This is a genomic window from Streptomyces sp. NPDC041129, from assembly GCF_055592265.1.
The window spans coordinates 111,319-167,682 of sequence record NZ_JBVIYV010000011.1; the positions used below are offsets into that span (position 1 = coordinate 111,319).

At 73.4% G+C, this 56,364-nt stretch carries 45 protein-coding genes and 2 pseudogenes (2 of these 47 cut by a window edge); 28 read left to right on the forward strand and 19 right to left on the reverse strand.

Going from position 1 to position 56,364, the window contains the following annotated elements; all coding sequences use genetic code 11:
- Together ACZ6B1_RS29385 and ACZ6B1_RS29390 are read left to right on the forward strand one after the other, a co-directional pair.
- Nucleotides 1-275: the 3' end of a DUF4232 domain-containing protein gene (locus ACZ6B1_RS29385; RefSeq protein ID WP_468783238.1), read on the forward strand. 442 nt of this gene lie to the left of the window's left edge; 275 of the gene's 717 nt are visible here — the last part of the coding sequence; its start codon lies beyond the left edge, outside the window; it ends in the stop codon at nucleotides 273-275.
- A gap of 82 nt (nucleotides 276-357) precedes the next feature.
- Nucleotides 358-1,269 carry an NAD-dependent protein deacetylase gene (locus tag ACZ6B1_RS29390; protein WP_468783240.1) on the forward strand — a complete coding sequence of 304 codons (912 nt, stop codon included), beginning with the start codon at nucleotides 358-360 and terminating at the stop codon, nucleotides 1,267-1,269.
- A 42-nt stretch (nucleotides 1,270-1,311) separates the two neighbouring features.
- On the opposite strand, the gene ACZ6B1_RS29395 is transcribed toward ACZ6B1_RS29390, so the two are convergent.
- On the reverse strand, nucleotides 1,312-2,184 hold the full coding sequence (locus ACZ6B1_RS29395; RefSeq protein WP_468783242.1) for a serine hydrolase: 873 nt from the start codon (nucleotides 2,182-2,184) through the stop codon (nucleotides 1,312-1,314).
- Nucleotides 2,185-2,365: 181 nt separating this feature from the next.
- Here ACZ6B1_RS29395 and ACZ6B1_RS29400 point away from each other — a divergent pair, with 181 nt between their 5' ends.
- Together ACZ6B1_RS29400 and ACZ6B1_RS29405 are read left to right on the forward strand one after the other, a co-directional pair.
- Nucleotides 2,366-3,817 (forward strand): purine-cytosine permease family protein, encoded by a 1,452-nt coding sequence (locus tag ACZ6B1_RS29400; protein WP_468783244.1) that lies wholly within the window; start codon nucleotides 2,366-2,368, stop codon nucleotides 3,815-3,817.
- Nucleotides 3,818-3,989: 172 nt separating this feature from the next.
- On the forward strand, nucleotides 3,990-4,871 hold the full coding sequence (locus ACZ6B1_RS29405; protein ID WP_468783246.1) for an NmrA/HSCARG family protein: 882 nt from the start codon (nucleotides 3,990-3,992) through the stop codon (nucleotides 4,869-4,871).
- Nucleotides 4,872-4,880: 9 nt separating this feature from the next.
- Here ACZ6B1_RS29405 and ACZ6B1_RS29410 read toward each other — a convergent pair whose 3' ends face one another.
- From ACZ6B1_RS29410 to ACZ6B1_RS29425, 4 genes and pseudogenes are all read right to left on the reverse strand, one after another.
- Nucleotides 4,881-5,672, reverse strand: a complete 792-nt coding sequence (locus ACZ6B1_RS29410; protein WP_468783248.1) for a ribonuclease BN — start codon at nucleotides 5,670-5,672, stop codon at nucleotides 4,881-4,883.
- Between the two features lie 238 nt (nucleotides 5,673-5,910).
- The gene (locus ACZ6B1_RS29415; RefSeq protein WP_468783250.1) at nucleotides 5,911-6,558 is read right to left on the reverse strand and encodes a hypothetical protein; all 648 of its coding nucleotides are present in this window, start codon (nucleotides 6,556-6,558) and stop codon (nucleotides 5,911-5,913) included.
- A gap of 50 nt (nucleotides 6,559-6,608) precedes the next feature.
- A complete protein-coding gene (locus tag ACZ6B1_RS29420) occupies nucleotides 6,609-7,100 on the reverse strand; it encodes a peptidylprolyl isomerase (RefSeq protein ID WP_453007857.1) in 492 nt (163 codons plus the stop codon).
- Nucleotides 7,101-7,272: 172 nt separating this feature from the next.
- Nucleotides 7,273-7,464 (reverse strand): annotated as a pseudogene (locus ACZ6B1_RS29425) (amidinotransferase); the annotation flags it as partial.
- Between the two features lie 84 nt (nucleotides 7,465-7,548).
- Here ACZ6B1_RS29425 and ACZ6B1_RS29430 point away from each other — a divergent pair.
- The 3 genes and pseudogenes from ACZ6B1_RS29430 to tpg form a co-directional block, all read left to right on the forward strand.
- Nucleotides 7,549-8,033: pseudogene (locus ACZ6B1_RS29430) on the forward strand (SAM-dependent methyltransferase); the annotation flags it as partial.
- A 69-nt stretch (nucleotides 8,034-8,102) separates the two neighbouring features.
- A complete protein-coding gene (gene tap / locus ACZ6B1_RS29435) occupies nucleotides 8,103-10,517 on the forward strand; it encodes a telomere-associated protein Tap (RefSeq protein ID WP_468783252.1) in 2,415 nt (804 codons plus the stop codon).
- A 13-nt stretch (nucleotides 10,518-10,530) separates the two neighbouring features.
- A complete protein-coding gene (gene tpg, locus ACZ6B1_RS29440) occupies nucleotides 10,531-11,088 on the forward strand; it encodes a telomere-protecting terminal protein Tpg (protein ID WP_468783254.1) in 558 nt (185 codons plus the stop codon).
- 28 nt (nucleotides 11,089-11,116) lie between these two features.
- On the opposite strand, the gene ACZ6B1_RS29445 is transcribed toward tpg, so the two are convergent.
- Nucleotides 11,117-12,910, reverse strand: a complete 1,794-nt coding sequence (locus ACZ6B1_RS29445) for a coagulation factor 5/8 type domain-containing protein (RefSeq protein WP_468783256.1) — start codon at nucleotides 12,908-12,910, stop codon at nucleotides 11,117-11,119.
- A 296-nt stretch (nucleotides 12,911-13,206) separates the two neighbouring features.
- Between ACZ6B1_RS29445 and ACZ6B1_RS29450 the strand changes: the two genes are divergently transcribed.
- From ACZ6B1_RS29450 to ACZ6B1_RS29475, 6 genes are all read left to right on the forward strand, one after another.
- Entirely contained in the window at nucleotides 13,207-14,274 is a 1,068-nt protein-coding gene (locus ACZ6B1_RS29450) for a DUF1996 domain-containing protein (RefSeq protein ID WP_468783258.1), read from the forward strand.
- A 36-nt stretch (nucleotides 14,275-14,310) separates the two neighbouring features.
- Nucleotides 14,311-16,071, forward strand: coding sequence for a discoidin domain-containing protein (locus tag ACZ6B1_RS29455; protein ID WP_468783260.1), 1,761 nt, complete (start codon nucleotides 14,311-14,313; stop codon nucleotides 16,069-16,071).
- Nucleotides 16,072-16,102: 31 nt separating this feature from the next.
- The gene (locus tag ACZ6B1_RS29460) at nucleotides 16,103-18,544 is read left to right on the forward strand and encodes a glycoside hydrolase family 3 C-terminal domain-containing protein (RefSeq protein ID WP_468783262.1); all 2,442 of its coding nucleotides are present in this window, start codon (nucleotides 16,103-16,105) and stop codon (nucleotides 18,542-18,544) included.
- Between the two features lie 66 nt (nucleotides 18,545-18,610).
- On the forward strand, nucleotides 18,611-19,651 hold the full coding sequence (locus ACZ6B1_RS29465) for a LacI family DNA-binding transcriptional regulator (RefSeq protein WP_468783264.1): 1,041 nt from the start codon (nucleotides 18,611-18,613) through the stop codon (nucleotides 19,649-19,651).
- Between the two features lie 202 nt (nucleotides 19,652-19,853).
- Nucleotides 19,854-20,984 carry an MFS transporter gene (locus ACZ6B1_RS29470; RefSeq protein ID WP_468783498.1) on the forward strand — a complete coding sequence of 377 codons (1,131 nt, stop codon included), beginning with the start codon at nucleotides 19,854-19,856 and terminating at the stop codon, nucleotides 20,982-20,984.
- 86 nt (nucleotides 20,985-21,070) lie between these two features.
- Nucleotides 21,071-21,556 (forward strand): DUF6174 domain-containing protein, encoded by a 486-nt coding sequence (locus ACZ6B1_RS29475; RefSeq protein WP_468783266.1) that lies wholly within the window; start codon nucleotides 21,071-21,073, stop codon nucleotides 21,554-21,556.
- Between the two features lie 41 nt (nucleotides 21,557-21,597).
- Here the strand turns inward: ACZ6B1_RS29475 and ACZ6B1_RS29480 are convergent, their stop codons facing one another.
- Nucleotides 21,598-22,152, reverse strand: a complete 555-nt coding sequence (locus tag ACZ6B1_RS29480; RefSeq protein ID WP_468783268.1) for a TetR/AcrR family transcriptional regulator — start codon at nucleotides 22,150-22,152, stop codon at nucleotides 21,598-21,600.
- 377 nt (nucleotides 22,153-22,529) lie between these two features.
- Here ACZ6B1_RS29480 and ACZ6B1_RS29485 point away from each other — a divergent pair, with 377 nt between their 5' ends.
- Together ACZ6B1_RS29485 and ACZ6B1_RS29490 are read left to right on the forward strand one after the other, a co-directional pair.
- The gene (locus ACZ6B1_RS29485; protein ID WP_468783270.1) at nucleotides 22,530-23,372 is read left to right on the forward strand and encodes an SGNH/GDSL hydrolase family protein; all 843 of its coding nucleotides are present in this window, start codon (nucleotides 22,530-22,532) and stop codon (nucleotides 23,370-23,372) included.
- A gap of 98 nt (nucleotides 23,373-23,470) precedes the next feature.
- Nucleotides 23,471-24,274: a maleylpyruvate isomerase family mycothiol-dependent enzyme gene (locus ACZ6B1_RS29490; protein WP_468783272.1), complete on the forward strand. Its 804-nt coding sequence runs from the start codon at nucleotides 23,471-23,473 to the stop codon at nucleotides 24,272-24,274.
- A gap of 15 nt (nucleotides 24,275-24,289) precedes the next feature.
- Here ACZ6B1_RS29490 and ACZ6B1_RS29495 read toward each other — a convergent pair whose 3' ends face one another.
- Nucleotides 24,290-25,378, reverse strand: a complete 1,089-nt coding sequence (locus ACZ6B1_RS29495; RefSeq protein ID WP_468783274.1) for a PP2C family protein-serine/threonine phosphatase — start codon at nucleotides 25,376-25,378, stop codon at nucleotides 24,290-24,292.
- Nucleotides 25,379-25,650: 272 nt separating this feature from the next.
- Here ACZ6B1_RS29495 and ACZ6B1_RS29500 point away from each other — a divergent pair, with 272 nt between their 5' ends.
- The 4 genes from ACZ6B1_RS29500 (at nucleotide 25,651) to ACZ6B1_RS29515 (ending at nucleotide 29,954) form a co-directional block, all read left to right on the forward strand.
- Nucleotides 25,651-26,916, forward strand: coding sequence for a glycosyltransferase family 4 protein (locus ACZ6B1_RS29500; protein WP_468783276.1), 1,266 nt, complete (start codon nucleotides 25,651-25,653; stop codon nucleotides 26,914-26,916).
- A complete protein-coding gene (locus ACZ6B1_RS29505) occupies nucleotides 26,913-27,734 on the forward strand; it encodes a transferase (protein WP_468783278.1) in 822 nt (273 codons plus the stop codon). Before ACZ6B1_RS29500 ends, ACZ6B1_RS29505 begins: the two co-directional genes overlap by 4 nt.
- Nucleotides 27,735-27,829: 95 nt before the next feature.
- Nucleotides 27,830-28,588 (forward strand): IclR family transcriptional regulator, encoded by a 759-nt coding sequence (locus ACZ6B1_RS29510; protein ID WP_468783280.1) that lies wholly within the window; start codon nucleotides 27,830-27,832, stop codon nucleotides 28,586-28,588.
- Nucleotides 28,589-28,820: 232 nt separating this feature from the next.
- Nucleotides 28,821-29,954 carry a PP2C family protein-serine/threonine phosphatase gene (locus ACZ6B1_RS29515; protein WP_468783500.1) on the forward strand — a complete coding sequence of 378 codons (1,134 nt, stop codon included), beginning with the start codon at nucleotides 28,821-28,823 and terminating at the stop codon, nucleotides 29,952-29,954.
- A gap of 9 nt (nucleotides 29,955-29,963) precedes the next feature.
- Here ACZ6B1_RS29515 and ACZ6B1_RS29520 read toward each other — a convergent pair whose 3' ends face one another.
- Entirely contained in the window at nucleotides 29,964-30,389 is a 426-nt protein-coding gene (locus tag ACZ6B1_RS29520; RefSeq protein ID WP_468783282.1) for an ATP-binding protein, read from the reverse strand.
- 201 nt (nucleotides 30,390-30,590) lie between these two features.
- Between ACZ6B1_RS29520 and ACZ6B1_RS29525 the strand changes: the two genes are divergently transcribed.
- A complete protein-coding gene (locus ACZ6B1_RS29525) occupies nucleotides 30,591-31,358 on the forward strand; it encodes an IclR family transcriptional regulator (protein ID WP_468783284.1) in 768 nt (255 codons plus the stop codon).
- Between the two features lie 45 nt (nucleotides 31,359-31,403).
- Nucleotides 31,404-32,918, forward strand: a complete 1,515-nt coding sequence (gene glpK / locus ACZ6B1_RS29530; RefSeq protein WP_468783286.1) for a glycerol kinase GlpK — start codon at nucleotides 31,404-31,406, stop codon at nucleotides 32,916-32,918.
- 48 nt (nucleotides 32,919-32,966) lie between these two features.
- On the opposite strand, the gene ACZ6B1_RS29535 is transcribed toward glpK, so the two are convergent.
- On the reverse strand, nucleotides 32,967-33,758 hold the full coding sequence (locus tag ACZ6B1_RS29535; RefSeq protein ID WP_468783288.1) for an SDR family NAD(P)-dependent oxidoreductase: 792 nt from the start codon (nucleotides 33,756-33,758) through the stop codon (nucleotides 32,967-32,969).
- An 82-nt stretch (nucleotides 33,759-33,840) separates the two neighbouring features.
- On the opposite strand from ACZ6B1_RS29535, the gene ACZ6B1_RS29540 reads away from it, so the two are divergent.
- The 5 genes from ACZ6B1_RS29540 to ACZ6B1_RS29560 all read left to right on the forward strand — a co-directional run bounded on the left by ACZ6B1_RS29540 (nucleotide 33,841) and on the right by ACZ6B1_RS29560 (nucleotide 39,139).
- Nucleotides 33,841-34,437, forward strand: a complete 597-nt coding sequence (locus tag ACZ6B1_RS29540; RefSeq protein ID WP_468783290.1) for a TetR/AcrR family transcriptional regulator — start codon at nucleotides 33,841-33,843, stop codon at nucleotides 34,435-34,437.
- A gap of 137 nt (nucleotides 34,438-34,574) precedes the next feature.
- On the forward strand, nucleotides 34,575-35,261 hold the full coding sequence (locus tag ACZ6B1_RS29545; protein ID WP_468783292.1) for a FadR/GntR family transcriptional regulator: 687 nt from the start codon (nucleotides 34,575-34,577) through the stop codon (nucleotides 35,259-35,261).
- Nucleotides 35,258-36,685 carry a hypothetical protein gene (locus ACZ6B1_RS29550; protein ID WP_468783294.1) on the forward strand — a complete coding sequence of 476 codons (1,428 nt, stop codon included), beginning with the start codon at nucleotides 35,258-35,260 and terminating at the stop codon, nucleotides 36,683-36,685. The genes ACZ6B1_RS29545 and ACZ6B1_RS29550 overlap by 4 nt, the downstream gene beginning before the upstream one ends.
- Nucleotides 36,682-38,514 carry a GMC family oxidoreductase gene (locus ACZ6B1_RS29555; protein ID WP_468783296.1) on the forward strand — a complete coding sequence of 611 codons (1,833 nt, stop codon included), beginning with the start codon at nucleotides 36,682-36,684 and terminating at the stop codon, nucleotides 38,512-38,514. The genes ACZ6B1_RS29550 and ACZ6B1_RS29555 overlap by 4 nt, the downstream gene beginning before the upstream one ends.
- A 58-nt stretch (nucleotides 38,515-38,572) precedes the next feature.
- Entirely contained in the window at nucleotides 38,573-39,139 is a 567-nt protein-coding gene (locus tag ACZ6B1_RS29560) for a hypothetical protein (protein WP_468783298.1), read from the forward strand.
- Between the two features lie 33 nt (nucleotides 39,140-39,172).
- Here the strand turns inward: ACZ6B1_RS29560 and ACZ6B1_RS29565 are convergent, their stop codons facing one another.
- Entirely contained in the window at nucleotides 39,173-40,585 is a 1,413-nt protein-coding gene (locus tag ACZ6B1_RS29565) for an FAD-binding oxidoreductase (protein WP_468783300.1), read from the reverse strand.
- A gap of 69 nt (nucleotides 40,586-40,654) precedes the next feature.
- Nucleotides 40,655-43,876 carry a tetratricopeptide repeat protein gene (locus ACZ6B1_RS29570; protein ID WP_468783302.1) on the reverse strand — a complete coding sequence of 1,074 codons (3,222 nt, stop codon included), beginning with the start codon at nucleotides 43,874-43,876 and terminating at the stop codon, nucleotides 40,655-40,657.
- Between the two features lie 104 nt (nucleotides 43,877-43,980).
- Here ACZ6B1_RS29570 and ACZ6B1_RS29575 point away from each other — a divergent pair, with 104 nt between their 5' ends.
- The gene (locus ACZ6B1_RS29575; RefSeq protein WP_468783304.1) at nucleotides 43,981-44,412 is read left to right on the forward strand and encodes a hypothetical protein; all 432 of its coding nucleotides are present in this window, start codon (nucleotides 43,981-43,983) and stop codon (nucleotides 44,410-44,412) included.
- Between the two features lie 44 nt (nucleotides 44,413-44,456).
- On the opposite strand, the gene ACZ6B1_RS29580 is transcribed toward ACZ6B1_RS29575, so the two are convergent.
- From ACZ6B1_RS29580 to ACZ6B1_RS29605, 6 genes are all read right to left on the reverse strand, one after another.
- A complete protein-coding gene (locus tag ACZ6B1_RS29580; protein ID WP_468783306.1) occupies nucleotides 44,457-45,686 on the reverse strand; it encodes an FAD-dependent oxidoreductase in 1,230 nt (409 codons plus the stop codon).
- A 79-nt stretch (nucleotides 45,687-45,765) separates the two neighbouring features.
- Entirely contained in the window at nucleotides 45,766-46,803 is a 1,038-nt protein-coding gene (gene sbnA / locus ACZ6B1_RS29585) for a 2,3-diaminopropionate biosynthesis protein SbnA (protein ID WP_468783308.1), read from the reverse strand.
- Between the two features lie 32 nt (nucleotides 46,804-46,835).
- Nucleotides 46,836-47,906: a 2,3-diaminopropionate biosynthesis protein SbnB gene (gene sbnB / locus ACZ6B1_RS29590; RefSeq protein WP_468783310.1), complete on the reverse strand. Its 1,071-nt coding sequence runs from the start codon at nucleotides 47,904-47,906 to the stop codon at nucleotides 46,836-46,838.
- On the reverse strand, nucleotides 47,903-48,907 hold the full coding sequence (locus ACZ6B1_RS29595; protein ID WP_468783312.1) for a TauD/TfdA family dioxygenase: 1,005 nt from the start codon (nucleotides 48,905-48,907) through the stop codon (nucleotides 47,903-47,905). Before ACZ6B1_RS29595 ends, sbnB begins: the two co-directional genes overlap by 4 nt.
- A gap of 41 nt (nucleotides 48,908-48,948) precedes the next feature.
- On the reverse strand, nucleotides 48,949-52,212 hold the full coding sequence (locus ACZ6B1_RS29600; protein ID WP_468783314.1) for a non-ribosomal peptide synthetase: 3,264 nt from the start codon (nucleotides 52,210-52,212) through the stop codon (nucleotides 48,949-48,951).
- The gene (locus tag ACZ6B1_RS29605) at nucleotides 52,209-54,824 is read right to left on the reverse strand and encodes a Pls/PosA family non-ribosomal peptide synthetase (protein ID WP_468783316.1); all 2,616 of its coding nucleotides are present in this window, start codon (nucleotides 54,822-54,824) and stop codon (nucleotides 52,209-52,211) included. Before ACZ6B1_RS29605 ends, ACZ6B1_RS29600 begins: the two co-directional genes overlap by 4 nt.
- Before the next feature lie 441 nt (nucleotides 54,825-55,265).
- Here ACZ6B1_RS29605 and ACZ6B1_RS29610 point away from each other — a divergent pair, with 441 nt between their 5' ends.
- Nucleotides 55,266-55,985: an FAD binding domain-containing protein gene (locus ACZ6B1_RS29610; protein ID WP_468783318.1), complete on the forward strand. Its 720-nt coding sequence runs from the start codon at nucleotides 55,266-55,268 to the stop codon at nucleotides 55,983-55,985.
- Between the two features lie 15 nt (nucleotides 55,986-56,000).
- Here the strand turns inward: ACZ6B1_RS29610 and ACZ6B1_RS29615 are convergent, their stop codons facing one another.
- Nucleotides 56,001-56,364: the 3' portion of a cysteine hydrolase family protein gene (locus tag ACZ6B1_RS29615; RefSeq protein WP_468783320.1), read on the reverse strand. The gene runs 173 nt beyond the window's last position; only the last 364 of its 537 coding nucleotides appear in the window; its start codon lies off the right edge, out of view — the gene reads right to left on this strand; its stop codon occupies nucleotides 56,001-56,003.

A 56,364-nucleotide genomic window follows, 5' to 3' on the forward strand; every position in this document is an offset into this window, starting at 1 on the left:
AGCACAACACCCCGCTGTCGGTCACCCCGCAGGGCACCGCGTCGAGCGTGCGGCTCGCGCCGGGGGGCAAGGCGTGGGTGAAGCTGACCTTCGTACAGGTGCAGGGCGAGGGCGACGGCTACTGCGCGTCCGGTGCGAAGCCCGCCGCCTACCCGACGCTGGTGGTCGGCCTGCCCGGCGCGGGAGCGCACCAGGTGGCCCTGGACGACGGGGTGTTCGCCGAGTGCGACAACACGGTCACGGCGACCGCGGTGGTGTCCGTCAAGCCGGTCTGACCCGGACCCCCGCGGTACGGCCGAGGACAGGGGCGACCGAGGTGGAGGCAGGTCGCGGCGGCCGGTTCCGTACCCTGGCGGCATGCGCATGCGTCCCACCCTGAGCTGGACCCCCGCGGAGGACCTGCCGCCGGGCACCACGGACCTGGAGCCGGTCGCCGACGCGCTGAGCACCGGCGGTGTGCTGGTGCTCAGCGGGGCCGGCATCTCCACGGAATCGGGCATCCCCGACTACCGGGGCGAGGGCGGCAGCCTGACCCGCCACACGCCGATGACCTACCAGGAGTTCACCGCCGAGGCCCGGGCCAGGCGACGGTACTGGGCGCGCAGCCACCTCGGCTGGCGCACCTTCGGCCGTGCGCGGCCCAACGCCGGGCACCGGGCCGTGGCCGCCTTCGAACGGAGCGGCCTGCTCTCGGGCGTGATCACCCAGAACGTCGACCGCTTGCACCAGGCCGCCGGCACCGCGAACGTCGTGGAACTCCACGGCAGCCTGGACCGCGTCGTCTGCCTCTCCTGCGGCACCTTCAGCCCGCGCCGCGAACTCGCCCGGCGCCTGGAGGAGGCCAACCCGGGCTTCGACCCGGTGGCCGCGGGCATCAACCCGGACGGAGACGCCGACCTGACCGACGAGCAGGTCGGCGACTTCCGCGTCCTGCCCTGCACGGTCTGCGGCGGCATCCTGAAGCCCGACGTCGTGTTCTTCGGCGAAGCCGTTCCGCCGGAGAGGGTCGAGCACTGCCGCACCCTGGTCCGCGAGGCCTCCTCGCTGCTGGTCCTCGGCTCCTCCCTGACGGTGATGTCCGGCCTCCGGTTCGTCCGCCTGGCGGCCCAGTCCGGGAGGCCGGTGCTGGTCATCAACCAGGACCCCACCCGAGGCGACCGCCACGCCCGCACCCGGGTCGCGCTGCCCCTGGGAGCAGCCCTGACCGCCGTGGCGGGGCGGCTGGGCATCCCCGTCGACCGGCCGGCCGAGGACCTGGCGAAGCCCTGATCCGGCGGAGCAGCGGTCAGGAGGCCCGGTCAGGAGCAGCGGTCAGGAGGCGCGGGCCGCCGTGGTGGAGACGGCGGTCCGGGCCGCCCGTTCCACCAGCGAGACGCCGTCCTTCATCGTCTTGCTGCCGTCCGACAGGACCGCGACGAGGTAGTGGTGTCCGCCCGCCGTGATCCGGCCGACGCTGTTGACGTCCCACAGGTCGGTCGTGTCGCGCTGAAGCCAGCCGTTCTTCAGGGCCACTGGGGAGCGGCCGGCCGCCGAGACGCCCCAGGACTGGTCGTCGGCGACATGGCTCATCAGGGTGCGGACGTAGGCGCGGGACGCGGTGCTCAGCGCCGGCCGGGAGCCCGTCGTCTTCGTGGCCTGCCCGGCGTCGAACACCGCGCGCAGCAGCCGTATCTGGTCGGCGGACGTGGTCCTGGTCAGGCCCCACTTGCCGCCGGGGCCGCCCTTGGTCTGGGTCAGCCCAAGCCGCTTGTTCGCCGCCTTGAGGCCCGGGGCGAGACCGATGCGCCGCCACAGGGTGTTCGCCGCCGCGTTGTCGCTGTGCTCGATCATCTTCTTGGTCTGCGCGCGCTCCTGGGCGGTCAGGGCGCGCCCCGAGTCCTGTGCCTGGAGCAGCAGCGCGGCGAGGATGTCGACCTTGATGATGCTGGCCGTGTCGTAGGGGGTGTCCTCACCGAACACGGTGGGCGCGTGGCCCGGGCGGTCCAGGTCGAGGACCGCGGCGGTCACCCGTGCCTTGCCGTGCGCCCCCACCGACGCGGGGAAGTCCGCCGGGCCGGCGACGGGAGCGGCGGTGGGGGCCGCCCAGGCCGCGGACGTCAGCAGCGTCGCCGCGGCGGCCGCGAGCGCGCCGCAGACGGCCGCGCGCTTGCCCGGGCGCGGGACGGGAGAGGTTCGGAACGGCATGGTGGCAGGCCTCGGCGGTGCGGGGGAAAGGGACATGGACTTGCGAACGTAGCCAGAACCCCCGCCCAGTGAAGTGACCGCTGCCACGAAAACGCCCCTTCAGGGCGATATGTGAGCAGAGCAACAGATCCCGGCGGGCGCAGAATGAGACCACGGAGGCGTGACAGGTCAGGGAGGCGTCATGAGCACATCAGGCGAGTCCAGGGTGACCGGGCTGGAGGTCCGGTCCATCGACTACGTGCCCCTGAACGAGCGGCACGGCAGGCTCTGGCATCTGGGCCCGCTGTGGTTCATGTCCAACGCGCAGATCGCCACCCTGGCGGTGGGGCTGATCAGCATCACCGAGGGCGGCAACCTGATCTGGTCGCTGCTGGCCATCGTCGCAGGCACCGTCATCGGCACCTTCTTCATGGCCTTCCACTCGGCCCAGGGCCCCCAGCTCGGCCTGCCGCAGATGATCCAGTCGCGGCCCCAGTTCGGCTACGTCGGCGCCCTGCTGGTGTGGCTCTTCGCCTATGTGCAGTACGCGGGATTCAACGTCTTCAACAGCATCCTCGCCGCCGACGCCCTGCACACCACGCTGCACGGGAGCGTCAGGCTGTGGGTGGTCGTGGTCACCGCGGTCGCGCTCGTCATCGCGCTGGTGGGGTACGACATCATCCACAAGGCCGAACGCTTCCTGACCTACGCCTTCCTCGTCGTCTTCGGCGTCTTCACCGTCGGCGTCCTGGTCACCCTGCACTACCCGGCGGGCTCCTTCGACCTCGGCGGCTTCCGGTGGACCCCGTTCCTCGCCCAGTTCGGCGTGGTCGCCGGCTACCAGATCAGCTGGGCCATCTACGTCTCGGACTACTCGCGCTACCTGCCGCCGGACGTGACGGTCCGCAAGACCTTCTACTGGACCTACTTCGGCTCCGCGCTCGGCGGCATCTGGCTGATGGTGCTCGGCACGCTGCTGGCCGCCTGGGCCGGCAAGGACTTCGAGACGATCCGGTCCATCAACGCCGCCGGCGACAAGGTGTTCAACGGGTTCGGCGCGATCGTGCTGCTCTTCGCCTCCCTGGGCCTGATCTCCGTCACCGCGCTGAACATGTACGGCGGGTCACTGACCCTCATCAGCGGCATGGACTCCTTCCGCCGGGTGCGGCCCACCCTGGGCGTACGGCTGCTGACCATCGGGCTGACCGCGGCGCTCTCGCTGGTCGGCGCGCTCGCCGCCACCGCCCACTTCCTCGAGAACTTCAACGACTTCCTGCTGCTGGTGCTCTACCTGTTCATCCCGTGGACCGCGGTGAACCTCATGGACTACTACGTCGTGCGCCGCGGCCACTACGCCATCGCCGAGATCTTCAACCCGCGCGGCATCTACGGCCGTTGGGGGTGGCACGGCATCATCGCCTATCTGGTCGGCTTCGCCGTCATGGTCCCGTTCTTCTCCGTCGGGAAGCTGTTCGTCGGCCCCGCCGCCGAGGCGCTCGGCGGAGCCGACATCTCGCTGTTCATCGGGCTGCCGGTCTCCGCGCTCCTGTACTGGTGGCTGACGCGGTCCGTCGACGTGGAGGCCGAGACCCGCCTCGCCGAGGCCGAGGCGGAGGCCCTGGAGCAGGCGGCACAGGAGCACCGCGAGCCCTGACCGTCCGCACCCCGGGGCGGAGGAAGCCGGTCGCGGTGGGTTATTACCTGCGCGACGCAGGAGAATCAGGGTATGTTGCTGCATGGCGCAACCAATGCGCCGCGCAGTATTCACGGCGCGCCGTCCAGCGCCCACCCCTGAAACCCGACTCCCTTTCCCGAGGAGCCCCGCCATGCTCACCATCGCTGTCACCGGCGCCACCGGCGCCCAGGGCGGTGCCACCGCCCGCGCGCTGCTCGCGGCCGGACACCGCGTCCGCGCCCTCACCCGTGACCCGGCCGCACCGGCGGCCGAGGCCCTGCGCCGGCTCGGCGCCGACGTCCGCCGTGCCGACTTCGACGACCGGCCCTCCCTGGACGCGGCCCTCGCGGGCGCCGACTCCCTCTTCGCGGTGACGACCCCGTTCGGCACGGACACCGCGACGGAGGTGCGCCAGGGCAGGACCCTGCTGGACGCGGCGGCGGACACCCGTCTCGGGCACATCGTGTTCACCTCGGCGGCGCACGCCGACCGCCGTACGGGCATACCGCACTACGACAGCAAGGCCGAGATCGAGCGCCACCTGACGGCGACGGGCGTTCCCTGGACGGTCGTCGCCCCGGCGGCCTTCATGGACAACTTCACCTCCGGCTGGACGCTGGAGGGCCTGCGCGAGAACACCTTCGCCTGGCCCATGCCGGCCGACCGCCCCCTGACGCTCATCCCCGCCGAGGACATAGGCGCCTTCGCGGCCCTGGCCCTGGTGCGCCGCGCCGAGTTCACCGGCCGCCGGATCGACATCGCCTCCGACGAACTCACCGCCACCGAGATCGCCGCGGTCCTGACCACGGTCTCGGGTCTCCCGGTCAAGCACCACGAGGTGCCCCTGACCCAGGTCCGCACCCATTCGCACGACCTCGCGGCGATGTTCGGTTACTTCAGCACCACCGGCCTCGACGTCGACGTCACCGCCCTGCGCCGCGCCCACCCCGAGACCGGCTGGCACACCTTCGCCGAGTGGGCCGCCGCCCAGGACTGGCCGGCCCTGCTCGCCGCGCCCGCCCACGCCTCCTGAGCGCGAGCCTCACTCCCTGTGGGAAGGCATCCAGTGGTGCTCGCAGAACCAGCGGCCGAACAGCGCGCCCCCGTACACGACGAAGCCCACCCCGATCAGCCAGGACTCGACCACCAGCACCGTCCCCACCGCCCCGTAGCTCAGCGCGTTGGTGACGATGAGCGGGGTGAAGACGAGGTACGAGAAGACGCGCAGCCCGGCCAGACCGGCGACGGTGGCGATCGCGCCCGGCAGCAGGCGGCGCCAGTTGACCTGGCCGCCCAGCAGGAAGCGCTGGCCCCACCAGAAGAACAGCACCCCGCTCACCACGGACACCACGATCCGTGCCGTCCCGTGCAGCGCCGGGCGGGTCTGCACCTCCTGGTAGAGGTAGCCGGTCAGCACCACGAGCCAGGTCGTCTGCCGCCAGATCCGGTGCCATGGGCCGGCCGCGAGACCCCAGACGCGCTCGTAGCCGTTCTGCACACTGCCGGCGAACGACACCCCGAACACCGCCAGCAGCACCAGGCTCAGCGCGCTGGTGGTGCCGATGACCTTGCGCGGCGGACTGATGATGCCGGTGAGCGCGTCGGCCGACTGGCCGGACAGGCCCATGCCGTCGGTGAGCCAGGACGCGAAGCCTCCCCGGACCAGCGGATCGCCGGCGGCGACCACGATCAGCAGCGGGGCGAGCGTCACCAGGGCCAGCGTGGCGAATCCCATCGCCCGGTGCATCAGTTCCAGATCCCGCCCGCGCCGGAACAGCACGCGCACACCGAGCCACTCCCACGCGCGGTGGAGGCCGCGCCGCCACTGCCTCACGGGTCCCTCCCGTGCTCGCCGCACCCGGGCTCGAAGCCGACGGCCGTACGCCGCCCCGTGGAGCGGGCGGCGCCGGTCGAGCCCCTGGTGCCATGATCCGACGAACGGAGCCGGTCCGCTCGGTCCCCGTCCGGTGGGCAGCGCGCTCGGCTCCGGCCGCCGGGTCCCCGTCGACGAGGGGTGCACACCCGGGCGGACGGGGCCGGGAGCCCTGGCCCCGGTCGGTCCGCGGACCTCGTCACCCGAGGGTCTTGAGTGTCTCCCGCACCGTGGTGGTCACGCGTACGAGGGAAGGCCGGCGGGGTGTGGAGCCGAAACCGAAGCGCACGGGTGGTGCGACCGGCGCGAGCGCGCCCAGCTCCCGGCCCTCGAACGTGGCCGTCGCCGTGGTCAGGGCGCGCAGATCACGCGCCCCGTACCACTCGCGTCTGCCCCCGCCGGCGCTCCCGCGCGTGCGTACGCCCATCAGCAGGCGGGCGAGCGGATCCGTCACGGCGGTCCAGGCCGGCGACGCGGCCAGCGCACCCGGAACGGCCCTCAGCAGCAGCCCCGTCGCGCCGCGCCGCCCGACGGTGAAACGCAGCCGGAGCAGCGGCTCGGCCTCGACGGTCCAGCAGCGGTCGTCGTCACGCACCCGTACGGGCACGACCCGTACCTCGTCGAAGGTGTAGGTACTGCCGATGAACCGCGCCGTCCGCGAGGTGGGGGCCAGCAGCAGCCGGTGGCCGTCGGCCCGTTCGAGCATCACGTCGCTGAACGGGCCGAACGGTGAGCGGACCCAGTGCCCCACCACCAGACGGGTGCCGGACGACGTCCCGACCCCCGCGATCCAGCCGTCGAAGCGCAGCGGAGCGGGCCGGGCCGGGTTCAGTGCGCGGCGGCTCACCGGCGCGGGCCGGGCGGGGGCGGCGTCATGGGGCGGTCCGCCCTGGCGTGCTAGACCGTCCCGCTCTCGGCGATCGTGACCTTCGCGCTCGGCGTGCCGCTGCGGCTGCCGAGCGACTCGATGCGCTTCACCAGGTCCTGGCCCTCGACGACCTCACCGAAGACGACGTGCTTGCCGTCGAGCCAGTCGGTGACGATCGTGGTGACGAAGAACTGCGAGCCGTTGGTGTTCCGGCCGGCGTTCGCCATGCTCAGCAGGTACGGACGGTCGTGCTTGAGGTCGAAGTTCTCGTCCTCGAACTTCTCGCCGTAGATGCTCTTGCCGCCGGTGCCGTTGCCCCGCGTGAAGTCGCCGCCCTGCAGCATGAACTGCGGGATGATGCGGTGGAACGAGGAACCGGCGTAGCCGAAGCCGTTCTGGCCGGTGGCCAGCTCGCGGAAGTTCCTGGTGGTCTTGGGGACCACGTCGTCGAACAGCTTGAAGACGATCCGGCCGGCCGGCTCGTCGTTGATCGTGATGTCGAAGTACACGTTGTCACTCATGGCGATCAACCTACCGTCGAGCGGCGTCCCGGCGCGCGACAGGGTCCGCCCGGACGCCCGGTGTCGTAGCCGGCGGCCGAGGCGACTCGGACTGCCGGCGCCACAAGGAACCCTACCGGAACGCGCGCCGTGACATGATCGCCCCGGACGGAGCCGGCGGGGGAGAGGAGTCCGGATCGACCGTGTCCACGGTGTGGCCGTGGCCGCGGTAGGCGCCGATCAGGGCCTGCCACTGCTCCCGGGCCAGGTCCACGTCGACCGGCTTGTCGGGATGCATCCACGGATTGATCGCGTACTGCACGGCGAAGTGTCTGGGTTCGCAGACGAGGAAGCGCCGATGGCCCGGCACACGGCTGTCGGGCACAGAGGGTCGTGGCCGAGGGCTGGACCTGGGACGAGACCCTGTTCGCCGGCGCGGCGGTCCACTACGAGCGGGGCCGGCCGCCCTGACCTGGTGGCGGCCACCGTGCACCGAATGCTCGTGCCCGGCGGGGCCCTGCTGCACGTGTCGGACCTGAAGGGCGAACGGCGTGGCGTGGAGGGCCTGCCGCATCCGGCGGTGCCTCACCCGGCCATCGTCGAGCTGATCAAGGAGTACCTGGGCCCGGTCCGCCGTGCCGGGCTCGGGGTGCTGCCGCACGGGATGCCCGACGGCGAGGCGGCGGTGCTGGCCAGAGCCGGATTCCTCGGGCCGGAACGGCATGTGGTGCCCGGCGGGCAGGCGCTGGAACGCGAGGTGGACGACGTCGTCGCATGGGTCTTCTCCATGTCGTCCTCGGCTCCCGGGCTCTTCGGTGAGCGCCTCGGAGCCTTCGAGGCCGACCTGCAGGGCTGCTGTGGTCCCGGTCTCCCAACGGCCGCTTCTCCGGTCGCGTACCCGGTGACGAGGTCTTCGTCTGGCGCACGGCAGGACCGGCCGCGCCCTCCCGATGAACGCGCCATGCACGCGGTTCGTACGCGAAACGTGCGCTTGACGCTAGGGTTCGGGGCAGGAGGTGCCGCATGTCCGAGCTGTTCGACGCCGTCGACGCGCTGGTCGCGTCCCGGGCCACGCTGCCACCGCCGGCCGAACGCAGGAGACTCCGCCAGGCCCACGGCCTCACGCTGGACGAGGTGGCCACCGCGCTGCGGGTACGGCGCGCGACCGTCAGCGGCTGGGAAGCGGGCCGGACCGAACCCCGCCCCCCGGAACGCGACGCCTACGCCCGCCTGCTGAAGCAGCTCGCCGAGCTGTACCCCGCCGGCACGGCGGACGCCGACGGGCTCGCGCGTGCTGCCGGGCCCGCGGACGCCGGGGGCCCGGAGGGTGCCGCCGAGCGCGGGGCCGCCGCTGGGCCGGAGGCCGGTCCGCGAGCCGCCTCCGCGGTCGGCGCCGGACCGGGGACTGCCGTCGGGGCCGCGGCGCTCGCCCCCGAGCCCACGCGGGCCCCCGAGCCCACGCGGCCCTCCGGGCCCGGCGCCCCCTCCGGGCCCGAGACCGCCGCCAGTCCTGCGTCCCCCGCCGAGCCCGCCCCCATCCCCACGCCGACGGCCGATGCCGCCACGCCTCCTCGGCCCGGCGACCCGGCCCCCGACGTGCCCAGGCCCGCCGGGGCCACCCGGTCCCCGGTGCCGGCACCGGCACCGGCGTCAGGGGCGGTGACACGGCCCGGGGTGAAGAAGCAGGTACGGCCCGCGTCCGGTGCCGATCCCTACGCACACGGACCGCTGCTCGTGGTCGATGCCGGTGAGGACCGGCAGGTGACCGGATACGGCGTCGGGGGCCTCGTCGTCGACGTGCCCGCCAAGTCGCTGCCCGCGCTGGTCGAATGGACGCTGGCGGAGGCCCGTCTCGGGGCCGCACGGCTGCACGGCTCGGGCAAGGACGCCGACCCGCTGCTGGTGCTCACCGGGGCCGCGTGCCGGCGCTACGGCCTGCCCGTGACGCTGTCCCAGGAGGAGCGGCTCGCCGGGCGCCTCCCGAACGGACACAAGGTGCTCGGGCAGCTCGACCGCGCCGACTGGCGGCTCACCAGACGGGGTTTCGGCCCCTGGGCGCGCATTTACCGCCCGGTCCAGGGCGGCCGCCGGCAGTGCGTTCAGCTCTGCCTGCCCTCCTGGGGCGCGCTCGACCCCCGCTCCTGGCGCCACGCCGCCGAGCTCGAGCCGGCGGAACTCGCCCGCGTCCTCGGTACCTACGCCCGGCGGGTGATGACACCGCGCGGCTCCACCGCCGTGACCGGCCTGGAGCTGATGACCGCCCTCAACCCGCCCACCCGGGCGAGTGAACCCGACGCGGACGGCAGACGCCACAAGGAGCACCGGCCGGGCTCGCTGGGCGAGGACCCCGTCGACTGCGCGCCGTGCGAGGCACCCGACGGGCATCCGCTGCTCGCCGGCCTGCCCCGCTTCCACCAGCGCGGCCCCGACGAGATGCTGTTCGAGGAGGCGTACGACTGGGCCCGTGAGCTGACCGACGACGAGTGCATGCGGCGCCACCTGGTCGGCATCGACGTCAACCTCGCCTTCGGCGCCGCCGCCAACGGCGCGGTCGTCGGACTCGCGACGCCCCCCGTGCACGTCACCAGCCCCGAATTCGACCCGGCGCTGCCCGGCTCCTGGCTGGTCGACCTCTCGCACGTCGACCTCTCCCACGTCCTGGTGGCCAGGCAATGGCGGCGCCTGGAGGGCGAGTTGCTGCCCAGCCCCTTCACCCCGTCCGGTGAACGCCCGGCCGGCCCGGCCTGGTACGCCACGCCGACCGTGGCGTACGCGGTGGAACTGGGCTACGAAGTCGCTCCGCTCGAGGCCTGGGTGCGCAGGGACAAGGGCAGGTTCCTGGACGCCTGGTACAAGCGGCTCCGCGACGCCTACGTCGGCACCATGGCGGACCTCGGCGTGGGCGAGAAGCTGCCCCCGGAGCGGTTCCTGTCCGCGATGGAGGGCTGCAAGGAACGCGACCCGGAGCTGGCCGTCGTCCTGGACGCGGTCAAGTCCACCGTGAAGGGCGGCATCGGCAAGCTGCGCGAGCGGGCGCGCGGCGGCGGCTGGAAACCGGGACAGGCGTGGCCCGCCCTCGCACGGCCCACCTGGCGACCGGACATCCGCGCCGCCGTCATCTCGCGCGCCCGTGTCAACATGCACCGCAAGATGCTCGCCCTGGCCGCGGCCACCGGACGCTACCCGGTGGCGGTCCTGTCCGACTGCGCCGTGTACGCGGCCGACGGCCCGTCACCGCTGGACGTCCTGCCCTACGACGCCGAAGGGAAGACGGTGCCCGGCGGCTTCCGGCTCGGGGTGTCCCCGGGCATGGTCAAGCACGAGGGCACCCGGACCACCCTGTGGGCGGAGGAAGTACGCGAGAAGTACGGCGCGAACCTCAACCTCGCCCGCTACATCAAGACGGGCGAGGTCACCGCCCACGACGACGGAGAGTAGGGGAGGGGAACCGATGGACACGGTCGGCGACGGGCTCGACAAGGCGGTGCGCGCCGCGTTCACCCGCCCCCTCCCCAGGTCCGCGGGGGCGCGGATGCGGTACCTGGTCCGACAGCACCGGGGCAGCACCAGAAGGGTCGCCGAGCTGCTCGGCGTCACCCAGCGCACCGTCGAACGATATGTGAAGGACCAGATCAGGCACCCGAGGCCGGACCTCGCGCGGCGCATGGAGCGCGAGGTCGCCAGGCGCTGGCAGCCGCGGATCCGCGCTCGGGCCAGGCGGACCGCGGCCACCAGCACCGGCATCGTCATCGACACCCGCGCGCGGTTCGGGTACACGGCGGCCCCCGGCTCGACGGACGACGCCCGGCTGCGCCACCTCACCCTCGCCCTGCCCCCGCGGCACGCGGCCCGCCTGTTCGAGGCGCAGGAGGCGGGGGCCACCGAGGACCGGCTGCGGGAGATCGCCGCGGAGGCCCTGGGCGAGGTCTACTTCCGCGACAGCGGCCGCCGCGCCCACGGCCTCGAGGTGGAGTTCACCGACCTCGAGCACGTGGAGTTCGACCTGTAGCCCCGCCCGCCGTCCCCGCGCCGGGGTCTCAGGGGTACGACACCACCGTGGACGGCGTCGTCGACGTGCCCGAGGTCGGGGCCCCCGTCTCGTTGATCACGTGCTCGTACTGCCCGTTGCCGCCGAGTGAGACCACCAGCAGGTCGTGGAACCTCACGCCCGGACGGTTCGGCGCGGAGAAGCCGTGGTGCTGCACGATGCCCGGGTCGACGTTGTAGTAGCAGTAGCTGCCCAGGCCCCAGCCCTCGTGCGCGGTGACGTTGTCGCCGACCTTGTAGGCCGCGTAGCCCTTGACGCTGCCGTTCTGCACGGCGGCCTGGTTCGGGGCGTCGTACGCCTTCTCGTTCTGGAAGAAGATCGTGCGGCCCCGCTGGCCGTTCCACTGCACGTCGTACTTGTTGAAGTGCTCGACGAACAGCCCGGTGCAGAGCACGTCGTCGCCGTTGACGACCACTCCGTAGTCGGCGCGGTTGGTCTCCCAGCCGACGCCGGTGCCGTGGTCGGCACGCCACACCCAGGTGTGGTCGACGATGGTGTGCCGGTTGTTGATCACCATGCTGGTGGTGGCCCTGCCGGCGCCCGCGCCTCCGATGCGCACGAAGACGTCCTGCACCGTGGTCGGGTTGGCCGAGTGGTCCTTGGCGGCGCCCGCGGGCCCGACCTCCAGCAGGGTCGGGGAGTTGACCGGTCCGGCGTCGACGAGGAACCCGGCCAGCCGCACGCCGTCGACGTCGGCGACCTTCAGTGCGGTGGTTCCGTTGCCGGGTACGAGGGTGGCGTAACCCAGGCCGAGGACGACGGTGTTGGCGCGGTCGACCTGTATGGGCCGGTCCAGGTGGTAGACACCGGGCGTGAGCAGCAGGTGCAGGCCCTGCGCGAGCGCCTGGTTGAGGGTGGCCGCGCTGACGCCCGGCTTGGCGACGTAGAACCGCGACAGCGGCAGGGACGTGCCCCTCGGCGTGCCGTTGCCCCAGGTCACCCCGCGGGCGTTCGTCCGCTTCTCCGGCAGGAAGACCCGGAACTCGCTGCCGCTGACGTACAGGAACGGCTTCTCGCGGGAGACCGGGGTGGTGTCCAGCGTGGTGTACACCGGGTTCGGGAAGCCCTGCGCCGGGGCGCCCTGGACGCCGGAGAAGACCATGTTCCACACGCCGTTGAGCCAGCTGCCGATGACGCTGTCGCGGGTGTACCACTGCTGCTGCGAGTAGGGCCCGACCTGGCCGTCGATCCGGCTGTCGGCGATGTAGCCGCCGCTCGCCCAACCGTAACCGGACGGCGCGAGGTTGAGCCCGCCCCGTACGTGCATCCGGCGGAACGGTGCCGCCTGGGCGACCGCCCACCGGTTGGTGCCGTTCACAGGGACCAGGGCCAGGTTCTCCGCCGAACGCCAGAAGTTCTGCGTGGCGTTGCCATTGAACCAGCCCGCGTCGACCGTCACGTCACCGTTGATGGTCGTGTCGTCGGGGGACAGACCGAGGCCCGCGATGGAGGTGTAGAAGCCGATCTGGGCGTTCAGGCCGTTGTACGTGCCGGGCTTGAACAGCAGCGCGTAGCGGCCGGTGCCGAACTGGGCCGACTCCTGCTTCGCGAAGACCTCGTCCAGTGTGGCCTGGATGCCGGGCGTCGCCGGGTCGAACACGAGCACGTTCGGACCGAGGTCGCCGCCTCCGGGGAGCGCGCGCGGGGACCTGCGGCGCCCGGTCGCGGCGCCGGCCGGCGCGGCCGCACCGGCCAGCACCGGCACGGCCGCGGCGGCGGCGCCCAGAACGGTCCGGCGGCCGACGGACGGCGAGGAAGGGGAGGTGGGGGAGGTGGGGGGCATGCGCGGCTCTCCTGGTTCAGGAAATGAACGATGCGGGGCATGGGAGCGCTCTCTCGACGTTGGATGCTTCATTGGCGTGAACGATGCGTCAAGAGTTACGACGGGATTTCCCCGCAGGGCCCCTGAGTGAACGTCACGTTCCCACCCATGCCTTCGAGAAGTGAGCGAAAGGCCATCGCTGATCCTTTGGCCGGATCCCTTGACACCTCTCGTCACCGCCCCAACACTCCAGCGGTGGGAGAGCGCTCTCCCGTTCCGCACGACCTCCATCCCCCACCTCCCTCCGAGGAGTCCGCATGTCACGGAGATCGAAGATCCTCTCGGGCGCGCTCATCACCTCCGCCCTGCTGCTGACCCCACTCGGCCTCGGCTCGGTCGCCGCGTCCTCCACGCCGTCCGCGGCCGTCGTGCACACCGGCCACACCATGGCGCTGTCCACCGCCTCCTCGCCCGAGGACCCCGACGGCGACGGCTACATCCCCGCGAACCCCCCGGTCACCGGCGTCACCCCGTCGACGCAGAACCCTCCGCACCGCTACTTCCACGAGTTCCAGGCCAACTGCTCGGTCAGCCACACCAGGCCGGACGACCCGATCGTCTACCCGCAGCAGCCCGGCAGGTCCCACGACCACACGTTCATGGGCAATACCACCACGAACGCGGCCAGCACGACCGCGACCCTGAGCGCGGGCGGCACCACCTGCAGGGCCCCCGGAGACCTCTCCGGCTACTGGATGCCCACCCTCTACAACGGAGACAAGCCGGTCCTGCCGGTCGGCCCGCAGGTCATCTACTACAAGGCCGGCGTCACCGACTACACCAGCGTCCGGCCCTTCCCCAAGGGGCTGAGGTTCGTGGTCGGCAGCCCCATGCAGAGCGCGGACGAGTTCCGCCACCACCCCGGCTTCGTCGAGGGCTGGGAGTGCGGCGACAGCTTCTTCAACACCGAGTTCCCGGCGAGCTGCCCCTCCCGGCCGGACGTCCAGCTCAACATCCGTTTCCAGGCGCCCAGTTGCTGGGACGGCAGGTACCTGGACACCCCCGACCACAAGAGCCACATGGCCTACCCGGTGGTGAAGCCCGGCACGAACGACAACGTCTGCCCCGCCGACCACCCGGTGGCGCTGCCGATGATCGAGTTCAAGATGGCGTTCCCGGTCAACGGCGACATGTCGAAGGTGCGGCTGGCCAGCGGACCCGGCCACAGCTTCCACTACGACTTCTTCAACGCCTGGGACGACCGCACGCTCAAGGCGCTGGCCGACCACTGCGTCGTCGGCGGACTCCAGTGCGACGCCCGCGGCTACGACGAGACGCACCCGGAAGCGGGCGCGGCCCTCGGTGCCGACTACCGCCTCCCCTAGCCCTCCCCCCACACCCACACCGGAAGACCCCACACCATGACCCCACCACCCCGCACCCGCACCCGCGCGCGCCGCCTCGCCGCGCCCCTCGCCGCCGGCGTGCTGACCGCCGGCGCCCTCGCCGCCCTGCCGGCCGCGCAGGCCCAGGCGGCCGGCAGCGTCGTCAAGGTGACCGGCAGCCAGGGCGACTGGCAGCTGACCGTCGACGGAAAGCCGTACCAGATCAAGGGCCTGACCTGGGGCCCGTCCATGGCGGACGCCGACCGGTACCTGCCCGACCTGAAGTCCATGGGCGTCAACACGATCCGTACCTGGGGGACCGACGCCTCCAGCAAGCCGCTGTTCGACTCGGCCGCCGCGCACGGTGTCAAGGTCATCGCCGGGTTCTGGCTGCAGCCCGGCGGCGGACCGGGCAGCGGCGGCTGCGTGAACTACGTGACCGACACCGCCTACAGGAACCAGATGCTGGACGAGTTCCCCAAGTGGGTCCAGACGTACAAGGACAACCCCGGTGTCCTCATGTGGGACGTCGGCAACGAGTCGGTGCTCGGCCTGCAGAACTGTTACAGCGGAACTGAGCTGGAACGGCAGCGCGACGCCTACACCTCCTTCGTGAACGACGTGGCGAAGCGGATCCACGCCGTCGACCCCAGCCACCCGGTGACCTCCACCGACGCCTGGGTCGGCGCCTGGCCGTACTTCAAGAAGAACGCCCCCGACCTCGATCTGTACGCCGTCAATTCCTACAACGCGGTCTGCGACGTGAAGTCCGCCTGGGAGCAGGGCGGTTACACCAAGCCGTACATCATCACCGAGACCGGTCCGGCCGGTGAGTGGGAGGTGCCCGACGACGCCAACGGGGTGCCGCTGGAGCCGGGCGACCGCGCCAAGGCCGACGGATACACCCGGGCCTGGGGCTGTGTCACCGGGCACCGGGGAGTCGCCCTCGGCGCCACGATGTTCCACTACGGCACCGAGTACGACTTCGGCGGCATCTGGTTCAACCTGCTGCCCGCCGGCCAGCGACGGCTGTCGTACTACGCGGTCAAGAGGGCCTACGGCGGCGACACCTCCCACGACAACACCCCGCCGGTCGTCTCCGACCTGGCCGTCGAGGGAGACGCGGGCCGGGTGCAGGCGGGCCGGGACCTGACCCTCGCCGTCCGGGCCACCGACCCGGACGGGGACGCGCTCTCCTACGAGGTGCTCGACAACAGCATGTACATCGACAAGAGCAAGGACCTCACCCCGCTGCCCCTCACCGACCTCGGCGGCGGCCGCCTCAGGGTCACCGCGCCCGACCGGCCCGGCGTCTGGAAGGTGTACGTCAAGGTGACCGACGGCCACGGCAACGTCGGCGTCGAGACCCGGTCCGTCAGGGTCGTCCCGCCCGCCCCGGGCGGCACGAACCTCGCCCTCGGCAAGCCCGCCACCGCCTCCTCGTACCAGCCGAGTTACGGCGACTGCCCGTGCACCGCCGCCAACGCGGTCGACGGGAACCAGAACACCCGCTGGGCAAGCGACTGGAGCGATCCGCAATGGGTCCAGGTCGACCTCGGCACCCGCACCGCGTTCCGGCACGTCCAGCTGTTCTGGGAGGCCTCGTACGCGAAGGCGTACACCGTGCAGACCTCGGACGACGGGCAGAACTGGCGCACCGTGCGCACCGTGACGGACGGCAACGGCGGCGTGGACGACTTCGACGTCACCGGAACCGGCCGCTACGTGCGCGTCAACGGTACCGCGCGCGGTACCGGCTACGGCTACTCGCTGTACGAGTTCGGCGTCTACAGCTGACCCGGGCGGTCGGCTACGCGAAGGGGTGAGGATGGCCGACGAGGACGAACTCGACCGGCTGCTCGACAAGCTGACCCTGCGGACCGCGGTCCGCCTGCTGACCGGCGCCACCACTTGGCGCACGGTGGCCGAACCCTCGGTGGGACTGGGCCAGTTGGTGCTGTCGGACGGCCCGGCCGGGGTGCGCGGGGAGGGCTGGGACGAACGCGACACCTCCGTCCTGCTGCCCTCGGCCACCGCGCTCGCCGCCACCTGGGACGAACCGCTGGTCGAGGAACTCGGCGGCCTCCTCGCCTCCGAGGCCCGGCGCAAGGGCGTGCACGTCGTCCTCGCGCCGAACCTCAATCTGCACCGCAGCCCCCTGGCCGGGCGGCACTTCGAGTGCTTCTCGGAGGACCCGCTGCTGACCGCCCGGACGGGGGCCGCCCTGATCCGCGGCATCCAGGCGCACGCGGTCGCCGCCACGGCCAAGCACTTCGTGGCGAACGACGCCGAGACGGACCGGCTGACCGCCGACGCGTCGATCGACGAGCGGACGCTGCGCGAGGTCCACCTCGCGCCGTTCGAGGCGGCGGTGGCGGCGGGCGTCCGGCTGGTGATGGCCGGGTACAACCGCGTGAACGGCACCACCATGACCGCACACGAACTCCTGACCAGGCCACTGAAGGACGAGTGGGGGTTCGACGGCGTCGTCGTCTCCGACTGGGGCGCGGTACGCGGCACCCTGGACACCGCCCGTGCCGGTCTCGACCTTGAGATGCCCGGCCCGGCGGGGGAGTGGGGCGAGTCGCTGGCGCGGGCCGTGGAGGCGGGCGAGGTCGAGGAGCGGGCCGTGACCGGCAAGGTGCGCCGGCTGCTGCGGCTGGCCGCCTGGTGTGGCGTCCTCGGCGGCCCGGACCGCCCGGCCCGGCCGCTGCTGCGGTCCCGGCAGGCGCGGGTGCTGGCCCGGCGGGCGGTCGCGGCCGGAGCCGTGCTGCTGACCAACCGGGGCGTACTGCCCCTGGACCCCGGACGCCTCGGCACGGTCGCCGTCATCGGCGATCCCGCGGCCCGCACCCGCACCCAGGGCGGCGGCAGCGCCGGCGTCTTCCCCCAGGACCAGGTCCCGCTGCTGGACGGTATCCGGGCCGGTCTGCGCGGCCGGGCCCGGGTCGTCCACGTCCCCGGCCCGGCCCCGGACGGCCCGCCCCCGCCGCTGGACATGACCCTCGCCGGCGACCCGCGCACCGCCACCTCCGGCGTGCTGCTCCGTGTCCTGGACTCCGCCGGTGCCGAGCTGTACGCCGGACACCGGCGCGGCGGGCGGCAGTTGGAGCCGCCGCTGCCACCCGGCGCGCACACCGTGGAGATCAGCGCGCGACTGCACCCCCGCACCTCCGGCGCCTGGCGGATCGGCGTCGCCGGCTTCGGCCGACTCAGCCTGCGCCTCGACGGACTCCCCCTACTGGACGGAGAGTTCACCGCCACGACCGGCGACCCGGCCGTGATCCACGTGACCCCACCCACCCAGGTCGTCACGGCGCAACTGACCGCCGGCACGGCTCCGTTGCTGGTCGCGCGCCGGGAACTCGCCCCCGGCACCGGCCGGGCCACCGTCGTCGGCGCCGAACCACCCGCACCGGGCGCCGCCGAGGCCCTGGCGGCCGCGTCCCGGGCGGCGCGTGAGGCGGACGCGGCGGTGGTGGTGGTCGGCACCGGCGAGCAGCACGAGTCCGAGGGGCGCGACCGCACGCACCTCGGGCTCGGCCCGGAACAGGACGCCCTGGTCCGCGCGGTAGCCCGGGCCAACCCGCGCACGGTGGCCGTCGTCAACAGCGGCGGCCCGGTGGAACTGCCCTGGCGGGACGAGGTCGGCGCCCTGCTCCTGGCCTGGTTCCCCGGCCAGGAGGCCGGAGGCGGCCTGGCCGACGTGCTGCTCGGCCGGACCGAGCCCGGCGGGCGGCTGCCCACCACCTGGCCCGCGACGCTCACCGACGCCCCCGTCACCCGCACCCGGCCGGACGCCGGCCGGTTCTCCTACGACGAGGGCGTCCACGTCGGCCACCGCGGCTGGCTCCGCGCACGGCGTACCCCCGCGTACTGGTTCGGGCACGGACTCGGCTACACCACCTGGGAGTACGAGGAACTGTCGGGCCCCGGGCGGACACGGGCCGGGGAGGACCTGGCCGTGCGGGTGCGGCTGCGCAACACCGGCCCGCGCGCCGGACGGGAGGTCGTGCAGATCTACCTCGCCCGCCCCGGCCCGACCGCCGTCGACCATCCGGAACGATGGCTCGCCGGCTGGGCGGCGGTACGGGCCCGGCCCGGGGAGAGCGCCGTCGCGCAGGTGGGGATCCCGGCGCGCGCCCTCTGCCACTGGGACGTCCGCGCGGGTGCCTGGCGGACGGAACCCGGACCCTGCCGGGTACTCGCTGGACGCTCTGCGGGAGACCTGCCCCTGAGCATGGAGGTGGACGTGCTCGACCGGCGCTGACCATCTGGAGCGGCCGTGTGGAGAGCGCTCTATCCGCGCCGGCCGCCGGGCCGTTAGGGTGCGGGCATGAGCAGACAGGCCCCGACGCTCGAGGACGTCGCCCGGGAGGCCGGTGTCTCCCGGGCGACCGTCTCCCGGGTCGTCAACGGCGTGCGCAACGTGGACCCGGCGATCCAGGAGGTGGTCCGTCGTGCCATCGAGCGGACCGGGTACGCGCCCAACCGGGCCGCCCGCTCCCTCGTCACCCGGCGGGCCGAGACCGTCGCCCTGGTCGTGTCGGGCGCCGGGGAGACTTCCGACGACGCCCAGGCGGCCTTCGCCGCCCGGGTGTTCGCCGACCCCTTCTTCGGGCGGGTGGTCGCCGGGATCGTGGGCCGTCTGCGGCCCCGCTCGGTGCACCCGGTGCTGATGTTCGCCGAGTCCGCCGGGGCCCGCCAGGAGGTGCTGACCTATCTGCGGCAGGGCCGGGCCGACGGCGCACTGGTCGTCTCCAGCCATGCCGACGACCCGCTGCCCGCCCTGCTGGCCGAGGCCCGGCTGCCCGCGGTGCTCTTCGCCCGCCCCTCCCGCCCGGTCCCGCTCAGCTATGTCGACCTGGCCCACCGGGACGGCGGCCGGCTCGCCGCGGAACACCTGCTCGCCCGCGGCCGGCGCAGACTGGCCACGATCTGCGGCCCGTTGGCGGTCGCCGCGAGCCAGGAGCGGCTGGCCGGCTTCCGCGACACCCTCGCCCGCCGCGGCCACCCGTTCGTGCCCGTCGCCGAGGGCGGCTTCACCCTGGACAGCGGCATCGCCGCCATGACCGACCTGCTGACCCAACACCCCGATCTGGACGGGGTGTTCGCGGCCAACGACCTTATGGCCCAGGGTGCCTGCCAGGTGCTGAGGGAGCACGGCCGCCGGGTGCCCGAGGACATCGCGGTGGTCGGCTTCGACGACTCCACCGTCGCCGCCACCTGCCGGCCCCCGCTCACCACCGTCCGCCAGCCCGTGGAGGAGATGGCGGCCGACATGGCCCGGCTGCTCGACGAGCACATCCACGGCATCCGTACCGCCCCCACTTCGGTCGTGTTCGACCCGGAGCTGGTGGTCCGGGACTCGGCCTAGGGAACCCGCCCGGAGCGGAGCCCGGCGCGGTTCCGGCCGCGCCCGGGCCCCCGAACGGGCGATCCCCGCTACGCGGCGGCCGGGCGACCGGTGCCTAAGGTGGAGTGTGATCAGTAGCGCCACAGAGGACCGCGGGCAGGACCGGCGGGCGGACCGGCGGCGGCCGGGTTACCTGGCCGCGGCGGCCGTCTTCGCCGTCGGCATGCTCGGCACCACCCTGCCCACTCCGCTGTACGGGCTGTACCGGCAACAGCTCGGCTTCTCCGAACTCATCGTGACAGTGGTGTTCGCCGCCTACGCGGTCGGCGTCATCACCGCCCTGCTGATCGCCGGCGGGTTCTCCGACGTGCTGGGGCGGCGGCCGGTGCTGCTGGCGGCGCTGGGTCTCGCGGCGCTCAGCGCGGTGTGCTTCCTGACCGAGGGCGGACTGCCACTGCTGTACACGGGCCGGGTCCTGTCGGGCTTCTCCGCCGGGCTGCTGAGCGGCACGGGCACGGCGGCCGTCCTCGAACTGGCCCCGCCCGGCAGGCACGCCAGGGCCGGGTTCGCGGCCACCGCGGCCAACATGGGCGGGCTGGGGCTAGGCCCCCTGTTGTCCGGCATCCTCGCCGAGTACGCGCCGCAGCCGCTGAAGCTGCCGTTCGCCGTCCATCTCGTGCTGCTCGCGGTGGCGGCCTTCGTCGTCTGCCTGCTTCCCGAGACCGTCCACCGCTCGCATCCCAGGGGGTCGCTGCGGCCCCAGGGGATGACGGTGCCGCCGGAGGTGCGCGGGGTGTTCGCGCCCTGTGCCCTCGCCGCCTTCGCCGGCTTCTCCATGCTCGGGCTGTTCACGGCGGTGGCCCCGGCCTTCCTCGACCAGACCCTGGGGGAGCGCAACCTGGCGGTCGCCGGCGCCGTCGTGTTCTGCGTGTTCTGCGCCTCCACCTGCGGACAGCTCCTCATGGGCCGGATCGGCGCGCGCCGGGCCCTGCCCTGGGGCTGCGCGGTGCTCGTCGCCGGACTCCTCCTCATCGCGTTGTCGCTGCTGCTGACGTCCTTCCCGGTGCTGATCGCGGGCGCGCTGACCGGCGGCGCCGGCCAGGGCATGGCGTTCCGCGCCGGCCTGAGCGAGGTCAGCTCGGCGGCACCGGAGGCTCATCAGGGCGCCACCATCTCGGCGTTCTTCGTCGTCGCGTACGTGGGGATCTCGTTGCCGGTCGTCGGCGTGGGCGCCCTGTCGTCGGCGCTGGGACTGCGCGGCGCCGGGCTGGTGTTCGCGGCGTGTGCGGTCCTGCTCGTCGCGGCCGTGGGCGTACGGGTGAGCCGCACCCTGTCCCGGGCCTCCGGCCGGTGACGCAGGCGCCGCGCGTCCGGAGGCGAACGTCCGGCCGTCCACCGGCGTCGAAGGAGGGACTGCCGGCGAAGCTGAGAGGCGCCCCCATGACCCGCGTACGCTCCACATCCCGCTCCCCGCTGCCCCGCCTCGCGATGATCGCGGGTCTGGTCTGCGCGGCCGCCGCCTGCCAGGGACCGACCGTGTCCACCCGTCCGGCGCAGACCGCCGGCACCGCCTGGCGGGAGCCGTCCGCCTACACGTACACCCTGCGCTCGACCGGCGGGGAGCGGGCGCTGATCGGCTCGTTCCGGGTGAGTGTGCGGGCTGGGAAGGTGGTGCGCGCGGCCGGTCTGGACGCGGAGAGCCGGGCCGTGGTCCGGCGCTCGCCCACGATCGTGCCCACCATCGGCACCCTGATGCGGGAGCTCGGGCAGGCGCGCCGCGAGGGCGCGGAGCGGGCCGACGCGGAGTACGCGTCCGCCGGGTACCCCCGTCGTATCACCGTGGACTGGTCGGCCACCGCCGTCGACGACGAAGTCCGTTACGAGATAAGCGACTACACGTCCGGTGGCGGACTCGGCGTCGACTGAGCACCGCCGGCGGAGAACGCGCGTGCCGGGGAGGGAGTCCGTCACGCGCGCGGGGTCAGGACCTCCTGGAGGAGCGCGCCGTAGCGGGTGACGAGTTCCTCGCGGTCGGTGCGGAGCAGGCCCTCGTCCCGGGCCACCCACAGGCCGTAGAGCAGGCCGCCGGACATCGACGCGGCGAGCCGTGCGCGCAGGTCGGCGTCGGGTCCGCGCAGCCGGTCGCGCAGGGGTGCGATGAGCACCTTCTCGTGGGTCTCGCGCAGCCGGTCGAGGATCTGCGGTTCGCCGCTGCCGTGCACCAGGGCCAGGAAGATTCCCCGGGCGGTGCCGTCGAGGTCGAGGAGGAGCTCGGCCAGCCGCTCGCCGAGACGCTCCAGCGGTACGTCGAACAGGGGCTCGTTGTCGATCGCCAGGTGCATCGTCTCCAGGAACAGCAGTTCCTTGCTCTTGAAGTGACGGATCACCAGCGCGGGGTCGGTCCCGGCGGCCGCGGCGATCCGGCGGACCGTGGTCCTGGCGAACCCCTGGTCCCGGAACAGACGGGCGGCGGCCTCGTGGATGGCGTCACGGGTGGTGGAACCGGAACCGGTCTGCAGCATGCGGCACAGCCTATGCGGCTCCCCGCCCGGCTTCGCGAGCTCTCCTGGACCGCTCCGCGAACAGGGCGTGAACCCGCCCCTGACCGGCTGGAAGATCGAGATACGTGAGCGTTTCAAGAAGTTCGGTCAACATAGTTGACTCGCCGCTGCGGCGCCCGCACATTACCTATCAGTAGAACCGTCCGGTAATCCCGTGCGGTCCTTCACGGCCGTCGGCGTGCGCCTTCCCGCCCACGCTCCGCCGGCCGGCACTTCCCCCTGCTCGAGCCGCCCCGTTCTCGCGAAACAGGTCCGCGGGCACCGCTGTGCCCGCGCGCTCCCCACGCGCCCCCACCGAGAAGAGAGAGCAGACTCCCATGCCCGCTTTGCGTCGTGTCATGACCGCGACAGCCATCGCCGGTGCACTGGCACTCGGCCTCACCGGTACCACCGCCCAGGCCGCGACGCCGCTGAACTACGCGGCCCTCGGCGACAGTTACAGCGCCGCCTCGGGCGTCCTCCCCGTCGACCTCTCCAGCCCGCTCTGTCTGCGCTCCACCGCCAACTACCCGCACGTCCTCGCGTCCCGCACCGGCGCCCGCCTGAGAGACGTCACCTGCGGCGCGGCCCAGACCAAGGACTTCACCGCGTCCCAGTACCTCGGCGTCGCGCCGCAGGTCAACGCGGTCACCGCGGACACCGACCTGGTGACCCTGACGATCGGCGGCAACGACAACGGCACCTTCATCAACGCCATCCTGTCCTGCGGCACCGCCGGCGTCCTCAGCGGCGGCCAGGGCAGCCCCTGCAAGGACAAGTACGGGACCTCCTTCGACGACGCCATCGACGCGAACACCTACCCCGCCCTGAAGAAGGCCCTCGGCAGCGTCCGGGCCAAGGCGCCGGGGGCCCGCGTGGCGGTGCTCGGCTACCCGTGGATCACGCCCGCCACCGCCGACCCGTCCTGCTTCGCCAGACTGCCGATCGCCTCCGGCGACGTCCCCTACCTGCACGCCATGCAGGCCCATCTCAACGCCGTCGTCCGGCGAGCCGCCGAGGAGAGCGGGGCCACGTACGTGGACTTCGCGCAGGCGTCCGCGGGCCACGACGCCTGCCAGGCCGCCGGCACCCGCTGGATCGAACCGCTGCTGTTCGGGCAGAACATCGTCCCCGTGCACCCCAACGCCCTGGGAGAACAGCGCATGGCCGAGCGCACCATGACCGTCCTCGGACTCAGCTGACCCACCGCCGGGCGGCCCGGCTTGCCTTCGAGCGGACTCCAGCGTCCACACTGAGCGCGACGGAAATCCGCAACCAGGGACGAGGACGGGCGCAACCGATGGACACGACGAGCAGGACAGGGCACCCGCTGCCGTACGACACCTACCGTGAGGCGATCGCACGCGAGACGCTCCGCTTCACCGAGGCGGTCGACGGTGCCGACCCCACGAGCGCGGTGCCCTCGTGCCCCGACTGGACCCTGGCCGATCTCACCCGGCACGTCGGTGCGCTGCAGCGCTGGTTCTGCACGCTGCTGACCCGGCTGGTGCAGGAGCCGCCCCGCTCCCGCGACGTGGAGCTGGGGCTGCCGGACAGCGCGGCCGCGTACCCCGGCTGGGTGGCGGCCGGGGTGCCCGAGGTGGCGGCCGTGCTGCGGGACACCGACCCCGGGACGCCGATGTGGGCCTGGGGCGAGGACCAGCACGCGCGGTTCTGGGTCCGCCGCATGCTCTTCGAGACCCTCGTGCACCGGGTGGACGCGGAGCGCGCCGTCGGCCTGGAGCCGGACATCGACAGCGCACTGGCGGCGGACGGGGTGGACGAGTTCCTCGTCAACCTGCCCCAGGCGGGCCTCTTCGCCCCCGGCGTGCGGGAGCTGCGGGGCAACGGCGAGACCGTCGCCTTCCGGTGCGCGGACACCGGCGAGGAATGGCGGGTCCGGCTGGACCCGGACGGCTTCCACGTCCTGCCGCCCGCGGCGGACGGTGCCGCCCGGCCCGAGAAGTGCACCGCGGCGGTACGCGGTCCTGCGGCGGACCTGCTGCTCCTGCTCTACGGCCGCAGGTCACACCAGGAGCCCGTCTTCGACGTGTCGGGTGAGGCCGCGACCCTCGACAACTGGTTCGCCCACACCGCCTTCTGACCCGGACGCCGGTTCCTACGGCTCGCGGGATCCCGGCTCGCCGGTGACCAGACACACGGCCAGCGCCGCGGTGTCGTCCTGCAGCCGGTCGTCGCTGTGATCCAGTAGGTCGTGGTGGAGCCGGTCCAGCAGTTCCCGGGGCGGCAGCGGACCCCACTGGCGCAGGCGCTCGGTCAGCGGGTAGAAGGAGCCGTCCGCGTCCCGTGTCTCGGTGACCCCGTCCGTGTACAGCAGGAGCTGGTCACCGGGCCGGAACGGATAGGCGTCCACGTGGTACGCGTCCCCGACCAGCACGCCGAGGTTCAGCGGCGGCGCCGACCGCCCCCGGTCCAGCTCGCGCACCTCGCCGGGAAGGATGAGGAGCGGCGGCGGATGGCCGCAGTTGACGACGCGGACGACCCGGCCCTCGCCGGGGATCTCGGCGAACACGGCCGTGACGAACCGCTCGCCCGCCTCGTCGCCGCCGAGCTGCGCCGCCCTGCGGCTCATGCTCGTCTCCACCCGGCCGGCCAGGGCGGCCAGATCGGGCTCGTCGTGCGCCGCCTCGCGGAACGCGCCGAGCAGGGCGGCCGCGGTCTCCACCGCGAGCAGCCCCTTGCCGCGGACGTCGCCGATGAGCAGCCGGACACCGAACCGGGTCGGCACGGCCTCGTACAGGTCGCCGCCGATGCGGGCCTCCGCCGCCGCCGAGAGGTACAGGCTCTCCAGTCGGAGGCCGCCGATCCGGTGCGGCACCGGCCGGAGCAGGACCCGCTGCGCGATGTCGGCCACGAAGCGCACGTCCGCCAGGGTGCGCTCGCGGTGGATGCGGTGCGTGGCCAGGATCGTGCCGAGGGCGCCGACCAGGGCGGTGCACACGTACGCGGCCACGTAATGGCGCTCCCACAGGTAGCCCACCTGCCGGCCCGCGCAGCACGGGGTGCCGGCCAGCACCCCTTCGAGGAGCACGGCGAACGCGGCGGCGGCGACCACCACGACGGGCCGGTGGGCGAACGCGGTCACCAGCGGCAGCGCGATCAGCACGAAACTCACCGGCCACTGCACGGGGGTGACGGGTTCGAGCAGCAGTACGGCCGCGACGAACATGACCGGCAGCCAGCGCATCCATGCCGGGGCCGCCGGTAACCCGATCCGCGAGACCGTGCCGTTCGCCGGCCCGTGACCGGTACGTCCGTGCTGCACCCCTCGCACTCGCCACTCCCGTCACACGATCCCGACCAGGACCCACCCTGGTGCGCCCGGCCCCGGCGCACCGGTGATTGCTCCACCCAGCGGCATGTTCCACCGGCCGCCGTCGGCCGTACCGGCCCGGCGTCCGGAGACACGAACTGGTAACGGCGCACAACTGGACCGGAGTCGACGAGGTCTGCACCGGCATGAAGATCTCTTTCCTGCTCCACAACGCCTACGGCATCGGGGGGACGATCACCACGACGTTCAACCTGGCCCAGGCACTGGCCGAGCGGCACGACGTGGAGATCGTCTCCGTGTTACGGCACCGCAAGCGCCCCCAGATCACCCCCGACCCACGGGTGAGCCTGCGGCCGCTGGTCGACCTGCGGCAGGAGAAGGACCACGCGTCGCACCGGACACCGGCGAAGGTGTTCCCCTCTGCCGAGTACCGCTACCGCCAGTACAGCAGGCTGACGGACGAGCGGATCGCCGAGTGCCTGGCGGCCACCGACGCCGACGTGGTCATCGGCACCAGGCCGGGACTCAACGTGCACCTCGCGCTCCAGGCCCCCGACCGGGTGCTGCGCGTCGGCCAGGAGCACCTCACGCTGGACAACCACCCCGCACCGCTGCGCACCGCGCTGCGCCGGGCCTACCGGCGCCTCGACGTCCTCACCACGGTCACGGAGGCGGACGCCCGCGACTACCGGCGCCGGATGCACCTGCCCGGCGTCCGTGTGGAGGCCCTGCCGAACAGCGTGCCCGATCCCGTGCTGCCGCCCGCCGACGGCAACGCCAAGATCATCGTGGCGGCCGGCCGGCTCGTCCCGGTGAAACGCTACGACCTGCTCATCCAGGCGTTCGCCCGGGTCGCCAGCGAGTACCCCGACTGGCACCTGCGCATCTACGGAGCGGGCGAGCAGCGGGACGCGCTGCGGGCCCGCATCGAGCGGCTCGGGCTGAGCAACAACGTTTTCCTGATGGGCCCGGCCGCGCCCATGGAGGCGGAGTGGGTGAAGGCGTCGATCGGCGTGTCCACCTCCTCCTTCGAACCGTTCGGCATGACCATCGTCGAGGCCATGCGCTGCGGCCTGCCGGTCGTGAGCACCGACTGCCCCTACGGCCCCGCCGAGATCATCGAGGACGGGGTGGACGGCCGGCTGGTGCCGGTCGGGGACCGGGACCGGCTGGGCTCGGCGCTGCTGGATCTGGTCCGCGACGACGAGCGCCGCCGGGCCATGGGGCGGGCGGCCGCCGAGAACGCCCGCCGCTTCGCTCCCCGCAGCGTCGTGGCGCACGCGGAGCGCCTGCTGGAGGCGGCCGTCGCGGCCCGGTCCGCGGGGCGAAGGGCCACGGGGGCCCCGCGCGACGTGCGGCAGAACCTGGTGAGCCACGGGTTCGCGGCCCGCGACATCGCGCACACCGCCACCGGGCGGGTGCTGAGGACTCTGCGCAGGGGGCAGCGGTGACCACGGAAAGCGGCGCCGGAGCGCGCGTGAACTGCGTCGTGGACGCCGAGGGCCGCATCGCTCTCGAAGTGCCGACGCCGGTGGCGGCCGCGCGGCCGCACCTGCTGCTGCGGCTGCGGCCCAAGAAGGGCGAACCCGTCACCGTCCGGCGGACCGTCCCCCTCGAAGCGGTGGGCGACGGCCCGCAGCGTGCCGTCCTCGAACCGCTGCCCGCCCTGGAGGAGGGCCGCTGGGACGCGTTCCTGCTGAACGGACCCGACGACACCGCACCCGTGCGGCTCCGGCCCGGCCTGCGTGATCTGCGGGCCCTCGTCGACGGACATCTCAGGGACCGGCCGTCCCCCGTGGCGGTGCGGATCCCGTACGCGACCAAGGAGGGCTATCTCGCCGTACGGGCCTGGCTGCGCACGGTCCACGCGGAGGCCGGCCGGATCGACGTCGGCGACCGGTCGACCACGGTCACCGCCCGGCTGCACGGCGCCACGTTCGAGGACGGTGCCGTCGTCCGCCTGCGGATGCGGGGGAGCGATGCTCCCGGGCGTGACCTGCGGCCGGTGACCGACGGCGACCGACGGGGTTTCCGCTTCACCGTGGACCACGAGGAGCTGGCCGCCGGCACCGCCGCCGAGGGCGGCATCTGGGACGTCTTCGTCCACCCCGCCGCGCAGGCGCCCCCGGTCCGGGTCGCCCGGCTGCTCGACGACGTGGCGGACCGGAAGGCGTCGTTCGTCCACCCGGCTGCGCACGCGGCCGGTGCCGTCCTGCGGCCCTACTACACGCTCGACAACGACCTCTCCATCCGGGTGGCCACGGGCTGACCGACCGGCGTCCGCCGGGGACACGGGCCGGGGGCCGCACCGCGGCGCCCGGCCCGTGTCTTGCCCCCGCCGGGCGCGCGGCGCACGCTGTTGCTATGCGCGCGCACGACAGCCCCACGCTGATCACGTCCGTACAGCGCGCCTTCCGCCTGATGGAGGCGGTCAGCGCACACGAGAACGGCGCGCCCGCCAAGCAGCTTGCCCGGGAGACCGGGCTGCCGCTCGCCACCGCCTACCACCTGCTGCGGACGCTGGTGCACGACGGATACCTGCACAAGCTCGACGACGGCGGCTTCGTCCTCGGCGACAGGCTCCGGACGCTGCACACCACCAGCCGCGCGCAAGCCCTGCTCAGCCGGGTCCGGCCGACCCTCGCCGCGCTGCGCGACGAGCTCGCCGGCGCCGCCTACCTCACCTTCTACGAGGACGGCGAGATCAGAGTCGCCGAGATCGTCGACGGACCCCGCGCGCCCCGGGCCGATCTGTGGGTGGGCTTCGAGGACGCGGGACACGCCACCGCCCTGGGCAAGTCCGTGCTGCGCGAACTGGACGACGAATCCCGCCGCGACTACCTCTCCCGGCACCAGCTCGCCGACCTCACCCCCCGGACCGTGACGAGCCTGACCGAACTGCTCAGACGGCTCGACTCCGCCCCGCTGGCCCCGGCCGTCACGGACCTCGAGGAGTACTCGCTCGGCACCGTGTGCGTCGCCGTTCCCGTGTACAGCGGGGACACCCTGGGGTCGCTCGGCGTGTCCCTGCCGGTGGAGCGGCTCTCCCGGCTGCCGGAGATCGGTGCCCGGCTGATGCCGGCCGCGAGCCGCGTGACCAGAGGTCTCTCGCTCACTATCTGAAAATCCGCTCCTTGAAGCGGCCCCCGCCGAGCCCTTTTCCTTGAATACGAGAACAAGGCCAGGGACAGGGCAGGGAGCATCCCCGTAGAGGTGAGGGACAGCGCGACAGGTGAGCGACTCCGGACAGAACTCGAGCCGGCGCCGGGAGCACGGCGGCGACCACTGGGCGACACGGCTGCTCGGGGCGGCCGGCCCCGGCGCCCCGACGCGCCGGCGCGCCGCCTCACAGGCGGTGGCCGCGCTTCCGGTGGCGCTCGTCGTGATCATCGTGCTCGTCGACCTAGTGACCGGGGCGGGCCTGCCCTGGCTGCCCATGCTGGCGGCGGGACCCGCGCTGGCCGCCACCACCAACGGGCCGCGTGGCGTCCTGTGCGTCGGTCTCCTCGCCGCGGCGCTGTGCGCGGCCCTCAGCGCGGTCTTCACCGTGCCGGGCCGTGAGCCGGCGGCCGTGCTCTGCTCCGTGCTCGCGGTCACCGCGGCGAGCGGCCTGGCCAGCGATCTGCGCGGCCGGCGGGAGCGGGTGCTCGCGGCGGTCCGCTCGGTCGCGGAGGCCGCCCAGCACGCCCTGCTCAAGCCGGTCCCGGAGACCGTCGGCCCGTTCCAGGTGGCGGTGCGCTACAGCGCCGCCGCCGCGGAGGCCCGTATCGGCGGGGATCTCTACGCGCTGGTGCCCACCCCGCACGGGGTCCGGCTGATCGTCGGCGACGTGCGCGGCAAGGGGCTGCCGGCGGTGAGCACCGCCGCGCTGGTCCTCGGCGTCTTCCGCGAGGCCGCCTACGACGAGCCCGACCTCCTGGCCGTCGTCGGCAGGATCGAGCGGAGCCTGGCCCGCAACCTCGGGCCGGACGACTTCGTCACCGCCGTGGTCGTGGGCTGCCCGCGGCCCGGTGAACTGGAAGTGGTCAACTGCGGGCACGCGCCTCCGCTGCTGATATCCGCGGCCGGGGAAGTGGAGCCGGTGGACCCCGTCCGTCCCGCCCCGCCCCTCGGGCTGCGCGCGCTGTCCGGCGAACACCCGGAGCTGCACCTGCTGCCCTTCGCGGACGGCGACCAGCTCCTGCTGTACACCGACGGGGTCACCGAGGCCCGCGACCACGCGCGCGAGTTCTACCCGCTTGCCGAAGGCGTGGCGCGGCACGTGTCCGAAGACCCGGCCCGCACCCTCTGCGCGGTCCACGCCGATCTCCTGGACCACGTGGGCGGCCGGCTGCACGACGACGCGGCCCTCCTTCTGCTCCGGAGGTCCGCCGAGGAGACGCCCGGGGGCGAGTCCGAAGAGGCGGGCCGTGCGCCGGACGCGGGGCGCGAGGCCGCGCCGGTGCGGTCCGAATCCCGGCCGGTGGCCGTCACCTGCCGCGGCCGCTGAGAGCGGTGATCAGGCCGCCACGAGGTCGGCCCAGCGTGTGCACCCGCCGGGATGGACATGGATGCCGTGCCGGTCGGCCAGAGCGTGCACGATGTCCTCGCCCCGCCCGTGTTCGTCCGGGTCGGCCCACGCGGGTGACTGCCCCACCGGCCGGGCCGGCCCCGCGTCGGTGACCTCCACCCGCAGCACCCCGGGCCCGTCGCCGCGCACCCAGGAGAGCCGCAGCGCCGCCGGTGGCAGGGCGTGCACGATCGCGTTGGTCAACAGCTCCGACACCACCAGCAGCGCGTCCTCGACGACCGCCGGGGACACCTTCCAGCCTGCGAGGATCGCGGCCACCCGCCGGCGTACGACCGAGACGGCCCCGGCGAAGGGCGGCAGCACGAAGACCTGTTCGCGCGACTCCCGTGCCAGCGTGTTGAGCTGTACCGCCATGTTGGTCTCCTGGGGGTGAAGCAGTGCGGGCCAGGCGCCCGGTCCCGGCATGTGCCGGGCCTTGTAGGCACGCTAGGGAGGTCGGGCGGGCCGGTCAATGAACAGGGGTCGGCATTGCCGAACGACCCGGTCCGAGCGGGGTTACCGTACGGTCCCCACGTACGCGAAGCGAATCTCCCGCAACGGTAATAGGCTCGCTTCATGGCCGGTCCGGTCCAGTCGATCGAACGGGCGGCGGCGATTCTGCGCCTGCTCGCCGGTGGGCCCCGACGGCTCGGGCTCGGCGAGGTGGCCGCCTCGCTCGGGCTGGCCAAGGGAACCGCCCACGGCATCCTGCGCACCCTGCAGCACGTGGACTTCGTCGAACAGGACGCGGCGACCGGCAAGTACCAGCTCGGGGCCGCCCTGCTGCACCTCGGCACCAGCTATCTCGACGTCAACGAACTGCGGTCGCGCTCCATCAACTGGGCCGACGCCCTGGCCGCCCGCAGCGGGGAGGCGGTGCGCCTGGGCACCCCGCTGGAGGGCAAGGTCCTCGTCGTCCACCACGTGTTCCGGCCCGACGACTCCCTCCAGACCCTGGACGTCGGCTCGCTGCTGCCGCTGCACGCCTCCTCACTGGGCAAGGTCCTGCTGGCCTTCGGCACCGCGCCCTTCGAGCAGGCCCTGGAGTCCGGTCTGGAGACGTACACCCGGCACACCCTGGTCAGCACCGACCGGCTCAACCGCGCGCTGGCCGAGGTGCGCGACCACGGATGGGCCGCCGAGATCCAGGAGATGAGCATGGGCGAGGCCGGCATCTCCGTGCCGATCCGGGGACACGGCGGTCTCGTGGTCGGCGCCATCGGGCTGTCCGGGCCGGTCGAGAGGATCTGTGACAACGCCGGCCAACCCCGTCCGAACCTGATCACCCTGATCCGGGAGGCAGCACGGGCCATCTCCAGAGACCTGGGCGCGGCCCGCTGGTAGGCCCCTCCCGCCCCCGACGCGACGCATCGGAAGGTGAACCCGATCATGGTTGACCGGTATGTGATGTCCATCGATCAGGGCACCAATTCCACCCGCTGCATCCTGTTCGACCACGGGGGACGCCTCGTTTCCGTGGCGCAGCGGGAGCACGAGCAGCACTTCCCGAAACCCGGCTGGGTGGAGCACGACGCCGTCGAGATATGGCAGAACCTGCGGCGTGTCGTGCCCGAGGCGCTGTCCGGCGCCGGAGTCGAGCCGGACCGCATCGCCGCCGTCGGACTGGCCAACCAGCGGGAGACGACCGTGCTCTGGGACCGGCGCACCGGTACCCCGCTGGACCGGGCGATCGTCTGGCAGGACACCCGCACCGAGCCGCTCGTCGAGGCCCTGGGACGCGATCCCGGCAGGGAGTTCTTCCTCGACCGGTGCGGCCTGCCACCCTCCACCTACTTCTCGGCGCTGCGCCTGCGCTGGCTCTTCGACCACGTCAAGGGCCTGGAGCAGCGCGCAAGGGACGGCGAGGTGCTGTTCGGCACGATGGAGAGCTGGCTGATCTGGAACCTCACCGGGGGCACCGACGGCGGACTGCACATCACCGACGCCACCAACGCCAGCCGCACCATGCTGATGAACATCCGCACCCTCACCTGGGACGACGAACTCCTGGCGTTCTTCGGCGTGCCCCGTGCGATGCTGCCGGAGATCAGGTCCTCCGCCGCGCCCTACGCCGAGTCCCGCGCGCTGCTGCCCGGGGTGTGGATCACGGCCGCCCTCGGTGACCAGCAGGCCGCTCTGTTCGGCCAGACCTGCTTCTCCCCGGGCGAGGCCAAGTGCACCTACGGAACGGGCAGCTTCCTGCTGCTCAACACCGGCACCGAGGTCGTACGGTCCCGGCACGGGCTGCTCACCACCGTCGCCTACCAGATCGGCGACCGGCCGCCGGTCTACGCCCTGGAGGGTTCGATCGCCGTCACCGGCTCACTGGTCCAGTGGTTCCGCGACCGGCTGCGGCTGATCAACAGCGCGCCGGAGATCGAGACCCTGGCGCGGACGGTGGAGGACAACGGCGGCTGCTACATCGTTCCCGCTTTCTCCGGCCTCTTCGCGCCCCGCTGGCGCAGCGACGCGCGCGGCGTCATCGTCGGCCTCACCTCGTACATCACCAGCGGCCACCTGGCCCGGGCCGTCCTGGAGGCCACCGGCTGGCAGACCCGGGAGGTCGTCGACGCCATGAACGCCGACTCCTCGGTGCCGCTGCGGGAACTGAAGGTGGACGGCGGCATGACCGCCAACAACCTGCTGATGCAGTTCGTCGCCGACGTGCTCGACGTCCCGGTGGTGCGGCCCATGGTCGCCGAGACCGTCTCCCTCGGCGCCGCCTACGCCGCCGGACTCGCCGCCGGCTACTGGCCGGACCTGGAAGTCCTGCGCCGCAACTGGCACCGGGCCGCCCAGTGGCTGCCCGACATGGACGCCGCGCTGCGCGACGCGGAGTACGAGGACTGGCAGCGAGCCGTCGAACGCTCCCTGGGCTGGGTCAAACCACCCCGCCCCTCCTGAGACCCGGGCCGCGGCGGACGCCCCGGCGCCCGCCGCCACCGGCCCCGCTCAGCGGCTCGCGCGCTGCGCCGTCACGATCGTGTCCAGTGTCCGCTCCGCCCCCGCCAGCCGCTGCACCCGCTCCGCGAACCCCGGGAACTGCGACGCGACCCTCGTCAGGAGGCGCAGTTCGAGCGGTGCCACGTTGATCTCCGCGACATCGCGCTCGATCGCCCGGACCACGCCCCTGACGACCTTCCCCGGCGCCACCGTGCGGACACCGCCAGGCGTGGGCGAGCCCGTGTTGGCGAACATCCCCAGCTCACGTACGAAACCGGGCTGCACGACCGAGACGCCTACACCCGTGCCGTGCAGGTCCTGGCGCAGGGCGAGGGAGAAGCCGCGCAGCCCGAACTTCGTGGCGTTGTACAGCGACGACGACCGGGTCGCCGCCACCCCCGACAGCGAGCCGACGAAGCAGATGTGGCCGCGTCGGCCGGTCACCATGGCGGGGGCGAGTAGCCGGGCGAGCATCGCGGGCGCACGCAGGTTCACCGCGAGCGCCCGGTCGATCTGCTCCGGCGTGTAGTCGAGCAGGTCGCCGCTGGAGGGAAGTGCCGCGTTGGCGAGCAGGATGTCCGTACCGGCGGCCTCCTCGGCGAGGCGCGCCACGTCGTCGGCGTCGCCGAGGTCGGCCAGGATCATGCGCGCGCCGTACCGCTCAGCCAGGGGCTCCAGCGCCTCGCGCCGCCGGCCGGTGAGGACGAGCCGCGCGCCGCGCGCGGACAGCTCCGCGGCGAGCGAGCCGCCGATCCCGCCGGTGACCCCGGTCAGCAGAACAGTTGCCCCAGCAATGCGCACGGCCATCCTCCAAGGTCTTGTTCGTTCGAACGAACAATAGGCAGGAGGGGAGGTCCTGTCCACTGGTGGAACAATGCGGGGCATGCCGAACGACGCCCCCTCCGGCCCGACGCGCCAGCGCATCATCACCGCCGTCCTGCGGATCATCGGCGAGGACGGGGTCGCGGCCGTGACCAACCGGCGGATCGCCAGGGAGGCGGGAGTCTCGCTCGGCTCGGTCACGTACCACTTCGAGACCCAGCACGATCTGCTGCGGGAGAGCCTGCTGCACTTCGTCCGCGAGGAGGCGCGGCACTTCACCGAGCTGGCCGACCAGTGCCAGACGGACGGCCTCGACATCGCGGACGCGGCCTCCCTCGCCGGCCAGGTCGCCTGCGGCGCGGCGCTCGACAGCGCCCATCTCGCCCCGTTCGAGCTGTACCTGCACGCCGGGCGCGACGAACGGCTCAGGGAGTCGGCGGCGGAGGCGTTCCGGGCCTACGACCGGCTCGCCACCCAGATCCTCACCGCGCTGGGCGTCCCGGAGGCCGAACGCCTGGCGGCCACCACCGTCGCCCTGGTGATGGGCCTGCAACTGCGCCGACTGGCCACCGGCAGCCCCGCGGACGACCTCGCCGACGCCCTGCTCCTCCTCGTGCGCGGGGCCGTCGGCCCGTCGGCGGGGCGCGCGACCCCGTGACCTGACCGAACGCCACGCCCGCTTTCCGAGAGGTGAGTTGAGGGGCGGCCGGAACTCCAGCCCGTCGTGCCGCAGCCATTGACGCCGCGCGCTCGCGTTGGTTGAGTGGCTCATCCACTGAGCCACTGGGAGGACGCGTGGAGGCACTGCCCCGGGAGACCATCGTCGACGTGCTGGAGGGCCGGCTGCGGGAGGACATCCTCACCGGGCGCCGTCCGGCGGGCAGTTACCTGCCGCCCGAACGCACCCTCGCCGACGGCTACGGCGTCACGCGCACCACCCTCAAGCACGCCTTCGGACGCCTGACCCAGGCCGGCCTGCTGGAGACCCGGCACGGCGTGGGCACCCGGGTGCGGGACTACCTGCGCCTCGGCGGCGCCGACCTGCTGCCGATGCTCGTCCGGCACAGCCCCGACTGGATCCGCGAGGTCTTCGAAGTACGGCGCGGCGTCGGGGCGTTGATCGCCGAGCGGGCCGCCGCCCGGGCCGGCGGCCGGGAGCGGGCCGAACTGCGCGACCTGCTCGCGGCGGTGGCGGAGGCGGCGGACACCGACGCCGTACAGCTCGCGGACATCGAGGTCCACCGGGCTCTCGCCCGGGCCACCGGCAACCGCGTCTACGTCCTGCTGACCAACACCCTCTTCAACGCCTACCTGCCGGTCCGCGCCGCGCTCAGCGGCCCGTTCACCGACGCCCGAGTGGCCCGCGAACGCCTGGCGCCGGTGGTCGAGGCCGTCGTGGCCGGTGACCGGGCCGGTGCCCGGAGCGCGGCCGAGCGGTATCTGACGGCGACCGAACGGATCATGCTGGAGGGCCTCGCATGAGCAACGGCAACCGCGGCCGCTTCGGCGCCCCCGCCCGCGGCACCGCCTTCGCCGAGACGATGCTCGGCACGCTGCGGCTCGACGGCGAGGACCGCACCCGCCGGATCCGCCTCGACCTGACGGTCCGCGCGGACCGCCTGCTGCGGCCCCTCGGCACGACGGAGGCCCGCGCCACCGGGCGGATGCGGGTGGCCGGCTGGGCCGACGATCCGGACGCCGAGGGCGAGTTGGAGATCTCGCCGGTGGCCCGCCGCCGCATCCACTACCGTCTGGCGTTCAGCGCCGGCGGCCGCCGGCTCACCCTCGACGGCTGGAAGTCGGTCACCGCGCTGAGGCCCCTGGCCTCGATGACCGTGCTGCCCTACACCCTCCTCGAGGACGGACGGCGGATCGGCACCGGCACCCTCCGCTTCCCGCTCGCCACCCAGCTCCGGCCGTTCCTGGCGAGCTTCCGCTTCCCCCGGCCCGAGAAGCCCGGTGCCTTCCTCGCGCCCCGCTGGCGCGGCGAGCCCGGCCGTACCGAGGTCTGGTACACCACCCTCACCGACCCGGACAGCGGCAGCGGACTGTGGCTGCACCACGAACTGACCGCGCCCGCCGACGGATCCGAGCCCTACGCGCACGGCTGGGCCGCGGTGTTCCCCAAGGACGGCCCGGTGCGGCACGCCCGCTTCGGCCCCGCCGCGTGGACACCCGGAACATCCGGCTTCGACGCCGCCGGGGTCACGGCCGCACCGGGACGCCTGACCGGTACGGCCGAGGACGGAGCACTGAGCTGGGACCTCACCGAACTCCCCACGGACGAGCCGCTGTTCACCTTCCCGCGCTGGTCCTGGCGCCGGCCCCTGCTGCCGGCCGCCCAGATGCTCCCCGCCGCCCGCGCCGCCTACCACGGCACCTTCACCCACGACGGCACGACCCTGAAGCTCACCGCGGCCCCCGGTGCCTCCGCCCGGATCTACGGTCACGGCAACGCCCGCCGCTGGGCCTGGCTGCACGCCGACCTCGGCGGCGGGGACGTCCTGGAGATCGTCGCCGCCGTCTCCACACGCCCGGGTCTGCGCAGGCTCCCGCCGCTGGTCTTCCTGCGGCTGCGCCGGTCCGGCCGCACCTGGCCCCGCCGCCCCGAACGGGCGGCCGTCGGCTGGGCCGGAGCGGGCCGGTTCCGGGCCGGCCTCGCCCTGCCCGCCTGGACGGTCACCGGCCGCAGCGGCCTGCGCCGCATCCGGGTCGAGGTCACCCAGCCCCCGGATCGCACCCTCGCCCTTGACTACACCGACCCCGACGGCGGCCGAGCGACCTGCCGCAACAGCGAACGCGCCGACGCGCACGTGCTGCTGGAGCGGTGGTGGCCCGGTGGCTGGCGCACCGAGGGGGAGTGGACGCTCGACGGCACGGCTCACGCGGAGGTGGGCACCCGATGAGCCTCACCGGTCTGGTGTCCGCCCTCATCGCCGACGACGGCACCGCCGACTGGCCCCGGCGCGTCCCCGGCAGGCTACGCACGGTCCTCTCGACGATGCCGCTGCCCGCCCGGGCCGGACTGCGGGCGGCGGCGAGCGCCGTCGACGCCTACGCCGTGGCGCGCACCGGACGCACCCTGGACACGCTCGGCGTACCCGAGAGGCAGTCCGTACTGGACGAACTGGGCGCACGGCCCGCCCTCCTGCCGCTCCTGGACGTCCTCAAGGTGCCCGTCCTCCTGGCGGCCGGAACCGAGCGCATGCTCCAGGACGGCCCCGCTCCGCGCGGCCCCGCCCGCGAGGACCCGCCGCTCGACCTGACACCCGCGGCCGACTGGCCCGCGCGGTCCCGTGCCGACGCCGTGGTCGTCGGCTCCGGCGCGGGCGGGGCGATGGCCGCACGGACCCTGGCGCGCGCCGGACTCGACGTCGTCGTCCTCGAAGAAGGCCGGCACCACTCCACCGCGTCCTTCGGCAGGAGCGCGCCCCTCGACCGGTTCACCCGGCTCTACCGGGACGGCGGAGCCACCCTCGCCGTGGGCCGCCCACCGCTGCTGCTGCCGGTGGGCCGGGCCGTCGGCGGCACCACGGTCGTCAACTCCGGCACCTGCTACCGCACTCCGGGCCATGTCCTCGCCCACTGGAGCCAAGACCTGGGCTTCACGCTCGCCGACGGCTTCGAGCGGCACCTGGACGAGGTCGAGCGCACCCTGAAGGTGGCGGGCCAGCCCACCGACGTGCTGGGGAACAACGGCCGGCTCACCCTCGCCGGTGCGCGTGAACTCGGCTGGCATGCCGCGCCGTTGCGCCGCAACGCGCCCGGTTGCCGGGGCTCCTGCCAGTGCGTGGTGGGCTGTCCGACCGGCGCCAAACAGAGCGTGCAGCTCTCCGTGCTGCCCGAGGCCTGCGCCGCCGGGGCCCGGATCGTCACCGGCGCCCGGGTCGAACGCGTCCTCGTCGACCCCGACCGCCCCGGCGGCCCCCGCGCGGCCGGCGTCCGCGTGCGCCGGGCGGACGGTGCGTTCGAGATCCTCGCGCCGCTGGTCGTCGTGGCGGCCGGCGCGCTGCAGTCCCCGCCGCTGCTGCGCCGCTCCGGACTCGGCCGGCACCCCCGCCTCGGCCGCAACCTCAGCGTCCACCCGGCGACGAGCGTCGCCGGACGGTTCGCCGAACCGGTCACCGCGTGGGAGGGCGTGCTGCAGAGCGTCGGCGTGGAGGAACACCACGCCGACGGCATCCTCATCGAGGCCACCGCCACCCCGCCCGGCATGGGCTCCTTCGTCCTCCCCGGACTGGGCGGCGAGCTGCGCCGCGAACTCGAGGGCGCCGACCGGCTCGCCACGCTCGGCGCGATGATCGCCGACCGTCCCTCCGGCCGGGTCCTGGGCCGGGACCGCACCCTGCTCCGCTACGACCTGGACCGCCGCGACGCCGACCGGCTGACGCGGGCCGTGCGGGCCATGGGGGAGCTGCTGTTCGCGGCGGGCGCCGAGGAGGTGCTCACCGGCATCCCCGGCACACCCCGCGTCCACCGCCCGGCCGAACTGGACGCCGTGCTCGCCCGTACGACGGCACGGCAGCTCCACCTGTCGGCGTACCACCCCACCGGCACGGTCGCGGCGGGCGCGAATCCCCGGATCTTCCCGGTGGACCCGCGGGGCCGGCTCCGCGGAGTGCACGGGGTCCTGGTCGCCGACGCCTCGGTGCTGCCGAGCTGCCCGCAGGTGAACCCCCAGCTGAGCATCATGGCGGCGGCCCTGGCGATCGCGGAGGCGCACACGGGGGCCTGAGGGGCGACTCGCGGGCGCGGTGGTTGCCCGGGGTACCGGTGATCGTCAGCATGGGCGGGTGGTTCTCGTTCCCGGCTGGGTGTGGCAAGGGGGCCCGGTGCGCAGGGCGCTGGGCGCCGGGCTTGCCGCGGGTGTCCTCTTCGGCCTGTTCGTCCTCGTCGAGTCGGGATCCTGGGCGGCCGCCGCCGTCGTCCTTCTGGTGCTGACCCCGCTGCACGGCGTGCGCGTGGCGCGGCGGATGAGCAGGGTCTGGCCCGCCGGCGCGGACCTCGACCCGGCGGACCGGGCGGCGGTGGTACGGGCCACCCGGCGCGGCGAGACCGTCCGGGACCCCCGGCTCGCGCCCGATGTCGTCCGCTACGCCGAGGTGCTGCGCGTCACCGCTGAGCGGGACCGGCTCCGGGGATGGGTGATGGCGCTGTTGGCCGCGGTGGCGCTGGCCCTCGCCGGGTACGACACCGTGGCCGGGACGGCGCGGGAGGCCCTGGTGTCGTGGCTGGTGGTCGTCCTGGTGGCGCTGGAGCTGATCTGGTGGCCCAGGAGGCGGGACCGCCTGATGGCCAGGGTGCGGCGCGCCGAGGCGGCGGCCTGCGCGCCGGAGCGACGCGAGGCGCCGGGCGGGTGAGGGACCCCGCCCGGCGCCTCGCCACCCGCCTTGTCAGGCCGCCGCCGAGGGGCGGATGTTCTGGTTGAGCCGGAACAGGTTGGTCGGGTCGTAGGCGTCCTTCACCCGCACCAGCCGTTCGTGCACCGCGCCGGGGTACGAGGCCCGCACCCGGTCCTCGGCGGCGTCCCCGGTGAAGTTCACGTACATCGAGCCGTCGCCGTGCCGTGCGATGTCCTCACGGGTCGCGCGGGCCCAGGCGACGTGCGCGTCGAAGCCCGTCGCGTCGGGGGACCGCGCGATCACGTTGCACAGCACGCCCGGCGCGCGCCGGCTGAACGCCGTGGCCTCGGCCGGGACCCGGGCGAAGGCTCCGCCGAGCTGGTGCAGATGTATCTCGCTGAAGGGCGTGGGGGTGGTGAGATGGTGCCGCAGCACCGCGTCGAGGGCGTCGTCGGACGGCTCGATGAACGCCGACGTGAAGTAGTTGTGCGCTCCGGGCGTCCACATCGGGTCGAGCAGTGACTGCATGCCCGTGTACGGCATCGGGCCCATGAGGTCGGCGATGGGCGTCCCCAGGGTGCGCAGCGGGCCGACGGCCGCCTCGCCGGCCGCCGGGTCGCCCGCGTACATGCCGGCCAGCGCCACCACGCGGGTGCCGTGCACCTCCGGTGGCAGGAACGGCACCGGGGGCGCAGTCGTCAGGACGGCCATGGTCGTCAGCTCGTCGGGCATGCCGCGGCTCAGGTCGCGCCAGCCGGTGACCACCTGCCGGGCCTGGTCGAGGGGGTAGAAGGTCAGCCCGCCCAGCACCTGGGGCCCGACCGGGTGCAGCCGGTACTCCAGCGAGGTGACGACACCGAAGTTGCCGCCGCCCCCGCGCAGCGCCCAGAACAGCTCGGAGTTCTGCTCGGCGTCCGCGCGGACCACGCGGCCCTCGGCGGTGACGACCTCGGCCGCCGTCAGGTTGTCGGAGGCCAGCCCGTGGCGGCGCACCAGCCAGCCCACCCCGCCGCCGAGCGTGAACCCGGAGATGCCGGTGGAGGAGACCAGCCCGCCGGTCACGGCGAGGCCGAAGGCCTGCGTCTCGTGGTCGAGGTCGCCCCAGGTCATCCCCGCCTGGGCGACGACCCGCCGGCGCACCGGGTCGACGACGGCCCCCTTCATCGGCGACAGGTCGATGACGATGCCGCCGTCGCAGGTGGAGAACCCGGCGATGCTGTGCGCGCCGCCGCGCACGGCGACGAGCAGGTCCTGGCTGCGGGCGAACTCGACGGCACGGATCACGTCGGCGGTGCCGGCGCAGCGCACGACGAGCGCCGGCCGCTTGTCGTGCGCGGCGTTCCAGACCGCCCGCGCCTCGTCGTAGGCGGCGTCGCCGGGGCGGACGACGGTGCCGCGCAGGCCTGCCTCAAGTTCGGCGATGGTGGCGTCCCCCAGGACGCCCCGTGCCGTGTCGATCGACATGGTCGGCTCCTCGGTCACGAGTGCTTGTGCTGACATCCATGACCGTAGGCAGCGCCTCTTAGCAACCACTCAGCAGCCGCTTTGAGCCGTCGGCGGCGGCACCGGGCCACCTGTCACATCGGGTCCGCGCCGGTCACCGAGGCGGGCGAAGTGGGCCGCGGCGCGGGCGGCCGAAGCGGCGGCGGCCTCCCGCTCGCCCGCCTGCTCCAGCAGCCGCGCCAGCATCAGCTCGACCCATCCCGCGGCGGGCACCGAACCGGGTACCCGCTCCAGGCGCCGGGCGCGGGTCAGCAGCGTACGGGCCCGTACCGGGTCACCCGCGGCCCGGGCCGCGAGCCCGAGGTGGAGCAGGGTGTTGGTGGTGCCGGGCAGGTCGTCGGTCTCCTCGAAACCGGCCAGCGCGCTGGCCAGTGTGGCCCGCGCGCTCTCGGTGTCACCGGTGGCCAGGTGCAGCAGGCCCAGACAGCCGAGCGTGATGCCCTCCTCCCGGCGGTCGCCGAGCCGGCGCCTGATCGCCAGGGCCGTCTCCAGGTACTTCCGCGCCGTGTCCTGGTCGCCGCCGCGGCGGTGGATGTTGCCCAGTGTGTTGAGGGCCAGGGACTCGCCGTGCTCGTCGGCGAGCGTACGGAAGCACTCGGCGCCGCGTTCCGCCGCCTTGGTGGCGGCGTCCTTGTCGCCCGCGAGCCGGTCGGCCCAGGCGAGGGTCGTCAGCACGTGGCCCCGGGCCCGGGCCGAGCCGACCGTGCGGCCGCTGAGCACCGTCTCCTCGAAGAACACCGACACCTGGCCGGTACCGTCGCCCTCGACGGTGTAACCCGGCGTCATCACCGGGAAGAACGGGCCGTTTCGGCCCCCGGCCCCGTCCAGCAGCCGCAGACTCTCCGCGCAGGCCCGGCCGGCCGCCGCGCCCTCGCCCCGGCAGACCGCCCACACGGCGTCGAGGTGCGCGACGGCGGCGAGGACCGACGGCTCGTCCGCGTCCAGGGCGAGCGACCGGGCCCGGTCGAGCGCGCCGCGGGCCCGGTCCCAGGCACCGCGCATCCACAGCAGGATCGCCTGCTGGAAGCAGGCGTACGCCAGGGCCGCCCGGTCCGGCTGCCGCTGCTGGATGCCGACGATCTCGGCGGCGATGTCCTCCAGCGGCGAGCCGTCACCGAGCCGGATCGCCAGCACGGCCCGGCCCATCAGGGCCTTCGCCCGCTGCGGGGTGGGCTCGGGCGCGGCGGCCAGCGCGTCGTCCAGCCAGCGCCTGCCCTCGGCGAGCCGTCCGCGCTCGGGCCAGAACGAGCGCAGCGCCACCGCCAGCCGCAGCCCGCTCTCCGGCCGGTGGCGCAGGAACGAGCGCAGGGCGGCCCGGAGATTGCCGTAGTCCGCCTCCAGCTCCAGTGAGGTCGCACCGGCGGAGCCGGTGGCCGGCTCACGGTCCCGCGCCTCGGCGAGCCGTAGGTAGAACTGCCGGTGCCGGTCCTCGACCCCGGCCGATTCGCCGCTGCCGCGCAGGAGTTCGGCGGCGTACTGCCGGATCGTCTCCAGCAGCCGGTACCGGGCCTCGTGCGGCCCGGGTTCCACGCACACCAGGGACTTGTCGGCCAGCCGGCCGAGGAGGTCCAGCACCGAGCCGGCCGGAACGCCGTCCGCGCAGACGTCCTCGGCCGCCGCGAGCGAGAAGCCGCCCGTGAAGACCGCGAGCCTGCGGAACAGGCACTGCTCCTCGCCGTCGAGCAGCCGGTGGCTCCACTCCAGGGTGGCCAGCAGCGTCTGCTGCCGGGTCACGCCGTGCCGGCTGCCCCGGCTGAGCAGGGCGAGCGCGTCGTCGAGCCGTTCGGCGATCTGGTCCGGGGCCAGCAAGTGCACCCGGGCCGCCGCCAGTTCCAGGGCCAGGGGCATGCCGTCGAGCCGGAAGCAGATCTGCGCCACGGCCGCCGCGTTCCGCCCGGTCAGCCGGAACCCCGGTGCCGCGTCGGCGGCCCGGTCCACGAACAGCCGTACGGAGGCGAAGCGGGCCAGTTCCTCGACGGGCGGCAGCCGCCGCGGATCCGGCAGCCCGAGCGACGGCACCCGGAAGGTGCGCTCGCCGTAACTGCGCAGCGGCTCCCGGCTGGTGGCGAGCACGGCGACACCCGGGCAGCGGGCGATGATCTGCGAGACCAGGGCGGCACACGCGTCGACCAGGTGCTCGCAGTTGTCCAGGACCAGCAGCGTCCGCCGGTTGCCGAGCTGTTCCAGCAAGGCCTCCCGGGCCCTGCCGGACGGAGGGAGCTGCAGCGCGAGCACGGCGGCGACGGCCTCGGGGACCAGGTCCGGCTCGGTCAGCGCGGAGAGGTCCACGAACCACGCCCCGTCCCGGAACCCGTCGCCGCTCCGGTCCGCCACGGCGAGGGCCAGCCGGGTCTTGCCGCAGCCGCCGGCCCCGGTGAGGGTGAGCAGCCCGCCGCGCCCGAGCAGCCTCCGTACCTCGGCGATCTCCCGCTCCCGCCCCACGAGTCCGGTCGCCGGCGTCGGCAGCCGGCCCCGCCGGCCGTCCGCGGGCCGCTCGCCGGGGTCCACTGAGTCGGCGAGCAGATCCCGGTAGAGGCGGCGGGTCTGCGGGTCGGGGTCGGCACCGGTGTCCCTGTGGAGCGTGTCGCGCAGACGCTCGTACGCCGCCAGAGCCTCCCGGCGCTGTCCTGACTCGGCCAGGGTCCGCATCAGGGCCCGCAGTCCGGGCTCGTCCAGGGGGTCCCGGGCGACCAGGGCCCGCAGCACCTCGACCGCCTCGGCCGTGCGGTGATCCCGCTCGAGCGCCTCGGCCAGCCCCAGCCGGACGGCCGTGAGCCGGGTCTCCAGCGCCCCGGCGGCCTCGGCCACCCAGGTCTCGTAGCGGTCCTCGGGCAGCAGCTCGGCGTCGGCCAGGTCGAGAGCGGCACGGCAGTCCACCGCCGTGCCGCCGGACGCGGCCCTCCGGATGGCCTCGTCGAGCCGGTCCAGGTCGACGCGCACACCGCCGTCCGGCCCGAGCAGCACCATGTCGTCGCGCAGCACGACGATCTCGGCCCGCGCCCCGGCGGAGGCCAGCGCGCGCCGCACGGCGTGCAGCACCTGGTGGAGATTGTTCGACGCGGCCGTGACGTCGAGGTCCGGCCACAGCAGGTCGTAGAGCCGTTCCCGGTGCAGCCGGTGGCCCGGTGCCAGGCAGAGCAGCTTGAGCAGGGTCCGGGCCTTGCGCAGCCGCCATGCCCCGGTGGCCACCGGGCGGTCCTCGACCGCCACGGCGAAACCGCCGAGGAGCCGGATACACACCTCATCGGCCATGACTGTCCTCACGAGCAGGCTACCGCCCGGTGAGCGGCCCCACCCCCGCACCGTCCCGGCACGCGGCCACGTTTGCGGGCCCCGTGAGGGGCAAGCCGCATTCCATGAGTGAACCGAACAAGGGCACGAGCCAGCAGACGCAGGACAAGAAGCGCGCGGCCGCCTCGGCGGCCCGTCGCACCGCCGCCAAGGCGACGGCGCCGGCCTCCGGCGCGGCAAAGAAGGCCGAGGCCGCGGCCGGTGACGGAGCGTCAGCCGCGAAGAAGGCCACCGGGCGTGCCGCCGACGGCATGGCCGGCACGGTGAGCGCGGCGGCCAAGGGCGTCGAAGCGGGACGGCGGGCCGCCGTCGTGGCCTCGGGCCGGGTCGCCACGGTGGCGACGACCGCGTGGACGGTCCTCGCCCACCGCAAGATCGTGGCCGCGGGCGTGAGCGCCGGCGTGACCGCGGTGGGCGTCGCGTCCTACGCGGCGGGCCGCCGCTCGGGCCGCCGCACCCAGGGGCCGATCACCCGCTTCACCGGCGGCCGGATCTGACGTCCGGCGGCCCGCGGTGCGGCGGGACCGTCCGCGGACGGCGGCTACCGTACCGCCGCCTCCGGCGGGCGCTCCCGCAGCGCGCCGTACCCGATGAAGTACGCCGGGAGCCGGCCGAGCCGCGATCCGGTGACCAGTGCGGCGAGGCGCCGGGCGCGCGCCGCGCTGCCGAGCGGCGGCCGTCCCTCCAGCACCGGGGCGACGAACCGGGCGTGGGCCGCCCGCTGCAGCGCCTGGGTGGCGACCGTCGTGGGGCGGCGCCGGCGCTGCACCCTGCGGACGTCGCGGAGCCCCACGGACCCGCGTCGCAGCGGGGCGGCCAGATACCGCGCGGCGGCCACGGCGTCCTCGACGGCGAGGTTGATGCCGATGCCGAAGACCGGGGACATCGCGTGCGCGGCGTCGCCGATGCACAGCAATCCCGGCCGGTGCCAGCGGCGCAGCCGGTCCAGACGCACGTCGAGGAGCTTGACCTCGTCCCATGAGCCGAGAGCCCCGGTGCGGTCCGCGATCCACGGCACGGCGGCGCCGAAGTCGGCCCGGAACCGGTCCAGGCCGGCCGCCCGGCGCCGGCGGTCGGTGCCCTTGCGGATGAGCGCCGCGCACTGCCAGTAGTGACCTCGGTCGATCATCGCGGTGAGGAAACGGTCCCCGGCGCCACCGACCAGTCCGCTCGGGTCGCCCTCCCGGCGCGGCAGCCGGAACCACCAGGCGTCCATCGGGCAGACGAAGCGGCGCAGCCCCAGTTCCGGCCGGCCGCGCGCCAGGGAGCCGCGGCCGTCGCAGGCGACGGTGAGCACGGCGCGCAGTTCGCCGCGGCGGCCGTCGGCGGTGCGGTAGCGCACCCCGGTCACCCGGCCGCCCTCGGTCAGCAGGCCGGTCGCCTCGGTGTTCATCCGCAGGTGGAAGCCGGCCTCCCGCCGGGCCTCGGCCGCCAGCAGGTCTAGCAGGTCCCACTGGGGGACCATCGCCACGTAGTTGTACGGGCCGCGCAGCACCGAGAGATCGGCGACGGTGACCGGCGAACGCCCGCCGCCCACGGGCAGCTGGACGGTGCGCACCCTGCGCTGCGGCAGCCGGGCGAAGCGCTCGGCCAGCCCCAGGTCGTCCAGCAGTGCCAGGGTCGAGGGGTGCACGGTGTCGCCGCGGAAGTCACGGAGGAAGTCGCCGTGCTTCTCCAGCACCGTGACGTCGACACCCGCCCGCGCCAGCAGCAGGGCGAGCACCATGCCGGCGGGACCGCCTCCCACCACGCAGCAAGTGGTCCGCTCCATCACGCCCCCGCCTCTCCGGAGAACATTAATTCATCGGGTGATGAATACTGTACTCCTCGACGGGGGCGCGGCGCGCGTCCTAACGCCTCCGGCGGCGCCCCGGCGAGCGGCCGGCGGAGCCGACCTCCTGAGAGGCGCCGTCCACCTGGACCGGGTCCCGGACCGGGTCGAGTATGTGCTCGCCGTACAGATCCTGCAGCCAGTTGGTCTGGTAGATGGTGTCGAGGTAGCGCTCGCCGAGGTCGGGCGCGACGGCCACCGCGGTGATGCCGCCGGTGTCGTGCTCGGCCAGCCAGTCGGTCGCCCCGCTGACCACCGTGCCGGTGGAGCCGCCGAACAGGAAGCCGCGCCGGGCCATGCGGTGACAGGTGCGGATGGTGTCGGCCTCCTCCACCCGGATCACCTCGTCCACATAGGACTCGTCCAGCAGCGGCGGGCGCATGCTCATGCCCAGCCCGGGGATCATCCGGCGGCCCGGCTCCCCGCCGAAGGCCACCGAGCCCACGCTGTCCACCGCGACGATCCGCACCGGGCGGTGCCACTGCCGGAAGAAGCGCGCGCAGCCCATCAGGGTCCCGGTGGTGCCCGCACCGACGAACAGCACGTCCAGACGCGGGAAGTGACTGGCGATCTCCGGCCCGGTGGTCCGGTAGTGCGCCCGCCAGTTGCCCGCGTTGGTGTACTGGCTCAGCCACACATACCGGTCGTCGGACTCGCACAGCGACCGGACGTACTCCAGGCGGGTGCCGAGGAAGCCGCCGTTGGCGTCCAGGTCGGCCACCACGTGCACCTGGCTGCCCAGGGCCTCCATCAGCAGCCTGGTCGACAGGTTGCAGCGGGCGTCCGTGACGCACAGGAACCGGTAACCCTTGCTCGCGGCGATCATGCTGAGCGCCACGCCCAGGTTCCCCGACGAGGACTCCACGAGGACGGAGTCCGGCTTGAGGACCCCGTCCCGCTCGGCGCTCTCCACCATCTCGTTCGCGGCCTTCAGCTTGATGGAGCCGGCGAAGTTGAAGCCCTCGCATTTCAGGTAGAGGGGGCACCCGAAGATCGACTCCAGGTCGACGAAGAGGTCGCCTTCGTTGAAGGCGTTGGGGGAGGAAATGACGGGCACGGCGGGCCTCCTGGTCCCGGCTGAGGCTGGCCTCAGCCGTACCGACGCAGGTCGTGGAAGAAGTCGTCGACGAGGCGGAGGTTCCCCGCCCTGGCCACTTCGTCGTAGACGTACTTTCCGACGGCGAGATCGAGGACGCCGAGACCGAAGGGCGAGAAGATCACCGGCTCGTCCGGCGGCGGCGCGGCCCGTCCGAGCATCACGTCGTAGAGGGTGCCGTTCAGGAAGTCGCGGCTGCCGGTGCGCTGCTCGACCAGGTGGGGGGAGGTGTCGGCCTTGAGGCAGTGGTCGACGTCGTCGACGAAGTTGGCCGCGCCGAGCAGGATCTCGGGCGCGAGGTCGCGCAGCGACACGTGCAGCACCACGGGGTTGTGGTCGAACCAGGCCGGCGACGTGACGTGCGGCCGGCCGGCGACGGTGGCGAAGACCACGAGGTCGCTGGAGCGGACGAGCGCCTCGGCGCTGTCGTGGACGGTGACCCGCGCCGCGGTGCCGGTCCCGCGCAGATAGCCGCTGAAGCCGGCCGCGCTGTCGGGGGACACGTCGTGCACGCCGATCGAGTCGAACGCCCAGCCGGCGCCGGCCAGGAAGGTGTGGATGTACCGGGCGATCAGGCCGGTGCCGAAGAAGCCCACGCGGGTGGGCCGGGTACGGGTGCGGCTGAGCCAGTCGGCCGCCAGCGCGGCGGACGCCGCGGTCCTGGTGGCGCTGATGATGGAGCTCTCCATGCACGCGAACGGGTAGCCCGTGTCGTGGTCGTTGAGGATGAGCACCGCGGAGGCCCGGGGCAGCCCGGCACTCACGTTCTCGGGGAAGCTGGAGATCCACTTCACGCCGTCCACGTGCACCGAGCCGCCGATGGAGGCCGGCAGCGCGATGATCCGGGAGGTGGGCCGGTCGGGGAAGCGCAGGAAGTACGACGGCGGGTTCACCGAGTCCCCGGCGCCGTGCAGCCGGTAGGTGGCCTCGACCAGCTCCACGATCTGTTTCTCGCGGCCGCCGAGCGCCTGCTGCACCTGTTCGCCGGAGATCACCGCGAACGTCGGCACGGTGGCCGGGACGGGCTCGGCCGGCTGGGTCCCGGTCGACAGAAGATGGGTCATCGCTCACTCGCCTCCGGGGTCGGGCAGCCGTCGGCCAGGCGCTGCGGCTCGGCCATGCCGACCACCACCTGCCGCTCACCGGTGAAGGGCTCCCTGCTGTGCGCGGTGCGGATGTTGTCCACGAGCAGCAGGTCACCGGCCTGCCAGGGCGCACGCCTGGTGTGCTTCTCGTACGTCGCGTTGAGCAGCTGGACGACGTCCTCGCCGATCGGGGTGCCGTCGCCGTAGCGGGTGTTGAACGGCAGGCCGTCCGCGCCGTACTCGTCCACGAGGTACTCGCGCACCTCCGGGGCGAGTGTCCACTCGTTGAGGAACGCGATCTGGTTGAACCAGCAGCGCCTGCCGGTCAGCGGGTGCCGCACCACGGCGCTGCGGCGCTGCTCGGTGCGCAGCGAACCGTCCGGCTGCCAGTGGAAGCCGATGGCGTGCGAACGGCAGTGGCGTTCGATCTCGGCACGGTCCTCGGTGCCGAACGACTCCGCGAGTGAGGCCCCGATCTCGTCGTTGTAGCTGCGGGTCAGCAGCCAGCCCTCGCGCTCGAACCGCTCGGTCAGACCGGCGGGCAGCGCCCTGAGCACCTCCTCGGCGTCGGCCACCGCCGTCGCACCGCCCTCGTCGGGCGCGGTCAGGCACGCGAACAGCATCAGGCCGGGCACCTCCAGCGTGTAACTCAGCTCGTGGTGCATACACATCGGCTGGTTGGCCGGCCAGGCCGTCGAGGAGTACAGCCCCGGGCCGAGAGGCTCCCGGGGGGCGAACGCCTCCCGCTCCGTCATGAGGGCGCCGGCCAGCTTCGCGAAGACGGCTCCGGCCCCGTCCGCGTCCCGCAGTCGCAGGCCGCGGATGAGGAGCGCCCCGTGCTCGGTGACCTGCGCGCGCAGCGCCTCTCGGTGCTCGGCCGCCCAACTCGCCGCGTCACCGGGGGAGTCGACGCGCAGGATGGCGGGACTGTCCGGCCGGGGCTCCACGTCGAGCGAGGTGGCCAGAGGTGAGGAGGACATCTGGGAATCCTTTCGTTGCCCGGCTGCGGGCTCGGCGAGGTTCAGGAAGGGGCCAGGGGCGCCACGGCGGTCAGGACGGCCCGCGCCGCCTCGGCCGGCCGTGTGCGCGGGAAGTAGTGGCCCCCGTCGGGGAGTTCGTGCAGCTCCACGCGGTCGGCCAGCAGCAGCCAGTCCCGGTGGCGGTCGGCGTGCCCGGCGGTGTGCGGGTCGTCGGCGGCGACGACCACCGAGACCGGAGCGGCCAGCCGCACCGGCGGCGGGCTCTGCAGCGCGTCGCGGAAGTAGCGGTGCGCGGACACGCAGTCGTGCCGGTAGGCGGCACCGATGTGCCCGGCGTGCCGGTCGTTCAGCTCGGCGAGTTCGGTGTAGCCGCTGTCCGAGGTCAGCCGGGCGGCGATCTCGGCGTCGCTCCGGCCGCTCAGCTCCTCGGCTGCGGCCCGCCGCTCGTCGGCGGTGCCCAGCAACTGTGCGCCGAGGAACACCCGGGTCACGTCCACCCCGCGCTCCTCGAGCCGCCTGGCCGTCTCCACGGCCGGCGCGGCGCCCGACGAGTGGCCCCAGATCATGACCCGGGTCAGACCGCGCGCGGCGATCTCGTCGGCGACCCGCTCCGCCACCCGCGTGATCGAGGCGAACGGCTCGGGACGGTCGGACAGGTCGTGGCCGGGCAGGTCGACCGCGAGGACCGGCAGGCCGCTGCCCGCCAGCACACTCGCCATCGGCTGGTAGTTGACGGCGTTGCCGCCCGCGTAGGGGAAGCAGATCAGCGCGCACTCCGCGGTACCGGCCGCCCGCGACAGCGGCTGGAGCAGTTCGGTGCGCCGCCGGCCCGCGCCGTCGAGCAGGGCCGCGAGGTCGGCGAGGACCGGGTGCCGGGTGATGTCCTTCAGGGACACCGCGCGGTCGAGCGCGATGGTGAGCCGGACCGCCGTCAGGGAGGTGCCGCCGGAGTCGAAGAAGTGGTCCGTCCGGCCGATCCGGTGCTCGGGCACGCCGAGCAACTCGGCCCAGGCGCCCGCCAGTTTCCGCTCGGTCGGGGTGAGCGGGGCACCGTCACGCTCCTCGGCTCCGTCGCCCGCCGCGGGTTCCGGCGTCTGCTCGGCCAGCGCGGTGAGCGCCTTGCGGTCGGTCTTGCCGTTGGCGGTCAGCGGCAGTTCCGGCTGCCAGTGGAAGGCCGAGGGCACCATGTATCCGGGCAGCACGCCACCCAGCGACTCCCGCAGCGTCTCCACGGGCCGGCGCTCACCCGTGTAGTAGGCGATCAGGTGCTTGCCCCCGCCGCCCTGCTCGGCGACGACCACCGCGGCGTCCCGCACCCCGGACACCCGCAGCAGCGTGTTCTCGATCTCGCCGATCTCGATCCGGAACCCGCGGATCTTGACCTGGTTGTCCCGGCGGCCCAGGAACTCCAGTTTGCCGTCCGGGTGCCAGCGCCCCCAGTCGCCGCCCAGGTAGAGCCGCTCACCCGGCCGGTACGGGTCCTCGCGGTACGCCTCCCGGGTGCGCTCCGGGTCGTTGACGTATCCCCGGCCCACGCAGACGCCGGAGAACGCGATCAGGCCCGGGGCGCCCATCGGGACCAGCGCCAGCCGCTCGTCCACGACGTGGACGCGGACGTTGTTGACCGCGCGGCCCAGCAGCACCCGCTCGGGCACCCGGTCCATGACCTCGTGGTTGGTGTCGTCCGAGGTCTCCGTCAGGCCGTACGCGTTGACCAGCCCGATCCCCGGCCGGCTCGCGAACCACCGCTGGACCAGCTCCCGTTTCAGCGCCTCACCGGTCACCGACACACGGCGCAGATCGGGAAGCGCGCGGGGGTGCCGCTCCAGATACGCGACCACGACCTCCAGGTACGAGGGCACGACCTGCGCCACGGTGGCCCGGCCCCCGGCCAGCGTGTCGACGAACCGCTCCACGTCCACGATCACGTCCTGCGGGACCAGCAGCGTCCGCCCGCCCACCAGCAGCGCGGACACCAGTTGCCACAGCGAGATGTCGAAGCACTGCGGAGCCGTCTGCGCCACCACCGAGCCCTCGCCGATCCCCAGGTCGTCGATCTTGGCGAAGAGGTGGTTGAGCATCCCCGCGTGTTCGCACATCGCTCCCTTCGGCTCGCCGGTGGAGCCGGAGGTGAAGTAGATGTAGGCGAGCTGTCCGGGGTCGACCCGCACCCCGAGGTCGTCGTCGGCGTGCGGCTCGGCGTAGGCCTCCTCGACCAGCAGCTTCGCGGTGTCCGTGAGGGTGACCAGCGCCTCGTCGAGGGTGCCGGTGCTGCCGGACTCGGTCAGCACCAGCCGGCAGCCGGCCCGGGACAGGGTCGCCGCGATCCGGCCGGCGGGGAAGTGCGGCTCGATCGGCAGGTACACGCCCCCCGCCTTGAACACCGCCAGGGTCGCGGCCAGCCAGTCGAGGTCGCGCTCGGTGACCACGGCGACCACGTCCTCGCGGCCGACCCCCCGGGCCAGCAGGGCCCGGGCCAGCCGGTTGGCCCGCGCGTTGAGTTCGCCGTAGCTCCACTCCCGGTCGCCCTGCACCGCCGCGACGGCCCGCGGATGCTCCCGGGCCCGCCGCTCGAACAGCTCGTGCGCCCGCGCGTCCGGCAGCGGACGGTGCGGCCCGGCGAACCCTTCGAGCTGCTCACGCACCTCGTCGTCGCCCAGCAGGCTCTGCCGCGCGTGCTCGGCGTCCACGTCGGCCGTCATCAGCCGCAGCGCCGTCACGTGGTAACCGGCGATCCGCCGCGCGCAGGCGGCGTCCAGCACATCCGTGCGGTGGCGCAGCCGCAGCACCGGCCGCCCGTCCCGGTCGGCCCACCGCACCTGCAGCACGCCCTCGTCGGCGAACCCGTCCCCGGCGTCCGGGGGTCCGAGCACGATCTCGTACGAGGGCTCGGTCAGCCCCAGTTCCCGCCGCAGTTCCGCCACCGGGAACTCCCGGTGCTCCCGTACCTCCGCCTCGGCCCGCAGGGCGGCGGTCACCAGGTCCCGCCAGGATCCCTCGGGGACGGTGAGACGGCAGGGCAGCGGCTCGCCGCGCGCGCCGGCTGCGTACCCCGTCACCACGTCCCGCTCGCCGGAGAGGGCCGCCAGCACCTTGGCGTGCGCCGCCAGGAGCAGCGCGCCGGCCGGCGCCCCGCACCGCTCGGCGAGGCCGCGCACCGCCTCGGCGACGTCGTCCGGTACGGCCGTCTCGTGCTCCGCCGTTCCCGGCACCGGTTCCCGGACCCACCGCGGCACCGCGGTGGAACCGCCGGCGGTCAGCACACGGCTCCAGAACTCCCGGTCCGCATCCACGTGCGCGCTCATCGAATGGCCTTCCTCGACTCACCGTTCACCGTCACCGAAGCGGCGCCGGCCGACCACGGTGCTGCCTCGAGTTCGCCGTCGCCGGGCCGGCCGGCGGCCTCGGGCATGTCCACGGCGGGGTTGCCGCCCCACCGCGCGTGCGGCGGGACCTCCTCGCCCTTCATCAGGAAGGAGTCGGCCTCCAGTACCGCGCCCTCACCCAGCGTGACGCCGTAGTGCACATGGGATCCGACGCCCAGCGTGCAGCCGTCCCCGAGGGTGGTGCCCTCGGACTTGAAGGTGCCGTCCTCCTGCGAGTGGCACTGGATCTTGCTCCCGGCGTTCAGGGTGCAGTCGTCGCCGATGACGGTGAGGGTCCGCTCCGTCAGGTAGCAGCCGTCGTCGAACACCCTGCGTCCGATGCGCACGCCCATCAGGCGCCAGACGAGGCTCTTGAACGGGGTGCCGTTGAAGATGTTGAGGTGACGGTCCGGAACCTTCCACAGGCGCTCGTGCCGCCAGAAGACGGGGTCGTAGATGGAGCACAACCGCGGGCGCAGCCGGCGGAACCTCATGATCACGCGTTCCACCAGGACGTGGTAGACGGTGGTGAAGACGAGCGTGACCGCCAGATAGAGGGCGATCACCGCCTGCCCGGTCGCGCCGTACAGGTCGACCGAGACGAGGGCGAACAGCGTGAGCCCGAAGGCGTGCACCCACCTGGCGAACAGCATCACGGCCATCGAGCGCAGGTTGTAGCGGTTCTTCGCCGCGAGACGCCGGCGCAGTGTCTCGCCGGTCCTGAGGTCGTCGAACCGCGCGTCCCGCTCCACCGTCCGGGGAATCTCGAAGCACGGCGAACCGAGCAGCCCGACGCCTTCCCTGACCTCCCCGTCCAGGGGCACCATGACCTTCGTCGCCAGCAGGCAGTTCTCACCCGTCCGGCCACCGGCGGGATACGCGATGTTGTTGCCCAGGAAGTTGCGCGCCCCGATCGACGCCCGGGAGAGCCGGAACGACGTGCTGGAGTAGTCCGCGTTCAGGACGGAGAGTCCGTCGGCCACCATCGTGCCGCTGCCGACGGACACCAGGAACGGGGTTTCGTGCTGCACCTCGGTGCCGAAGTTCGAACCCGTCTGCTCGACGTGCGACAGGTCGTATCCGAGCCCGCGCAGATAGTGCACGATGTAGGAACTGTCGCCGAACAGCCAGGCGAAGAACCTGACGTTCGTCATCCGGGCCGTCGCCCGGTGCACCGCGTAGTGGAATCCGTAGAGCGGGTACACCCGGTCGGGCCTGACCACCAGCCTCAGCAGGCGCGGCACTGTGTACAGCACCAGGAGTCCGCCCACCAGGAAGCCTCCGAACAGCACGAGGGACAGCAGCAGCGCGTCGGGGATCAGCTCGGGCCGTGACAGTGCGGCCGTCTGCGGGTCCAGCCGCTTGCCGAGCGCCGGGACCTCGGTGAAGAGCATGTACATTCCGCCGACGGTCAGGGGGATGTACAGGAAGAGGAGCTGGGCCACCGTGACGCACCCGAACCAGGCCCGGCGCACGGTCCCGCACGCGGCCGGCTCGACGCGCACGTAGTCGGTCCCGCCGGGCTCCGCCGGTGAGCCGTGCCAGCGCCCGCCGTCCGGGACCGCCTGGCCGCGGTGCAGGGCCGAGGAGTGGCCGAGCTGCGCGCCGTCGCCCATTGTCGTGTCGATGTCCAGAACGGTCTTCTCACCGACGAACACACCTTGGCCGAGGGTGATGCGGCCTGTCTGGATCCGCCCCGAATGAGCCCGGTAGCCGAGGAGGAACGAGTCCTTGCGGATCACCGTACCGGCGCCGATCGTCACCAGGTCGGTGCAGACCGGCACGGAGCGGGAGAGGATCGTGACCCCCTTGCCGATCCGCGCGCCGAGGGCCCGCAGGTACAGCACGTACAGCGGGTTCCCGACGAAGAGGATCATCGGGTTCGCGTGCAGCAGTACCTTCAGGAACCAGAACCGCAGGTAGCGGGGACCCCAGAGCGGGAACTCGCCCGGGCGCCAGCGGCCCACGAGCACCCATTTGGCGATGATGGGGAACACGCACAGTGCGATGAACCCGAGGCCTCCGAACAGCAGGGACCGCACGTAGATGTCGGCCGCTCCCGAGCCGGCCGCGATCCACTGGTACCCGCGGTCCATGACGAATCCGGCGACCAGGGAGTACACCAGGAAAATCAGCAACTGGAGGAAACCGCAGAGGACATGATTGCGGCTGCTCGTACGCGGTACACGAACCGGTGCGGCGGGGGATGCCGGTGACGAGGCGGTGGGAGAGGCGGCCTCGGGAGCGGTCTCCGTGAGAGCGGCCGCCAGGCTCCGGATCGTGGGGTACCGGTAGATGTCCTTCATGGACGGGGAGGGAAGATCGGTCCTCTTCCTGACCCGTGCGCAGAACTGGGCCATCACCAGCGAGTTGGCGCCGAGATCGGTGAAGAAGTGCCCGTCCACCGGTACGTGCGCGGTGCCCACTACGTCGGCGAGCGCGACGGCGAGTTCCCTCTCGGTGTCCGCTCCCGCCGGACCCGCGTCCTTCCGACTGGTGACCGTGCCTTCGTCCGGTCCTGCTATCTGGACCTCGGAGGACTGTTCCACCATTCGATCTCCTGCAGGGCTTCTGGGACAGCCGACGGCGGGGCACGGCCGGTGCGCGGTCCGAGTGGACCGGGATGCGGCCCGACCGGGCCGTCGGAGGTTCTTGGCGTGTCATTCCTGATCACGAACCGCCAGCTTCAGTTTCGGTCGATCACCGTGAGGCTGCCACTTCGCGGCGTTGGTCATGTTTATTACGAATGACCTAGATACCGGGATTTACCGGCCCTCCGGTGGCCGGGGGCTGCGCGGCGGATCACCCGACCGGCCCTCCCCGGTGCGCCCCGCGAAGCCGCTCACGCCTCGTGCGGCCGACGCGTCCATGCTCGTGTGAGCCCTGTACGCGCCCCCGCCCGGGCGGGCAGACTCCGCCGTGCCGGCACGCGGGACACCGCGGCACCGTCACGCCGGCTGCCCAGTCGTCACCAGGAAGGCGGGTCGGCCACCGTGCTGCTGCGTCTGCCCACATCCGCGTCCGAGGCGCAGGAGTGCCTGGCCGAAGGAGCCGTGCCGATCGGCGGGGCGACCCTGGTGTGGGCCGCCTGGCAGCGGGACGGCTTCCCCGCCCGGGCCATGTCCCTGCGGGAACTGCCTGAGGCCAATGTGATCGGCGGCGACGCGCTGGGCGCCGCCGTGGTCCTCGCCCGCCTCGACGAACGGGTGCCGGACGTGCTGCGCCGCGCCGCCGCCACGGTGGGTACCGGAGCCGTGCGCCGGGCGGCCACGGTCGGCGGCAACCTCCTCGGCAGCACCCTGCGCTGTCTGCTCCCGCCCGCGCTCGTCCTGGACGCCCGCGCCAGGGTGCTCGGCCCGGACGGCGTCCGGGAGACCGGTCTCGCCGAGGTGGCGGCCGGACGCGCGGTGCTGCTGAGCGTGCACTGGCGGAAGCCGCTCGCCGCCGCGTACCGCAAGTTCCCCGGCGCGGACGGGGGCCCGCCGCCCCTGGTCGTCGCCTCCGCGCTGCACGACGGGGAGCGGGGGCCGCGCCTCCGCGTCGCCGTGCGCACCGGCTACGACGTGCTCAGCGAGGACGTCGACCGGGGCGCCGGCGCCGGGGACACCCTCGGCGCGCTGCGTGAGACGCCCCTGGGCGGCCTTCCGCCGGTGGCCTGGAAAGCCGTCCGGGAGCAGGTGTCGGGCCTCCTGGACCGGCCGGAGGGGCGCTGAGCGGTACGCCCGGGGTCAGGCCCACAGCTCCCGGCTGTCGCACACCTGGGCCCCCATGTTCCGCTCCATCATGCGCAGTGCCGCCTCCGCCAGATCCGCGTGGATGTGCGCCACCGCGTCCCGTGGGATCACGACGTCGAAGTGCCGGATGTGGGCGTCGAGGGACGAGTAGAGCACGCACTGCTCGGTGACCTGGCCGGACAGCACGAGCCGCTCGATCCCCTGCTGGTGGAGCAGGTACGTCAGCGGGGTGTCGAAGAAGATCGAATGGCGGGCCTTGACCACGAACAGGGAGCTCCGGTCGGGCCGCAACGGTTCGACGAGGTCGGCATGCGGCCCGGCCAGCGCGTGCTCCAGCAGCTCGCCGTGGTGCGAGCGC

What these genes read in the sequence shown, in the direction of transcription:
- ACZ6B1_RS29390 (WP_468783240.1), top strand. Translation starts at nt 358, where the DNA reads ATGCGCATGCGTCCCACCCTGAGCTGGACCCCCGCGGAGGACCTGCCG.
- ACZ6B1_RS29395 (WP_468783242.1), bottom strand. Translation starts at nt 2,184, where the DNA reads ATGCCGTTCCGAACCTCTCCCGTCCCGCGCCCGGGCAAGCGCGCGGCC.
- ACZ6B1_RS29400 (WP_468783244.1), top strand. Translation starts at nt 2,366, where the DNA reads ATGAGCACATCAGGCGAGTCCAGGGTGACCGGGCTGGAGGTCCGGTCC.
- ACZ6B1_RS29405 (WP_468783246.1), top strand. Translation starts at nt 3,990, where the DNA reads ATGCTCACCATCGCTGTCACCGGCGCCACCGGCGCCCAGGGCGGTGCC.
- ACZ6B1_RS29420 (WP_453007857.1), bottom strand. Translation starts at nt 7,100, where the DNA reads ATGAGTGACAACGTGTACTTCGACATCACGATCAACGACGAGCCGGCC.
- tap (WP_468783252.1), top strand. Translation starts at nt 8,103, where the DNA reads ATGTCCGAGCTGTTCGACGCCGTCGACGCGCTGGTCGCGTCCCGGGCC.
- tpg (WP_468783254.1), top strand. Translation starts at nt 10,531, where the DNA reads ATGGACACGGTCGGCGACGGGCTCGACAAGGCGGTGCGCGCCGCGTTC.
- ACZ6B1_RS29445 (WP_468783256.1), bottom strand. Translation starts at nt 12,910, where the DNA reads ATGCCCCCCACCTCCCCCACCTCCCCTTCCTCGCCGTCCGTCGGCCGC.
- ACZ6B1_RS29450 (WP_468783258.1), top strand. Translation starts at nt 13,207, where the DNA reads ATGTCACGGAGATCGAAGATCCTCTCGGGCGCGCTCATCACCTCCGCC.
- ACZ6B1_RS29455 (WP_468783260.1), top strand. Translation starts at nt 14,311, where the DNA reads ATGACCCCACCACCCCGCACCCGCACCCGCGCGCGCCGCCTCGCCGCG.
- ACZ6B1_RS29460 (WP_468783262.1), top strand. Translation starts at nt 16,103, where the DNA reads ATGGCCGACGAGGACGAACTCGACCGGCTGCTCGACAAGCTGACCCTG.
- ACZ6B1_RS29465 (WP_468783264.1), top strand. Translation starts at nt 18,611, where the DNA reads ATGAGCAGACAGGCCCCGACGCTCGAGGACGTCGCCCGGGAGGCCGGT.
- ACZ6B1_RS29470 (WP_468783498.1), top strand. Translation starts at nt 19,854, where the DNA reads ATGCTCGGCACCACCCTGCCCACTCCGCTGTACGGGCTGTACCGGCAA.
- ACZ6B1_RS29475 (WP_468783266.1), top strand. Translation starts at nt 21,071, where the DNA reads ATGACCCGCGTACGCTCCACATCCCGCTCCCCGCTGCCCCGCCTCGCG.
- ACZ6B1_RS29480 (WP_468783268.1), bottom strand. Translation starts at nt 22,152, where the DNA reads ATGCTGCAGACCGGTTCCGGTTCCACCACCCGTGACGCCATCCACGAG.
- ACZ6B1_RS29485 (WP_468783270.1), top strand. Translation starts at nt 22,530, where the DNA reads ATGACCGCGACAGCCATCGCCGGTGCACTGGCACTCGGCCTCACCGGT.
- ACZ6B1_RS29490 (WP_468783272.1), top strand. Translation starts at nt 23,471, where the DNA reads ATGGACACGACGAGCAGGACAGGGCACCCGCTGCCGTACGACACCTAC.
- ACZ6B1_RS29495 (WP_468783274.1), bottom strand. Translation starts at nt 25,378, where the DNA reads ATGCGCTGGCTGCCGGTCATGTTCGTCGCGGCCGTACTGCTGCTCGAA.
- ACZ6B1_RS29500 (WP_468783276.1), top strand. Translation starts at nt 25,651, where the DNA reads ATGAAGATCTCTTTCCTGCTCCACAACGCCTACGGCATCGGGGGGACG.
- ACZ6B1_RS29510 (WP_468783280.1), top strand. Translation starts at nt 27,830, where the DNA reads ATGCGCGCGCACGACAGCCCCACGCTGATCACGTCCGTACAGCGCGCC.
- ACZ6B1_RS29520 (WP_468783282.1), bottom strand. Translation starts at nt 30,389, where the DNA reads ATGGCGGTACAGCTCAACACGCTGGCACGGGAGTCGCGCGAACAGGTC.
- ACZ6B1_RS29525 (WP_468783284.1), top strand. Translation starts at nt 30,591, where the DNA reads ATGGCCGGTCCGGTCCAGTCGATCGAACGGGCGGCGGCGATTCTGCGC.
- glpK (WP_468783286.1), top strand. Translation starts at nt 31,404, where the DNA reads ATGGTTGACCGGTATGTGATGTCCATCGATCAGGGCACCAATTCCACC.
- ACZ6B1_RS29540 (WP_468783290.1), top strand. Translation starts at nt 33,841, where the DNA reads ATGCCGAACGACGCCCCCTCCGGCCCGACGCGCCAGCGCATCATCACC.
- ACZ6B1_RS29550 (WP_468783294.1), top strand. Translation starts at nt 35,258, where the DNA reads ATGAGCAACGGCAACCGCGGCCGCTTCGGCGCCCCCGCCCGCGGCACC.
- ACZ6B1_RS29555 (WP_468783296.1), top strand. Translation starts at nt 36,682, where the DNA reads ATGAGCCTCACCGGTCTGGTGTCCGCCCTCATCGCCGACGACGGCACC.
- ACZ6B1_RS29565 (WP_468783300.1), bottom strand. Translation starts at nt 40,585, where the DNA reads ATGTCGATCGACACGGCACGGGGCGTCCTGGGGGACGCCACCATCGCC.
- ACZ6B1_RS29570 (WP_468783302.1), bottom strand. Translation starts at nt 43,876, where the DNA reads ATGGCCGATGAGGTGTGTATCCGGCTCCTCGGCGGTTTCGCCGTGGCG.
- ACZ6B1_RS29575 (WP_468783304.1), top strand. Translation starts at nt 43,981, where the DNA reads ATGAGTGAACCGAACAAGGGCACGAGCCAGCAGACGCAGGACAAGAAG.
- ACZ6B1_RS29580 (WP_468783306.1), bottom strand. Translation starts at nt 45,686, where the DNA reads ATGGAGCGGACCACTTGCTGCGTGGTGGGAGGCGGTCCCGCCGGCATG.
- sbnB (WP_468783310.1), bottom strand. Translation starts at nt 47,906, where the DNA reads ATGACCCATCTTCTGTCGACCGGGACCCAGCCGGCCGAGCCCGTCCCG.
- ACZ6B1_RS29595 (WP_468783312.1), bottom strand. Translation starts at nt 48,907, where the DNA reads ATGTCCTCCTCACCTCTGGCCACCTCGCTCGACGTGGAGCCCCGGCCG.
- ACZ6B1_RS29600 (WP_468783314.1), bottom strand. Translation starts at nt 52,212, where the DNA reads ATGAGCGCGCACGTGGATGCGGACCGGGAGTTCTGGAGCCGTGTGCTG.
- ACZ6B1_RS29605 (WP_468783316.1), bottom strand. Translation starts at nt 54,824, where the DNA reads ATGGTGGAACAGTCCTCCGAGGTCCAGATAGCAGGACCGGACGAAGGC.